This is a genomic window from Methylobacterium ajmalii, assembly GCF_016613415.1.
Classification (GTDB): domain Bacteria; phylum Pseudomonadota; class Alphaproteobacteria; order Rhizobiales; family Beijerinckiaceae; genus Methylobacterium; species Methylobacterium ajmalii.
Map to the genome: position 1 here is coordinate 57,672 of NZ_JACWCT010000103.1, position 47,015 is coordinate 104,686.

General features: G+C 72.7%; 45 protein-coding genes. 16 read left to right on the forward strand and 29 right to left on the reverse strand.

Going from position 1 to position 47,015, the window contains the following annotated elements; all coding sequences use genetic code 11:
- Positions 1-113 precede the first annotated feature (113 nt).
- Both HPY23_RS19805 and HPY23_RS19810 read right to left on the reverse strand, forming a co-directional pair.
- Positions 114-878, reverse strand: coding sequence for an alpha/beta fold hydrolase (locus HPY23_RS19805; RefSeq protein ID WP_091881437.1), 765 nt, complete (start codon positions 876-878; stop codon positions 114-116).
- Between the two features lie 190 nt (positions 879-1,068).
- The gene (locus tag HPY23_RS19810; RefSeq protein WP_060846883.1) at positions 1,069-1,974 is read right to left on the reverse strand and encodes an NAD(P)-dependent oxidoreductase; all 906 of its coding nucleotides are present in this window, start codon (positions 1,972-1,974) and stop codon (positions 1,069-1,071) included.
- Between the two features lie 132 nt (positions 1,975-2,106).
- Here HPY23_RS19810 and HPY23_RS19815 point away from each other — a divergent pair, with 132 nt between their 5' ends.
- The 5 genes from HPY23_RS19815 (at position 2,107) to HPY23_RS19835 (ending at position 7,364) form a co-directional block, all read left to right on the forward strand.
- Positions 2,107-3,528 (forward strand): SNF2-related protein, encoded by a 1,422-nt coding sequence (locus HPY23_RS19815; protein ID WP_091881440.1) that lies wholly within the window; start codon positions 2,107-2,109, stop codon positions 3,526-3,528.
- A gap of 26 nt (positions 3,529-3,554) precedes the next feature.
- Complete coding sequence (locus tag HPY23_RS19820; RefSeq protein WP_060846885.1) at positions 3,555-4,160, forward strand: sulfite oxidase-like oxidoreductase; 606 nt, start codon at positions 3,555-3,557, stop codon at positions 4,158-4,160.
- A 237-nt stretch (positions 4,161-4,397) separates the two neighbouring features.
- The gene (locus HPY23_RS19825) at positions 4,398-5,114 is read left to right on the forward strand and encodes an FAD-binding oxidoreductase (protein WP_091881443.1); all 717 of its coding nucleotides are present in this window, start codon (positions 4,398-4,400) and stop codon (positions 5,112-5,114) included.
- Positions 5,111-5,905 (forward strand): shikimate dehydrogenase family protein, encoded by a 795-nt coding sequence (locus HPY23_RS19830; protein WP_091881445.1) that lies wholly within the window; start codon positions 5,111-5,113, stop codon positions 5,903-5,905. The genes HPY23_RS19825 and HPY23_RS19830 overlap by 4 nt, the downstream gene beginning before the upstream one ends.
- Before the next feature lie 73 nt (positions 5,906-5,978).
- A complete protein-coding gene (locus HPY23_RS19835) occupies positions 5,979-7,364 on the forward strand; it encodes an FAD-binding oxidoreductase (protein WP_091881448.1) in 1,386 nt (461 codons plus the stop codon).
- Between the two features lie 21 nt (positions 7,365-7,385).
- On the opposite strand, the gene HPY23_RS19840 is transcribed toward HPY23_RS19835, so the two are convergent.
- The 4 genes from HPY23_RS19840 to HPY23_RS19855 form a co-directional block, all read right to left on the reverse strand.
- Positions 7,386-8,771, reverse strand: coding sequence for an MFS transporter (locus tag HPY23_RS19840; protein WP_091881452.1), 1,386 nt, complete (start codon positions 8,769-8,771; stop codon positions 7,386-7,388).
- Positions 8,772-8,931: 160 nt separating this feature from the next.
- Complete coding sequence (locus HPY23_RS19845; RefSeq protein WP_167543914.1) at positions 8,932-9,108, reverse strand: hypothetical protein; 177 nt, start codon at positions 9,106-9,108, stop codon at positions 8,932-8,934.
- Positions 9,109-9,118: 10 nt separating this feature from the next.
- The gene (locus HPY23_RS19850; protein WP_091881454.1) at positions 9,119-9,412 is read right to left on the reverse strand and encodes a hypothetical protein; all 294 of its coding nucleotides are present in this window, start codon (positions 9,410-9,412) and stop codon (positions 9,119-9,121) included.
- Positions 9,413-9,416: 4 nt separating this feature from the next.
- Positions 9,417-9,776: a hypothetical protein gene (locus HPY23_RS19855; RefSeq protein WP_060846890.1), complete on the reverse strand. Its 360-nt coding sequence runs from the start codon at positions 9,774-9,776 to the stop codon at positions 9,417-9,419.
- Between the two features lie 161 nt (positions 9,777-9,937).
- Between HPY23_RS19855 and HPY23_RS19860 the strand changes: the two genes are divergently transcribed.
- The 3 genes from HPY23_RS19860 to HPY23_RS19870 all read left to right on the forward strand — a co-directional run bounded on the left by HPY23_RS19860 (position 9,938) and on the right by HPY23_RS19870 (position 13,744).
- Positions 9,938-10,540: a nitroreductase family protein gene (locus HPY23_RS19860; RefSeq protein WP_091881457.1), complete on the forward strand. Its 603-nt coding sequence runs from the start codon at positions 9,938-9,940 to the stop codon at positions 10,538-10,540.
- Positions 10,537-12,165, forward strand: a complete 1,629-nt coding sequence (locus tag HPY23_RS19865) for an AMP-binding protein (RefSeq protein ID WP_091881460.1) — start codon at positions 10,537-10,539, stop codon at positions 12,163-12,165. The genes HPY23_RS19860 and HPY23_RS19865 overlap by 4 nt, the downstream gene beginning before the upstream one ends.
- A gap of 247 nt (positions 12,166-12,412) precedes the next feature.
- Positions 12,413-13,744, forward strand: coding sequence for a sulfatase-like hydrolase/transferase (locus HPY23_RS19870; RefSeq protein ID WP_139234854.1), 1,332 nt, complete (start codon positions 12,413-12,415; stop codon positions 13,742-13,744).
- A 77-nt stretch (positions 13,745-13,821) separates the two neighbouring features.
- Here HPY23_RS19870 and atpC read toward each other — a convergent pair whose 3' ends face one another.
- The 9 genes from atpC to HPY23_RS19915 form a co-directional block, all read right to left on the reverse strand.
- Complete coding sequence (gene atpC, locus HPY23_RS19875) at positions 13,822-14,223, reverse strand: ATP synthase F1 subunit epsilon (RefSeq protein ID WP_060846894.1); 402 nt, start codon at positions 14,221-14,223, stop codon at positions 13,822-13,824.
- Between the two features lie 80 nt (positions 14,224-14,303).
- A complete protein-coding gene (atpD, locus tag HPY23_RS19880) occupies positions 14,304-15,761 on the reverse strand; it encodes a F0F1 ATP synthase subunit beta (RefSeq protein ID WP_060846895.1) in 1,458 nt (485 codons plus the stop codon).
- Positions 15,762-15,786: 25 nt separating this feature from the next.
- Entirely contained in the window at positions 15,787-16,671 is an 885-nt protein-coding gene (locus tag HPY23_RS19885) for a F0F1 ATP synthase subunit gamma (RefSeq protein WP_060846896.1), read from the reverse strand.
- Positions 16,672-16,701: 30 nt separating this feature from the next.
- Positions 16,702-18,231: a F0F1 ATP synthase subunit alpha gene (gene atpA, locus HPY23_RS19890; protein WP_060846897.1), complete on the reverse strand. Its 1,530-nt coding sequence runs from the start codon at positions 18,229-18,231 to the stop codon at positions 16,702-16,704.
- Positions 18,232-18,295: 64 nt separating this feature from the next.
- Positions 18,296-18,868, reverse strand: coding sequence for a F0F1 ATP synthase subunit delta (locus HPY23_RS19895; protein WP_060846898.1), 573 nt, complete (start codon positions 18,866-18,868; stop codon positions 18,296-18,298).
- A gap of 419 nt (positions 18,869-19,287) precedes the next feature.
- Entirely contained in the window at positions 19,288-19,989 is a 702-nt protein-coding gene (locus HPY23_RS19900) for a DsbA family protein (RefSeq protein WP_091881465.1), read from the reverse strand.
- 109 nt (positions 19,990-20,098) lie between these two features.
- Positions 20,099-20,590 carry a glutathione peroxidase gene (locus HPY23_RS19905; protein ID WP_091881468.1) on the reverse strand — a complete coding sequence of 164 codons (492 nt, stop codon included), beginning with the start codon at positions 20,588-20,590 and terminating at the stop codon, positions 20,099-20,101.
- Between the two features lie 191 nt (positions 20,591-20,781).
- Entirely contained in the window at positions 20,782-22,758 is a 1,977-nt protein-coding gene (locus tag HPY23_RS19910; protein WP_091881471.1) for a PhoX family protein, read from the reverse strand.
- Positions 22,759-22,865: 107 nt separating this feature from the next.
- A complete protein-coding gene (locus tag HPY23_RS19915; RefSeq protein WP_060846902.1) occupies positions 22,866-23,186 on the reverse strand; it encodes a hypothetical protein in 321 nt (106 codons plus the stop codon).
- Positions 23,187-23,569: 383 nt separating this feature from the next.
- Here HPY23_RS19915 and HPY23_RS19920 point away from each other — a divergent pair, with 383 nt between their 5' ends.
- Complete coding sequence (locus HPY23_RS19920) at positions 23,570-25,024, forward strand: pyridoxal phosphate-dependent decarboxylase family protein (RefSeq protein ID WP_091881473.1); 1,455 nt, start codon at positions 23,570-23,572, stop codon at positions 25,022-25,024.
- Positions 25,025-25,040: 16 nt separating this feature from the next.
- Here the strand turns inward: HPY23_RS19920 and HPY23_RS19925 are convergent, their stop codons facing one another.
- Positions 25,041-25,673, reverse strand: coding sequence for a TetR/AcrR family transcriptional regulator (locus HPY23_RS19925; protein WP_091881476.1), 633 nt, complete (start codon positions 25,671-25,673; stop codon positions 25,041-25,043).
- A 103-nt stretch (positions 25,674-25,776) separates the two neighbouring features.
- Between HPY23_RS19925 and HPY23_RS19930 the strand changes: the two genes are divergently transcribed.
- Complete coding sequence (locus HPY23_RS19930) at positions 25,777-26,700, forward strand: SDR family oxidoreductase (RefSeq protein ID WP_091881479.1); 924 nt, start codon at positions 25,777-25,779, stop codon at positions 26,698-26,700.
- 218 nt (positions 26,701-26,918) lie between these two features.
- On the opposite strand, the gene HPY23_RS19935 is transcribed toward HPY23_RS19930, so the two are convergent.
- The 5 genes from HPY23_RS19935 to larC all read right to left on the reverse strand — a co-directional run bounded on the left by HPY23_RS19935 (position 26,919) and on the right by larC (position 31,165).
- Complete coding sequence (locus HPY23_RS19935; RefSeq protein WP_060846906.1) at positions 26,919-27,128, reverse strand: hypothetical protein; 210 nt, start codon at positions 27,126-27,128, stop codon at positions 26,919-26,921.
- Between the two features lie 96 nt (positions 27,129-27,224).
- Positions 27,225-28,340, reverse strand: coding sequence for an aldo/keto reductase (locus HPY23_RS19940; RefSeq protein WP_200601777.1), 1,116 nt, complete (start codon positions 28,338-28,340; stop codon positions 27,225-27,227).
- Between the two features lie 22 nt (positions 28,341-28,362).
- Positions 28,363-29,040, reverse strand: coding sequence for a nickel pincer cofactor biosynthesis protein LarB (larB, locus tag HPY23_RS19945; RefSeq protein WP_060846908.1), 678 nt, complete (start codon positions 29,038-29,040; stop codon positions 28,363-28,365).
- Entirely contained in the window at positions 29,037-29,861 is an 825-nt protein-coding gene (larE, locus tag HPY23_RS19950) for an ATP-dependent sacrificial sulfur transferase LarE (RefSeq protein WP_060846909.1), read from the reverse strand. The genes larB and larE overlap by 4 nt, the downstream gene beginning before the upstream one ends.
- Positions 29,858-31,165, reverse strand: a complete 1,308-nt coding sequence (gene larC, locus HPY23_RS19955; RefSeq protein WP_091881482.1) for a nickel pincer cofactor biosynthesis protein LarC — start codon at positions 31,163-31,165, stop codon at positions 29,858-29,860. The genes larE and larC overlap by 4 nt, the downstream gene beginning before the upstream one ends.
- A gap of 220 nt (positions 31,166-31,385) precedes the next feature.
- Between larC and HPY23_RS19960 the strand changes: the two genes are divergently transcribed.
- Positions 31,386-32,969 carry an aldehyde dehydrogenase (NADP(+)) gene (locus HPY23_RS19960; protein ID WP_091881483.1) on the forward strand — a complete coding sequence of 528 codons (1,584 nt, stop codon included), beginning with the start codon at positions 31,386-31,388 and terminating at the stop codon, positions 32,967-32,969.
- Between the two features lie 96 nt (positions 32,970-33,065).
- The gene (locus tag HPY23_RS19965) at positions 33,066-33,299 is read left to right on the forward strand and encodes a DUF2171 domain-containing protein (protein ID WP_091881486.1); all 234 of its coding nucleotides are present in this window, start codon (positions 33,066-33,068) and stop codon (positions 33,297-33,299) included.
- Positions 33,300-33,523: 224 nt separating this feature from the next.
- Here the strand turns inward: HPY23_RS19965 and HPY23_RS19970 are convergent, their stop codons facing one another.
- A complete protein-coding gene (locus HPY23_RS19970) occupies positions 33,524-33,973 on the reverse strand; it encodes a hypothetical protein (protein ID WP_139234855.1) in 450 nt (149 codons plus the stop codon).
- 234 nt (positions 33,974-34,207) lie between these two features.
- On the opposite strand from HPY23_RS19970, the gene HPY23_RS19975 reads away from it, so the two are divergent.
- Positions 34,208-35,416 carry a Zn-dependent hydrolase gene (locus HPY23_RS19975; protein WP_091881494.1) on the forward strand — a complete coding sequence of 403 codons (1,209 nt, stop codon included), beginning with the start codon at positions 34,208-34,210 and terminating at the stop codon, positions 35,414-35,416.
- Positions 35,417-35,524: 108 nt separating this feature from the next.
- On the opposite strand, the gene HPY23_RS19980 is transcribed toward HPY23_RS19975, so the two are convergent.
- Genes HPY23_RS19980 through HPY23_RS19990 form a run of 3 tightly spaced genes read right to left on the reverse strand, consistent with a single transcriptional unit; the run spans position 35,525 to position 39,316 of the window.
- Positions 35,525-37,762 carry a xanthine dehydrogenase family protein molybdopterin-binding subunit gene (locus HPY23_RS19980; RefSeq protein WP_091881496.1) on the reverse strand — a complete coding sequence of 746 codons (2,238 nt, stop codon included), beginning with the start codon at positions 37,760-37,762 and terminating at the stop codon, positions 35,525-35,527.
- The gene (locus HPY23_RS19985) at positions 37,755-38,810 is read right to left on the reverse strand and encodes an FAD binding domain-containing protein (protein WP_091881499.1); all 1,056 of its coding nucleotides are present in this window, start codon (positions 38,808-38,810) and stop codon (positions 37,755-37,757) included. Before HPY23_RS19985 ends, HPY23_RS19980 begins: the two co-directional genes overlap by 8 nt.
- Positions 38,807-39,316 carry a (2Fe-2S)-binding protein gene (locus HPY23_RS19990; protein ID WP_091881502.1) on the reverse strand — a complete coding sequence of 170 codons (510 nt, stop codon included), beginning with the start codon at positions 39,314-39,316 and terminating at the stop codon, positions 38,807-38,809. Before HPY23_RS19990 ends, HPY23_RS19985 begins: the two co-directional genes overlap by 4 nt.
- 163 nt (positions 39,317-39,479) lie before the next feature.
- Here HPY23_RS19990 and HPY23_RS19995 point away from each other — a divergent pair, with 163 nt between their 5' ends.
- Entirely contained in the window at positions 39,480-39,749 is a 270-nt protein-coding gene (locus HPY23_RS19995) for a hypothetical protein (RefSeq protein WP_091881505.1), read from the forward strand.
- A 173-nt stretch (positions 39,750-39,922) separates the two neighbouring features.
- On the forward strand, positions 39,923-40,882 hold the full coding sequence (locus tag HPY23_RS20000) for a D-2-hydroxyacid dehydrogenase (RefSeq protein ID WP_091881508.1): 960 nt from the start codon (positions 39,923-39,925) through the stop codon (positions 40,880-40,882).
- 271 nt (positions 40,883-41,153) lie between these two features.
- Here HPY23_RS20000 and HPY23_RS20005 read toward each other — a convergent pair whose 3' ends face one another.
- The 3 genes from HPY23_RS20005 to HPY23_RS20015 all read right to left on the reverse strand — a co-directional run bounded on the left by HPY23_RS20005 (position 41,154) and on the right by HPY23_RS20015 (position 44,870).
- Positions 41,154-42,026, reverse strand: a complete 873-nt coding sequence (locus HPY23_RS20005) for an isocitrate lyase/PEP mutase family protein (protein WP_091881512.1) — start codon at positions 42,024-42,026, stop codon at positions 41,154-41,156.
- Between the two features lie 14 nt (positions 42,027-42,040).
- Complete coding sequence (locus HPY23_RS20010; RefSeq protein WP_060846922.1) at positions 42,041-43,381, reverse strand: MFS transporter; 1,341 nt, start codon at positions 43,379-43,381, stop codon at positions 42,041-42,043.
- Positions 43,382-43,454: 73 nt separating this feature from the next.
- A complete protein-coding gene (locus tag HPY23_RS20015; protein ID WP_091881515.1) occupies positions 43,455-44,870 on the reverse strand; it encodes an FAD-binding oxidoreductase in 1,416 nt (471 codons plus the stop codon).
- 131 nt (positions 44,871-45,001) lie between these two features.
- Between HPY23_RS20015 and HPY23_RS20020 the strand changes: the two genes are divergently transcribed.
- Positions 45,002-45,679 carry a GntR family transcriptional regulator gene (locus HPY23_RS20020; RefSeq protein ID WP_091881519.1) on the forward strand — a complete coding sequence of 226 codons (678 nt, stop codon included), beginning with the start codon at positions 45,002-45,004 and terminating at the stop codon, positions 45,677-45,679.
- Positions 45,680-45,790: 111 nt separating this feature from the next.
- Here the strand turns inward: HPY23_RS20020 and ssuD are convergent, their stop codons facing one another.
- The gene (gene ssuD, locus HPY23_RS20025; protein ID WP_060846925.1) at positions 45,791-46,954 is read right to left on the reverse strand and encodes an FMNH2-dependent alkanesulfonate monooxygenase; all 1,164 of its coding nucleotides are present in this window, start codon (positions 46,952-46,954) and stop codon (positions 45,791-45,793) included.
- Positions 46,955-47,015: the final 61 nt, after the last annotated feature.

Genomic DNA, 47,015 nt, shown 5'->3' on the forward strand with positions numbered 1-47,015 from the left:
CGCGGCCCACCGCGCCGCCTCGTCGTCGGCGAGGTCGGCCGCATCGGCGATCCGCGCGCGGGCGGTCCGGTCCGGGCGCGCGGCCCTGCGGGCGATCGACGTCTCGAACCGTGTCAGGGCCGCGCGTCGAGGAACGCCAGCACGCCGGCCTTGTGCACCTTGTCGCCGACGGCGAGGTTGTGATCGCGGTCGGGGATGTCGAGGGCCTTCGCCTCCGGGATCAGGGCGGCGAGCGCCGGGCCCGAACCCGCAACGGTGTCGGTGGTGCCGACCGCGACCAGCACCGGCACCTCGATCTGCGCCACCTCCGCCCGCGACAGGGTCTGGCGCGAGCCGCGCATGCAGGCGGCGAGCGCGCGCAGGTCGCTCCCGGTCGATTCGGCGAAGACCCGGAACATCCGCGCCGTCGGATCGGTGACGGCGTCGCGGGAGGGGGCCTCCATCGCCTCCGAGATGCCGGGGGGCAGCCCCCTCCCCTCGACGAGGTGGATGCCCAGGCCCCCGAGCAGCGCCGAACGGACGCGGTCCGGGTAGGCGAGCGCCAGGAAGGCGGTGATCCGCGCGCCCATCGAGTAGCCCATCACGTCGGCGCGGGGGATCTCGAGATGGTCGAGGAGCCGGCGGGCATCCTCGGCCATCAGGTCGGAGCCGTAGGCCTCGGGCTCGTAGAGCTTGCCGCTGCGGCCGTGGCCGCGGTTGTCGAGGGCGATCACCCGCCGCCCGGCCCCGGTCAGGCTGCGCACCCAGGAGGTGTTGACCCAGTTGACCGCGTGGTTCGACGCGAAGCCGTGGATCAGCAGGATCGGATCGCTCGCACCTTCCTTGGGGGCGACGTCGACATAGGCGATCGGCACGCCGTCCGAATCGAAGGTCTGCATGGGCGATGGGCTCCTGCGCGGGGTCGAGGCCGGCTTAGAGCATTTTCCGACGAAGTGGAAACCGGTTCGTCGGAGAAAATGCGACAAAACAAAGACTTAGAGAGCTTCGCGATTGCAACGCGATCGTGAAGCTCTCTAGCGCAGGGGCGGGCGGGCCCGCAACGCGTAGCAGGACCGCCGGCGGACGTCCCTATTCCGGCGGCGTCCGGACCGCGACGCCGAGCATCGCCTCGAACGGCAGGATCATCGCGCCCTTGTCGCGCGCGCCGTGGCCGTGGCGCAGAGCCATCTGGTAGGTCGCGGTGGCGGCGGCCGTCACCGGCAGCGGGAAGCCGCCCTCCGCGCCGACCGCGGCGGCGCTGACGAGGTCCTTGTAGGCTTTGGCCAGCGGGTAGCCCTCGTCGAACGCGCCCTGCAGGATCCGCGGCACGAAGTATTGCGAGGCGTAGCTGCGGCTGGTGCCGGTGGTGACCACGGTCGCGAGCCGCGCCGGGTCGAGGCCCATCGCCACCGCCATCGGCAGCACCTCGGCCAGGGCCGCGATGTTGATGTCGTAGATGACGTTGTTGACGGTCTTGGTGAGCTGCCCGCTGCCGAGGGGGCCCATGTGCAGCACCTGCGTGCCGATCCGGGCGAGCAACGGCTCGGCTGCGGCGAAGTCCTCCGGCGTGCCGCCGCACATCACCGTGAGGGTCGCGGCCTCGGCGCCGGCCGGCGCGCCGGAGACCGGGGCGTCGAGGAAGCGCAGGCCCCGGCCCGCGAGCGCCCGGCCGAGGCTCACCGCCGTCGCGTGCGCGATGGTGCTCAGGTCGATCACCAGGGCGCCGGGCGCGAGACGCGCCGCGAGCCCGTCCGGCCCGAGCAGCACCGCCTCGACCACGTCGCCGTCGGGCAGGCACAGGATCAGCACGTCGGCGCCGGCCGCCGCCTCCCGGTCGGTCGTGGCGATCAGCCCGGGCCCGTCGAGCCCGGCGACCCGCGCCGGATCGGAATCGATCGCCACCACCGTGTCGGCGCCCTCCCCCTTCGCGGCGAGGTGGCGGGCGATCGGGCGGCCCATCTGGCCGAGGCCCATCAGGGCGATGCGGCGGCTCATCGTGCGGTTCCTCCGTCGTGGCTTTCTACCGCGATACCGCGTCGGCGGCACCGATGCGCGGGGTGCCGGCGAAAAAGGCGTCGCGCCCGGGCGAGGCTTGAGCCCGGCCCCGCCCCCCGGCATAGGGACGCCATGACACCCGAACCCGACGCCCCCCGCCTGGTCCCCCGCCCGCACCAGGTCGAGGCGATCCGCGCCATCCTGGCGGCGCGGGCCGAAGGGCGGCCGGGCTTCCTCCTCGGCGACATGACCGGGCTCGGCAAGACCCTGTCGGTCTGGGGCGCGATCGCGGCGATGCCCGAGCGGGCGGTGCTGATCGTCTGCCCGAAGGGCGCGATGCCGCAATGGCGCCGCACGATCCGGGATTCGGGTCTCGCCGACAAGGACGTGACGCTCCTCAACTACGAGCGCACCAAGTCCCTGCTGGCGCTGCCGGCCGCGAGCGGCCGCCGCTCGGTGCGGGCGAAGAACAACGAGCTCGCCAAGCTCGGCCGGCCCAAGCGCGTCTGGCCGCTGGTGGTGTTCGACGAGGCTCACCGCCTGCGCAACCCGACCTCGCAGCAGGGCCAGGCCTGCCGGCGCATGGCCGAGGCCGCCGCCTTCACGGTCTATGCCAGCGCCACCGCCGGCCAGGCGCCGCACGAGCTGTCCTATCTCGGCGCGCTGCTCGGCCACGCCGTCGGCCGGCCGGTGGAGACCACCGCCGACTTCCGCGCCCTGATGCAGCACCTCGAGATCGGCCGGGCCAAGGGGCGCTGGCAGAACTGGTCGTGGGAGCCGAACGCCCGCGACCAGGAGACGATGGCCGGCCTGCTCTATCGCGGCCCGGACGCGATCGGGCTGCGCCGCCGCCCGGCCGACATCGCCGGCTGGCCCGAGGTGCAGCGGGACCTCGCCCCCACCGCGCTCTCGCCCGCCGACCAGCGGCTCTACGACGCGACCTGGCGCGAGTTCCGCCGCGAATGGGGCCTCGCCGGCGGCTCGAACCGGCGCGCCGCCGGCTGGGCGGCGGACCTGCGCTTCCGCCAGAAGGCGAGCCTGATCCGGGTCGCCGGCACGGTCGACCTCGCCGAGGACCTGCTGCAGGCCGGCGAGCAGGTCGCGGTCTCGGTGGCGTTCCTCGAGACCGGGGCGGCCCTGGTCGAGGCCCTCACCGGCCGCGGCTGGTGCGCCGGCACCATCGACGGCACGCGGACGGCGGAGGCCAACGAGGCGGTCCGGGTCGCCTTCCAGCGCGGCGAGCTCGACGCGGTGGTGTTCACCGTCACCGAATCGATCTCGCTCCACCGCAACGAACTGCCCGGCGGCGAGCGCCCGCGCAGCCTGATCGTCCACGACATGCGCCACAGCGCGATCCAGCTCAGCCAGATCGAGGGCCGCTGCCACCGCGACGGCGAGCGCGCCGCGATCCTGTTCGCCTACGCGGAGGGCACCGTGGAGGAGCGGGTCTCCGCCACCGTGATCGCCCGCATGGCCGGGATGGACAGGATGGCCGGCGAGGATACCTCTCTCCTCGACGCCATCGGGCGGATCATCGATGGTGAGGCCGGCTGATCCCGGCCGTCGAGAGGAGGCACGCGATGGTGACGCGAGGGTTCACGGGGCGCCGCCCGCCGCGGCCGGAGGCCGAGCGCCTGCCGCCGGGCCAGTACCTGACCGAGGATTTCCCGGTTCTCCAGCTCGGCCCGACGCCGCGCATCGATCCGGCCCGCTGGAGCTTCACCCTGCGGGAGGGATCGAAGCCCCTCAAGAGCTGGACCTGGGCCGAGTTCGAGGCCCTGCCGCGCACCCGCTGGAAGGGCGACATCCACTGCGTCACCAAGTGGTCGAAGTTCGACACCGCCTGGGAGGGCGTGACGATCGACGACCTGCTGGCGGCGGCCGGGATCGCGGCGCCGACCGCCTACCTGCTGGCGGAGGGCTACGACGACTACACCACCAACGTGCCGGTCGCCGACCTGACGGAGGGCAAGGCCATGGTGGCGACCCGCTACGCCGGCGAGCCGATCACGCCCGACCACGGCGGACCCGCCCGCCTGCTGGTGCCGCACCTCTACTTCTGGAAGAGCGCCAAGTGGGTGAAGGGCCTGCGCTTCACGAAAGTGGACGAGGCCGGGTTCTGGGAGCTGCGCGGCTACCACATGTACGGCGATCCCTGGCGCGAGCAGCGCTTCACCGGCGATTGAGGCTCCGCACGCCTTGAGCGACTCCCTCCGTCCCGTCCACGACCTCATCCTGAGGTGCCCACACAGTGGGCCTCGAAGGAGGGCTCCAGCCGTCGCCGTGATGTCTGGAAGGCTCCTTCGAGGTCAGTCGATCGTCGATCGACTGACACCTCAGGATGAGGTCGCGGGTGGGACGACATCCTCGATCGCAGCCCTCCCCGTCTTCGAGGCAGGGCCTTCGCGCCATGAGGCTCCGCGATGGCCCTGATCTGGCAGGAATCCCGGATCGTCGCCGCCGCTCCCGAGACGCCGCGGGTGCGGCGCCTCACCCTGGCGGTCGGCTGGGACCGGCCGTTCCGGGCCGGACAGCACGTCGACGTGCGGCTGACCGCGCCGGACGGCTACCAGGCGCAGCGCAGCTACTCGATCGCCTCCTCGCCGACGCGCCCCGAGGCGATCGACCTCCTGATCGAGCGCCTCGACGACGGCGAGGTCTCGGGCTTCTTCTCCGACGTGGCCGAGCCCGGCGACGCGATCGAGCTGCGCGGGCCGATCGGCGGCGCCTTCGTCTGGGAGCCGGCCCAGGGCGGGCCGCTGCTGCTGGTCGGCGGCGGCTCCGGGGTGGTGCCACTGCTCGCCATGCTGCGCCATCGGGCGGAGGCCGCGCCCGACGTGCCGGCCCTGCTGCTCTACTCCGCCCGCACCGCCGCGGACGTGATCGCCCGCGACGAGCTGATCCGCCGCGACTCCGGGGAGCCGGGATTCGGGCTGCGGCTGGCGCTGACCCGGGAGCCCGGCGGCCGGCGGATCGACGCCGCCCGGATCGGCGAGTCGCTCGCCGCCCTCGGGGCCCCGGCCCACACCTTCGTGTGCGGGAGCAATCCCTTCGTCTCCGCGGTCTCCGACCTCCTGGTCGATGCCGGGGTGCCGGCGGCCACGATCCGCACCGAGCGCTTCGGAGGAGAGACACCGTGACGGAGATCACCGGCCGCACCCGCGTCTTCGCGATCCTCGCCGACCCGATCGCTCAGGTGAAGGCGCCGCAGGGCCTCAACCGCCTGATGGCCGAGCGCGGAGTCGACGGGGTGATGGTGCCGCTCCACGTCGCGGCCGCCGACCTTCCCACGGTGGTGGCGGGCTTGCGGGCGACGCGGAGCTTCGGCGGCGCCATCGTCACGGTGCCGCACAAGACCGCGATCGTGCCGCTCCTCGACGCGGTGAGCGACGCGGCCCGGCTCGTCGGCGCCGTCAACGCGGTGCGGCGCGAGCCCGACGGCCGCCTCGTCGGCGAGATCCTGGACGGCGCCGGCTTCGTGGCGGGCCTGCGGGCGGCGGGCCACGACCCGCGGGGAGCGAGCGCCTATCTCGCCGGAGCGGGGGGCGCGGCGAACGCCATCGCGTTCGCGCTCGCCGAGGCCGGGGTGGGCCGCCTCACCGTGCACAACCGCACGCCCGCGCGAGTCGAGGATCTGTTCGCGCGCCTGCGCCGGCTCCATCCCGCCCTGCCGCTCGCGAGCGCCGCCGATCCGGCCGGCCACGACCTCGTGGTCAACGCGACCTCGCTCGGCCTGCGGCCGGACGATCCCCTGCCGCTCGACCCCGCCGGTCTCGCGGCCGATCAGCTCGTCGCAGAGATCATCATGCAGCCGGCGAAGACCCCGCTCCTCGCGGCCGCCGCCGCGCGGGGCTGCCGCACCCATCCCGGCCTGCCGATGCTGGAGGGCCAGCTCGCCCTGATGGCGGATTTCCTGCGCATGCGCCCTTGACCGGCGGGGCCTCCCGCGCGAGGGCCCCGGCATGATTTCGACAGCCGTGAATTCGTCAGCCCAGAATGCCGTCATGACCCAGTCCCTGATCGACCGCCTCGGGGCACGCCTCGGCCCCGCCGGCCTCCTCACCGAGGAGGCCGACATGGCGCCCTTCGCCATCGACTGGCGGCGCCTGTTTCCGGGCCGGCCGGCCTGCGTGGTGCGCCCCGCCTCCACCGCCGAGGTCGCCGACGTGGTGCGGCTGTGCGCCGAAGCCGGGGCCGCCCTGGTGCCGCAGGGCGGCAATACCGGGCTCGCCGGCGGCGCGGTGCCGGACGGCTCCGCCACGCAGGTGGTGCTGTCGCTCGCCCGCATGAACGCGATCCGGGGGGTCGATCCGGTCGGCCTGACGCTGACGGCGGAGGCCGGCTGCGTGCTCAAGCTGGCGCAGGACGCCGCCGAGGCGGCCGGCAGGCTGCTGCCGGTGAGCTTCGCGGCGGAGGGCTCGGCGCTGGTCGGCGGCGTGATCGCCACCAATGCCGGCGGCATCAACGTGGTGCGCTACGGCATGACCCGCGGCCTCGTCCTCGGCCTCGAGGTCGTGCTCGCCGACGGCAGCATCGTCGACGGCCTCCGGGCCCTGCGCAAGGACAATGCCGGCTACGACTGGAAGCAGCTCTTCATCGGCACGGAAGGGACGCTCGGCATCGTCACGGCGGCGGTCCTGCGCCTCGTGCCCAAGCCGCGCCACACCGCGACGGCGCTGCTCGCCGTGCCCGATCCGGCGGCGGCCCTGCGGCTGTTCACCCTGGCCCAGGAGGAGATCGGCGACAGCATCCAGGCCTTCGAGCTGATCTCCGGCACGTCGCTCACCCTCGTCGAGACGCATGCCGGCCTCAGGAGCCCGGTCGGGACGGCGGGCTGGACCGTGCTGATCGAGGCGGCCTCGTCGCTCTCGGGCCTGCGCGAGGCGATGGAGGGGGTGCTCGGCACCGCGCTCGAGCGCGAGGACGCGCTCGACGGCGTGCTGGCCGAATCCGGCCGCCAGGCCGCCGACCTCTGGGCCCTGCGCGAGCACGTCACCGAGTGCGAGGCGCGCGCGGGCAAGAGCGTCAAGCACGACGTCTCAGTGCCGATCACCGCGATCCCCGCCTTCCTCGACGAGGCCGGCCGGGTCCTGGAGGCCGGCGCGCCCGGCACCCGCGTCAACGCCTTCGGCCACATGGGCGACGGCAACATCCACTATAACGTCTTGATCGGGCCGGAGCACGCCTCGGAGGCGATCAACGGCCTCGTCCACGGGGTGGTGGACCGCTACGGCGGCAGCATCTCGGCCGAGCACGGCATCGGCCAGTACCGCGTCGCCGAACTCGCCCGCCACCGCCATCCGGACGAGATGGCGCTGGCGCGCCGGATCAAGGCGGCGCTCGACCCGCAGGGGCTGATGAACCCCGGCAAGGTGCTGGCGCGGGGGTAGGCAGCCCTCCCCGCCCGGGCGTCACTCCCGCTCGAGCGCGAGGCGCGACAGGCTGACCAGGCTGGCGACGCCCGCGAAGGCGGCGCCGAGGCCGAGCGCGAGGACGGGGCCGTGCGCGGCGGCGAGCGCGAAGCAGGCCGCCACCAGGGCCGCCCCGGTGGTCTGGCCGACGAGCCGCGAGGTGGCGACGATGCCGCTGGCGCCGCCGGAGCGCGCGGCCGGCGCGCTCGTCATGATGGCGCGCAGGTTCGGCGCCTGGAAGAAGCCGAAGCCGGCCCCGCACAGGGCCATCCGCCAGGCGATGCCCCAGACGTCCGGCGCGGCCGGCAGCAGCGCCAGCGAGGCCATGCCGACGGCGAGGAGCGCGAGGCCGATCCCGCCGAGGAGACCCGGCGGGTAGCGGTCCGACAGGCGGCCGGCGACCGGCGCCATCAGGGCGACCACCAGGGGCCAGGGCGTCATCAGGAAGCCGGTCTCGACCTGCGAATGTCCCAGCGCATGCTGGAACAGGAACGGCAGCGACACGAAGGCGAGGCCCTGCGCGGCGAAAGAGCAGACTGAGGTCGCCGCCGACAGCGCGAAGAGCGGACGGCGGAAGAGGTCGACGGCGAGCATCGGGGCCGGGTGGCCGGCCTGCCGGCGCAGGAGCAGGGCGCCGCAGGCGAGCGCCCCGGCGAACTCGGCGAGCACGCGCCAGAGCGGCCCGGCATGGGCGGCCTCGCCGAGGACGAGGACGAGGAGCGCGAAGGTCGCGGCGTTGAGGAGCGCGGCGACCCCGTCGAAGGCGTGGCCCGAGCGCCCGGTCTCCGGCAGGGCGCGCCGGGCGAGCGCCAGGGCGGCGAGGCCGATCGGCAGGTTGACGGCGAAGAGCCACGGCCAGGACGCCACGAGCAGGATCAGCGAGGCCGCAGTCGGCCCGAGGGCGAAGCCGACGCCCACCACGAAGGCGTTGAGGCCCATCCCCCGCCCGAGCTGGTGGGGCGGGGTGACGAAGCGGATCAGCGCGACGTTGACCGCCATCAGGGCGCTGGCGCCGACGCCCTGGAGCACCCGGGCGGCCACCAGCGCCGGCAGCGACCAGGCGAGCGCGCAGACGAGCGAGGCGACCGTGAACAGTGCCAGGCCCACGAGATAGACCCGCCTCTGCCCGACGATCTCGCCGAGCGCCGCGATCGGCAGGAGCGTGGCCACCACGGCGAGCTGGTAGGCGTTGACGATCCAGACCGAATCCGCCGGATCGACGCCGAGATCGGCCGCGATCGTCGGCAGCGCGGTGTTGGCGATCGCGGTGTCGAGGGTGGCGAGCGCGACGCCGGCGAGGATCGCGGCCGTCGCCCGTCTTCTCCGGGCCGGCGTGAGCTCGGAGGGGGCGGAACGGGCGGAGGGGGAGAGGACGGAGTCGGTCACGGCATCCGTTTGCGCCCGCGGAGGCGTCGCCGCAAGCAATCACACGGAACAGGTTGGTTCGGGCAGGTCGAAGATCCTCGAGAAGCGGGCGCGGGTCTTCTCCCCTCCCCGGGGGCGGGAAGGGGAGACACTTTCTCGTCCCCCCGACTTTCCCGACGGCTCAACCCGTCCCCGGATCGGCCTCGACCTTCTGCCGGTCGCCCGCATTGGCGCCCGACGTGTTGGCCTCGCCGTCGCCGTCCTGCGGCACTGCCGCCACGCCCTTCAGGTCGTCGGCCGTGATCTTGTCCCGGCGCGCCTTGTCCCGCTCCGCGGATTCGTCCCTGCGCTCGGCCATCTCGCTCTCCTCAACCATCGGTCTCGCCTCCGGTCTTCTCGGTCCGGTATTCGCCGTCCGCCACCTTGCGGCCCTCATGCGGACCTTGCGCGGCGATCTGGTCGGAATGACCGCCGGAGCTGCCGCCGACCGAGACCGGCGGGCGGCCGGGGGTGCCGGCGGAGGACCAGTCATTCTTCAGCTCGGCCTCGTCGCGGCCGCCGCCTTCCTGCCGGGTGATCGCCGCCTGCTCGGGAGTCTGGTGGCCGCCGCCGACGGCGGGCTCGCCTCGGCTGCCGACCGCGTCGTCGGGCTTCCTCGTCATCGCCTCACTCCCCCTCGTCCTTGCCGACCGCGGCGGTCGCCCGGTCGATGGCTTCCTTCGCGGCAGGACTCTGGGCGGCAGGCCCGCCGGTCGAGGGGTCGCTGATCCGGCGCAGGTTCTCGGGCGGGGTCTCGTCCTCGGTCGCCTGGCTGCCGTCGGTCGCGCCGATCGCGTCGAGGCGGTTGAAGTCGGAGGCGACGCGGGCGTCCCGGGCCTGGCCCATCGGGTCGTGGGCCATGTCGGCTTGCGTGCGCGGCGGCACGCCGACATCGAGAGGGGAGTCCTGCCCCATGTCCTGACCGTTGCGGTCGGTATAGGGGTCGAAGTCGCGCAAGCTGGGCCGCGCCCGATCCGTCTTGTCCATGGAAGTCTCCTGTCGCGGCCGATCCGGCATGTGGAGGACAACACCGCCGGAGGTATGAGGTTTCCGCGGGTCGGGTCCCCCGGAAGTCCGGGGCGGCGGGCCGTGACAACCGTCGCGCTTGCTGGCAGGACGGCGCGAGTTCCACGGAGATCCTTCCGCCCGTGACCACATCCGCCAATTCCCGTACCGCCGACCACCCGATCGACGCGCTCTTCCTCGAGCGCTGGTCGCCCCGTGCCTTCGCCGGCGAGGCCGTGCCCCGGGCCGACCTGATGACGATGATCGAGGCGGCGCGCTGGGCCCCCTCGGGCTACAACTCGCAGCCCTGGCGCTTCGCCTACGCGCTTTGCGACACCCCGGCCTGGGAGACGCTGTTCGGGCTCCTGGTGCCGTTCAACCAGGGCTGGGTGAAGAATGCCGGCGCGCTGGTGTTCCTGGCCTCGAACGGGATGATGAATACCCCGGACGGGCTCAAGCCCTCCTACAGCGCCTCCTTCGATGCCGGGACGGCCTCGGCGCTGTTCCAGCTCCAGGCGGTGAAGATGGGCTGGCACGCCCACGGCATGACCGGCTTCGACCACGAGCGGGCGCCGGCCGCGCTGAACCTGCCGCCGCACCACCGGGTCGAGGCCGCCTTCGCGATCGGCCGCAAGGCGGATCCGGCGACCCTGCCGGAGGAGACCCGCGCCCGCGAGACCCCGAACGGCCGCCACCCCCTCGCCGACTTCGTCTTCGAGGGCGGGTTCCCGCCGCGCGAGGCGTGATCCCCACCTCGTACGAGGGTTTCGTCTCCGGGTTCCGCTGGCGGATCCCGGAGCACTACAACATCGCGGTCGACGTCTGCGACCGCTGGGCCGCCGCCGACCCGACGCGCCCGGCGATCCTCGACGTCGACCCGGCCGGCCGGGTCGAGACCTGGAGCTACGCCGCCCTCGCCGAGGCCTCGAACCGCCTCGCCAACGGCTTGCGGGCCCACGGCGTCCGGGCGGGCGACCGGGTGGCGGTGCTGCTGCCGCAATCCCCCGCCGTGGTGGTGGCGCACCTGGCGATCTACAAGCTCGGCGCCGTCGCGCTGCCGCTCGCCGTGGTGTTCGGGCCGGAAGGTCTGCTGCACCGCCTGTCGGATGCCGGCGCGACCGCGGTGGTGACCCATGCGGGGGGCGTCGCCAAGCTGGCGACCCTGCGCGACGCCCTGCCCGGCCTCGCCCTGGTGATCTCGACCGACGGGGCCGGCGACGGCGCGCTCGGCTACGCCGACCTGGTGGGGGCGGCCTCGGCCGATTTCGCGCCCGTCGACACCCGGGCCGACGACCCGGCCCTGATGATCTACACCTCCGGCACCACCGGCCCGCCGAAGGGCGCGCTGCACGGCCACCGGGTGCTGCTCGGCCACCTGCCGGGCTTCTCGATGATGCACGACTTCATGCCGAAGCCCGGCGACCGGATGTGGACGCCGGCCGACTGGGCCTGGGCCGGCGGGCTGCTCAACGCGCTCCTGCCGAGCCTGCATCACGGCGTCGCCGTGGTGGCGCGCAAGGCGGAAAAATTTGATCCCGAGGAGGCTTTCCGGCTGATGGCCGACCTCGCGGTCGCCAACGCCTTCGTGCCGCCCACCGCACTCCGGATGCTGCGCATCGTCGAGGAGCCGCGCCGGCGCTTCGACCTGCGCGCCCTTCGCACCCTGGCCTCGGCCGGCGAGATGCTGGGGCCGGAGACCTTCCACTGGGCGGAGCAGGCGCTCGGGCTCACCATCAACGAGGCCTACGGCCAGACCGAGTGCAACCTGGTGCTGGCTTCCTGCGCGGCCCTGGGCGTGGCGCGGGCGGGCTCCACCGGACGGCCGGTGCCGGGCCACCGGGTCGCGGTGATCCGCCCGGACGGAAGCCCGGCGGCCGTCGACGAGACCGGCCAGATCGCCGTCGCCCGCCCCGACCCGGTGATGTTCCTGCGCTACTGGAACGACCCGGAGGCGACGGAGCGCAAGTTCGTGAGCGATGGAGTCTCGGCCGACTGGATGACCACCGGCGACCAGGGCCGGATGGACGCGGACGGCTACGTCCATTTCGTCGGGCGCGACGACGACGTCATCACCTCGTCGGGCTACAGGATCGGCCCCGGCGAGGTCGAGGATTGCCTGCTGCGCCACCCGGCGGTGGCGCTCGCCGCGGCGGTCGGCAAGCCCGATCCGGTGCGCACCGAGATCGTCAAGGCCTTCGTGGTGCTGCGCCCCGGTCACGCCGCCTCGGACGCGCTGGCGGCCGAGATCCAGGCCTTCGTGCGCACCCGCCTGTCCGCGCACGAATACCCCCGCGAGATCGCCTTCCGCACGAGCCTGCCGCTGACCACCACCGGCAAGATCATCCGCCGGGTGCTGCGCGACGAGGCGTGACCCCGTAGCAGTGTCCCCGGGACGGTGCCGCAACGGATCGATCGTGCGCCAATCATTGGCAGACGATCCATAGATCCGGGCCGACCCGCCCCGGATCACTGCGGATAACCTTCGGTCAGCCACGAAATCCCGCCAACTCCGAGGACGACCTTAACCAAGGCCGGGCTAGGGATGGTCGTGTCCTCGCGACAACGACCTCTTGCCGTGGCTGGCCATGTTCCAGTTCGTCCGAAGAATCCCGACAAGGTTGCGACTGGGCCGATCGGATCTGCTGCTGCTCGCCGGCGGTCTGCTGCTCCCGAACATCCTGGCCCTGACCGCCAGCACCGTCGCCGGGGTGCCGGCACGGACCAGCGCCATCGCGCTCTACGCGGTGGTCGCCCTGCTGGGCGGGCGGATGCGCGGCTGGATCCTGGCTCTGCTCGGCCTCGCGACGGTCCTGTTCGACGTTATCGAGGTCGTCGGCCGGATGTTCTTCCTCGGCTTCGAGGCGACCTGGCGGGCGCTCGACCCGGGCGTCCTGGCCTCGCTCCTCGCGACCCCGGCCTACGCGGCCGGCGCGGTGTCCGCGGCCTCCATCACCCTCGCCTACCTGGCGTTCCTGGTGCGGGCGGGGCCGGCGATGCGCCGGGGCAGCCGCGCGGTCTTCGCCGCGGCGGCAGCCGCGCTGATGATCGGCGACGGGCTCGCCAACGGCACCACGGCCTACGATTTCGGCGCGCTGGCGAGCCTCGGCCATCCGTTCGAATCGGCGAGCCTCGCCTCCGGCTTCGACGCCCTGCCCGACCGGGCGCATCCACCCCGCCGCGTCGTGATGGTGGTGGTCGAGAGCCTGGGACTCCTGCGCGACCCGGCCCAGCGGGCGATCCTCGCCGCGCCGTTCGAGGCTCCGGACCTGCGCCGCCTCTACACCGTCGCCACCGGCACCACCGCCTTCTTCGGCGCGACGGCGTCGGGGGAGATGCGCGAGCTGTGCGGCACCTACCGCACCTACGACGAGGCCTTCCTGCGCGACGCCCCTTCCTGCCTGCCCGAGCGGTTCGCGGCCCGCGGCTACCGCACGGTCTCGCTGCACGGCTTCCATGCCGGCTTCTACCACCGGGCACGCTGGTACCCGCAGGCCGGCTTCCAGCGCAGCCTCTTCGCCGAGGCGCTGGAGCCCCGCTTTCCCCATCCCTGCGGCGGCCCCTTCCCGGGTGCCTGCGACACCGACGTGGCGCAGGCGATGGCGGTCGAGATGGCGGCCCCGGGGCCGGCCTTCGTCTACTGGCTCACCCTGTCCTCGCACGTCCCGGTGGCGCCCGGCACGGGCACGCCGCGCCAGCATTGCGGCGAGCCTGAGAGCCGATTCGCCGACCGGGAGGTCTGCGCCATGGTCGAGGTGTGGCAGGACGTGTTCGAGGCGGTCGCCCGCCTGGCGGTGGCCCATCCCGGGACCGAGATCCTGCTCGTCGGCGACCACGCCCCGCCGCTGTGGCGCAGGAGCGCCCGCGACGCCTTCGCGCCCGGCCGGGTGCCGTGGATCCGCCTGTCGCCGATCCCGGTCGCCGCCACGGGCATGGCCGCGGCCAAACCCTGAACGCGAGAAGGGCGGCGGAGCCGTGAGGCTCCGCCGCCCTTCGAGGAACGGTCGCTCGTCGCCGAAAGGCGCGAGGATCAGAAGCTCAGCGCCACCTTGGCCTCGCGCAGCTGCGCGATCTGGCCTTCGATCTCGATCTTGCGGTCGTAATCGTCGGTGGCGTCGTAGAGGAGCTCGGCCGCCGCGATGTCGGCATCGATGATCGCCGGCGTCAGCTCCTCGAGCGGGGTGGCGCGCTCCGCGATCACGGTGAGCGAGGTCGCGTTGATCTCGGCGAAACCCCCGCGCACCAGCACCCGCTTGCCCTTCTGCGGGCTCTCGGTGATCACCAGCATGCCGGTCTTGAGGGTGGTGAGCACGGGCGCATGCCCGGGCAGCACCGTCATCTCGCCCTCGGAACCCGGAAGCTGCACGGCATCGACCGCGCCGGAATACAGGATCCGCTCGGGGCCGACGAGGTCGAACTGGAAGGTGGCCATGGGGTCAGGTCGTTTCCGGTTTCGTCAGACGCGCGCGAAAGGGCCCGGCGTTCAAGCCGGGCCCGTCTTATCGCTGCCGATCAGGCCGCGGCGGCGAGGCGCTGGGCCTTCTCCTTGGCCTCCTCGATCGAGCCGACCATGTAGAAGGCGGCCTCGGGGAGGTTGTCGTACTCGCCGTCCACCAGGCCCTTGAAGCCCTTGATGGTGTCCTCGAGCGCCACGAGCTTGCCCGGCGAGCCGGTGAAGATCTCGGCGACGTGGAACGGCTGGCTCAGGAAGCGCTCGATCTTGCGGGCGCGGGCCACCGTGAGCTTGTCCTCCTCGGACAGCTCGTCCATGCCCAGGATCGCGATGATGTCCTGGAGCGCCTTGTAGCGCTGCAGCACCTGCTGGACGCGGCGGGCGACGGTGTAGTGCTCCTCGCCGAGGATCGCCGGCGACAGCATGCGCGAGGTCGAGTCGAGCGGGTCCACCGCCGGGTAGATGCCCTTCTCGGCGATCGAGCGCGACAGCACGGTCGTGGCGTCGAGGTGGGCGAACGAGGCGGCGGGCGCCGGGTCGGTCAGGTCGTCGGCCGGCACGTAGATCGCCTGCACCGAGGTGATCGAGCCCTTGGTGGTGGTGGTGATGCGCTCCTGCAGGGCGCCCATGTCGGTGGCGAGCGTCGGCTGGTAGCCCACCGCCGACGGGATGCGGCCGAGCAGCGCCGACACCTCGGAGCCCGCCTGCGTGAAGCGGAAGATGTTGTCGACGAAGAACAGCACGTCCTGGCCCTCGTCGCGGAAGTGCTCGGCGACGGTGAGGCCGGTCAGCGCGACGCGGGCACGGGCGCCCGGGGGCTCGTTCATCTGGCCGTAGACCAGGGCGCACTTGGAGCCTTCCGCGGAGCCGTGCTCCTTGGGGTCCATGTTCACCTTGGACTCGATCATCTCGTGGTAGAGATCGTTGCCCTCGCGGGTCCGCTCACCGACGCCCGCGAACACCGAGTAGCCCGAGTGGGCCTTCGCGATGTTGTTGATGAGCTCCATGATGAGCACGGTCTTGCCGACGCCGGCGCCGCCGAACAGGCCGATCTTGCCGCCCTTGGCGTAGGGGGCGAGCAGGTCCACCACCTTGATGCCGGTGACGAGGATCTGGGCCTCGGTCGACTGCTCGGCGTAGGACGGGGCCGGCTGGTGGATGGCGCGGAGCGACTCGGTCTTGATCTCGCCGGCCTCGTCGATCGGCTCGCCGATGACGTTCATGATGCGGCCGAGCGTGTTGGCGCCGACGGGCACGCGGATCGGCGAGCCGGTGTCGGTGACCTCCTGGCCGCGGACCAGGCCCTCGGAGGTGTCCATGGCGATGCAGCGGACGGTGTTCTCGCCGAGCTGCATGGCGACCTCGAGGACGAGGCGGTTGCCGTTGTTCTTGGTCTCGAGGGCGTTCAGGATCTCGGGCAGGTGACCCTGAAACTGCACGTCGACGACGGCGCCGATGACCTGGGTGATGTGGCCGGTGTTGGTCGAGCCGGCGACGGGGGTGGCAGTGTTCGCCATGATGCTAATCCCTGATTGCGTGCGGTCAGAGCGCCTCGGCGCCCGAGATGATCTCGATCAGCTCCTTGGTGATCATCGCCTGGCGCGTCCGGTTGTAGATCAAGGTCTGCTTCTTGATCATCTCGCCGGCGTTGCGCGTGGCGCTGTCCATGGCGCCCATGCGCGCGCCCTGCTCGGAGGCGGCGTTTTCCAGGAGCGCCCGAAGGATCTGAACGGTGAGGTTCTTCGGGAGAAGGGCGGCGAGGATCTCGCCCTCGCCGGGCTCGTACTCGTAGACCGCGTCGGAGGAGACCGCGGGAGCGGCGTCCGTCGGGGCGATGTCGGCCGGGATGATCTGCTGCGCCGTCGGGATCTGGGCGATCACTGAGCGGAAGCGCGAGTAGAACAGGGTCGCGACGTCGAACTCGCCCGCGTCGTAGCGGCCGAGCAGGTTGCGGGCGATGCCTTCCGCGTTCTCGAAGCCGAGCTGGCGCACGCCGCGCAGCTCGATCAGCTCGACGATCTGGTCGCGGAACTCGCGACGCAGGACATCGTAGCCCTTCTTGCCGACGCAGATGATCTTGACCGTCTTGCCCTGCGCCATCAGGCGCCGGGCATGGTCACGGGCGAGCCGCGAGATTGAGGAGTTGAACGCGCCGCACAGGCCCCGCTCCGCCGTGCAGACGACGAGCAGGTGGGTGCGGTCTTGGCCGGTGCCGGAGAGCAGCCGGGGCGTCTCCGCCCCGGGCGTCAGGTTGGAGGCGAGGTTGCCGAGCACCTGCGCCATGCGCTCGGCGTAGGGCCGCGCGCTCTCCGCCGCCATCTGCGCGCGGCGCAGCTTGGCGGCGGCGACCATCTGCATCGCCTTGGTGATCTTCTGGGTCGCCTTCACCGAGGTGATGCGATTGCGCAGGTCCTTCAGACTCGCCATCGGAGGGTCCTTTGGTGTCGAGCCGGAGGCTTACTGGAAGGACTTGGCGAAGGACTCGACCACGCCCTTGAGCTTGGCGCCGCTGTCGGCCGACAGCTCCTTGGAGGAGCGGATCGTGTCGAGCAGGTCGGCGTGGCGGGTGCGCAGGGTCGAGAGCAGGCCGTCCTCGAAGGCACGGACCCGGTTGACCGGGATCGTGTCGAGGTAGCCGTTGACGCCGGCGTAGATCACCGCGACCTGCTCTTCCATCTTCAGCGGCGAGAATTGCGGCTGCTTCAGGAGCTCGGTCAGGCGGGCGCCGCGATTGAGCAGCTTCTGGGTCGAGGCGTCGAGGTCCGAGCCGAACTGGGCGAAGGCCGCCATCTCGCGGTACTGCGCCAGCTCGCCCTTGATCTTGCCGGCGACCGACTTCATCGCCTTGGTCTGGGCGGCGGAGCCGACGCGCGACACCGAGAGGCCGACGTTCACCGCCGGGCGCACGCCCTGGTAGAACAGGTCGGTCTCGAGGAAGATCTGGCCGTCGGTGATCGAGATCACGTTGGTCGGGATGTAGGCCGAGACGTCGTTGGCCTGGGTCTCGATGACCGGCAGCGCGGTCAGCGAGCCGTTGCCGGCGGCGTCGCCCATCTTGGCGGCGCGCTCGAGCAGGCGGGAGTGCAGGTAGAACACGTCGCCCGGATAGGCCTCGCGGCCCGGCGGGCGGCGCAGCAGCAGCGACATCTGGCGGTAGGCCACGGCCTGCTTCGACAGGTCGTCGTACACGATCACGGCGTGCATGCCGTTGTCGCGGAAGTACTCGCCCATGGCGCAGCCGGCGAAGGGCGCCAGGAACTGCATCGGGGCGGCGTCCGAGGCGGTGGCGGCGATGACGATGGAGTACTCCATCGCGCCGTTATCCTCGAGCACCTTCACGAACTGCGCGACGGTGGAGCGCTTCTGGCCGACCGCGACGTAGACGCAGTACAGCTTGGCCTTCTCGTCGGTGCCGGCATGGGCCGGCTTCTGGTTCAGGATGGTATCGAGGGCGACCGCGGTCTTGCCGGTCTGGCGGTCGCCGATGATCAGCTCGCGCTGGCCGCGGCCGATCGGGATCAGGGCGTCGATCGCCTTGAGGCCGGTCGCCATCGGCTCGTGCACCGACTTGCGCGGGATGATGCCCGGGGCCTTCACGTCGACCCGGCTGCGCTTCTCGGCGACGATCGGGCCCTTGCCGTCGATCGGGTTGCCGAGCGCGTCGACGACGCGGCCGAGCAGGCCCTTGCCGACCGGCACGTCCACGATGGCGCCGGTGCGCTTGACGGTCTGACCTTCCTTGATCTCGCGGTCGGAGCCGAAGATCACGACGCCGACGTTGTCCTGCTCGAGGTTCAGGGCCATGCCGCGCACGCCCGACTCGAACTCGACCATCTCGCCGGCCTGGACGTTGTCGAGGCCGTAGACGCGGGCGATGCCGTCGCCGACCGACAGGACCTGACCGACCTCGGTGACCTCGGCCTCCTGGCCGAAGTTCTTGATCTGCTCCTTCAGGATGGCGGAGATCTCGGCGGCACGGATGTCCATCTGGACCTTCCCTCGTTCGTTCGTGTCGGGCGTTGTTCTGGAGGCGGCGGGTGCGGCGGGGCCCTTAGCGGGCGCCCTGCATCGCCAGGCGGATGCTATTGAGCTTGGTGCGCAGGGAGGCGTCGACCATGCGCGAGCCGAGCTTGACGACGATGCCGCCGATCAGGCTCGGGTCGATGCGGAGGTCGAGGTCGATCTCGGCCTTCGCGACGTCCTTGAGCGACGCCTTGATGTCCTGGAGCACCGCGTCGGAGGGCTTCTCGGCGAGCCGCACCTCGGCGCGGACGATGCCCTTCGATTCGCGTACCAGCTCGCGGTAGGCGCGGATCATGTTGGGGAGGGCGAACAGCCGGCGGTTGGCGGCCGAGAGGCGGATGAAGTTGGCGGCCAACCCCTGGATGCCGGACTTGGCCAGCACCGCGTCGATCGCCTTGACCTGGTCCTCGGCCGAGAAGGCCGGGCTGCGCACCAGGCGCCGCAGGTCGTCGCTCTCGGTCAGCAGGGCGTCGAACCGGTCCAGCCCCTCCGCCACCGCGTCGACGGCCCGCTCGTCGCGGGCGAGCTCGAACAACGCCGAGGCGTACCGCCCGGCGACGCCCGCCAGGGGAGAACCCGATTCCGATGCGTTCTGAGCCACCAGCGCTCTCTCTTCATGTCCTGGCCCGACGGGTCCGGCCGCATCGCGCCGGCCTGAAAAGGAGCGGCGGCGGCGCGCGGCCCGTCGATGATGGGAAAGGCTCCGGCGCGAGAAGACTGCCCCCTCCCCCGGCGCGGCGCCGGCCTAGCATGGGTTTTCGGGGGGCGCAAGGCGAGCGCGGGCGTGCGCCAATCGCGAGGCGGGCCCTGGATTTAATCCGGTCCGGGGGCCTTCCGCGCGTCATCGCGGGCCTCACCCGGGGCGCGCCTTCGACGTTGGTCGGATGGCACGCGCGAAAACCCGCCGGCGCCGCGCCGTGCAAGGCCGCGCCGGCACCGGGGCGGACGGGCGAGGTTTCGTGATGGTTTCCGAAAAATTTCGGGCCGCGCCGGTCCGGGAGGCCGGGGCGGTCCGGGAAGTCAGCTCGCGCAGGCGATCTCGTCGCACTCGGCCACCGCGGCCAGCACCCGGGCGAGGCTCTTCGGTCCCGGATAGCCGAGCAGGGCCGCGGTGCCGACGACGTAGGACGGGGTGGCGTGCAGGCCGAGATTCGCGGCGAGCCGCATCTGGCTCTTCAGGGCCTCGCGCACCTCGTCGGAATCCGCCGCCTGCTCGATCGCCGCCCGGTCGTGGCCGAGGCGGGCCGCCGCCTCGAGCGCCCGCGTTCCGTCGATCCGCCCGGCGGTGCCGGGCCCGAGGAGCGCGGCGTAGAGCCCCGCGGTCGCCGCCGAGCCGCCGGCCCGCTGCACGGCCAGCGCCACCTTGGCGGCCTGGGCCGACTGCACCGACAGGATCGGGTTGTTGATCAGCCCGATGCGCAGGTCCGGATTGGCCCTGACGAGGTCGTCGAGGTCGCGCGCCGCCGCCCGGCACCAGGGGCAGTTGTAGTCGAAGAACTCGAAGAGGGTGACCGAGGCCTCGCGCGGCCCGATCCAGGTCACGCCGCGCAGCCGCCCGATCTCGGAGACGAGCTCGCCCGGCAGGCGGGTGTTGGGCAGCGGCTGGCCGTTGTCGCCGGTGATCGCGCGCCACTGGCCCTCGGCCTGCGCCCGCGCCTCCGGGGCGAGGGCGGGGAGCGCCGCCAGGGAGGCGGCGATCAGGGTACGGCGGGAAAGCGGCATGGGAGTCCTCGGGGGATCCTGGGCGGGCCTCGGGAGCCCGGGTCCGGGACGCGACGGGCTGTCGTTACCCCCGAAGGTCTAGCTCGGCCATTTTGGCCGGATGATGGCCTCACGCCCGCGCCGCCAGCGCCACCACCACGGCCGCCTCCAGCGCCTGCGGCGTCACCCGGGGGGCGAAGCGGGCGATCACCCGACCGTCGCGCCCGACCAGGAACTTGGTGAAGTTCCACTTGATCGCCCGGGTGCCGAGGAGCCCGGGCTTCGCCTGCTTGAGATGGGCGAAGAGCGGCTCGGCCCCGGGCCCGTTCACCGCGACCTTGGCGAGGAGCGGGAAGGTCACGTCGTAGGTCGTCGTGCAGAACCGGGCGATCTCCGCCGCATCGCCCGGCTCCTGGGCGCCGAACTGGTTGCAGGGAAAGCCCAGCACCACGAGGCCGGCATCGCGGTGGCGCCGCCACAGCGCCTCCAGCCCGGCATAATGCGGGGTGAAGCCGCAGGCCGAGGCGGTGTTGACGACGAGCAGCACCTTCCCGCGGTACTGCGCCAGCGGGTGGGGCGTGCCGTCCGGGGCGGCGGGGGCGAAGTCGTGGACGGTGGTCATCGCCGCCTTATGCCCCAGTCCGCCGCCCTTCGTCTCGCGCGGAGGCGGACACGGGAACGGCAGCCCGCGTTCCGGCCCAAGGTTGGCCGATCCGCGGCATCGCGGATCGCTGCCAGTCCGGCGGACCGGCTGCGACGCGCCTCCCTCGGCGGGCATGGCCGTGCGAGGGAGGCTGCGGGGCCGAGGGGCGTCTACGCCCCCACCCTCCCCCCGCCCCGCTTCGTGATCGCCACCACCGCCGGGCGCGGCGGCAGGGCGGGGTCGAAGTCCGGCCAGCGGGTCGCCGGGTTCTCGAAGGTGGCGGGCACGGCGTTCGGATCCTCCTCGTCGGCCTCGCCGGGATGCTGCACGGCGACGAAGAAGGTGGTGTCGTCGGGGGTGAAGTAGGGCCCGCACATCTCGGCCCCCATCGGCACCTGGAAGAAGTGCTTGGCGGTGCCGCGGCGGGCGCCTTCCGTCTCCATCGCCCAGATGCCGTCGGCCCGGCCGGTCTTCGACGGCGAGTTGCCGTCCGTGGCGACCCAGAGGCGGCCCGCTCCGTCGACCGCGCAATTGTCCGGCATGCCGAACCAGCCGTCCTTCGTCGTCGCCGACGAGAAGGTGGCGCCGACCGCCGCGACCGAGGGGTCGCCGCAGCGCACCAGCACCTCCCAGGCGAAGGCGTCGGCCGCGAAGTCGCCGCCCTCGGGCGAGAGCTCGACGATGTGGCCGAAGCGGTTGTCGGGCCGCGGGTTCGCCGCATCGACCTGGTCGGCCTTGCGACGCGTGTTGTTGGTCAGCATCACGTAGACCTTGCCGGTCTTGGCGTTGGCCTCGACGTCCTCCGGCCGGTCCATCTTGGTGGCTCCGAGGAGGTCGGCGGCCCGGCGGGTCTCGACCAGCACGTCGGCCTGGTCGCGAAACCCGTTCTCCGGCGTCAGCGGCCCCTGCCCGAACACGATCGGCAGCCAGGTCCCGCGGCCATCCGCGTCGAAGCGGGCGACCGACAGCGTGCCGTGGTCGAGGAGGTCGCGGTTGGCCGCCCGGTCGGCGGTGTTCACCGGGTCCCCGGTGACGAAGCGGTAGACGTAGTCGAAGCGCTCGTCGTCACCCTGGAACACGACGTAGCGGCCGTCGCGCGCCATCGCGCCCGCCGCGCCCTCGTGCTTGAAGCGGCCCATGGCGGTGCGCTTCACCGGCACGCTCGTCGGATCGAACGGGTCGATCTCGACCACCCAGCCGAAGCGGTTCGGCTCGTTGGGCTCTTTCCCCAAGTCGAAGCGCTCGTGGAAGCGGGCCCAGCCGTAGAGGTTGCCCGGCATGCCGAGGCGCTTGTGGTTGCGGGCCTCCGGCGAACCCTCGGCCAGGCGGCCCTGGAAGTAGTAGTTGACGTTCTCCTCGCAGGTCAGCCAGGTGCCCCACGGGGTCACGCCGCCGGCGCAGTTGTTGAGCATGCCCAGCACCTGGGTGCCGTCCGGGTCGGCGCCCGTGCGCAGGCGGGCCGAGCCGGCGGCGGGGCCGGCGATCCGCATCGGGGTCGTCGCGGTGATGCGGCGGGCGTAACGGGAATCCGGCACCACGCGCCAGCGCCCGTCCTCGCGCTTGACCTCGATCACCGAGCCGCCATGGGCCGCCATCTCGATGTCGACGAGATCGCGGTTCATGCCCGCGAAGGCCGCCTTGCCGTCCTGCCGGCCGAGGCCGGGGAACATCAGCTCCTCGTTGGTGTATTCGTGGTTGACGACGAGGAGGCCGTGGCCGGCCGGGTCGCTCGCGCCGGGCAGCGGGAAGAAGCCCAGGAAGTCGTTGTTGTAGCCGAATTGCTGCGCCTGCGCGGCGGCGCTCTGCTTGTGCGGGTCGAAGGCCGGCGCGCCCGGCAGGACCGGGTCGCCCCAGCGGATCAGCACCTCGGCGTCGTGGCCCTCCGCCACATGGTGGCGCTCGTCGGCGCCGGCCGGCAGCTCGCGGAACGGGAATGTCTCCGGTGTCGCCGCCGCGACGGCCCGGGGCGCGAGCGTCGCCGAGATCGCCGAGACGGCCAGACTCGCGGCCAGGCCCCCGCGCAGGATCTCGCGCCGGTCGAAGCGCCGGGCCACGACCTCGCCGAGGGTCGGGTTCGGGCTCGGGTTGGAGCCGGCATCCTCGGCCGCCTCGGCCTGCTGCGAACGGTTCAGCGACGGCTGCGTCATCGGGTCCCCTCGGCGCTCCCTGTCATGCGACCCGGGAGCTTAGCCGGCGGACCATGGCGGCGGGATGACGGCGCTCGTCGATGCGTCCGCGGCCGGGCGGGCGGGCCTCAGGGCAGCAGGTGCGCGTCCAGCCAGGGCCGCGGGGTCGGGTCGGGCAGGCGGTGGGCGATCCAGTCGATCACCGCGTCCGGGGTATCGAAGAGCGGCGCGCGGGCGAGGCCCCGGCAGGGCCCGTAGGTCTCGGCCACGCGCCACTTGTGGCGGTGCTCCGGCGCGGCGGTGACGGGCTGGAGGCGCACCAGCAGCGAGACCGGCTGATCGCCGAGAGAGATCAGGCAGGTGTCCTGGTCCGCCCCGTCGCGGTTCATGCGGGCATGGCGCTGGGTCAGCGTGCCGGACGGTCTTGCCTGGGTGCGTCTGCCGAACATCCCGCTCCTCTCGTCTCCGCCCCATGAACTAACACGACGTGTTAAGAAGTCCCGAAACAGATGGCGAAAATCCAATCCATCATCGATAAATTGATGAAAACGACCTGTAGCACCACGCCGAAATGATTCGATACTCGATCATTGCAACCGCAAATTGGTTAAATAACAGCAAATATTTCTCGCTTGATTGAGCGTGGCATGTTTCGGTGGGGCGCTCAAGTGGATCGCCCGCGCGATGGACTGTCCGCCGGGAAACGCCTGCTGCCGCGCCCCGGCCTCGATTGCCGGCCCCGGGCCCGGCGCGGGGAGGCGCGCTCCTCGAAACCTGCTAGACCCCCGTCCGGGCACCGGAAGACCGGGCCGTCGGGAGGAGCGCGGACGCGATGGACGACGAGACGTTTCGGGCCTGGGCGCACCGGGCCGCCGACTGGTCGGTGGATTACCTCGAAGGCGTCGGCGAGCGGCCGGTGCGGGCGCAGGTGGCCCCCGGCGAGATCTTCCGCCAGTTGCCCGAGACCCCGCCCGCCGCGGGCGAGCCGATGGAGCGGATCTTTTCCGATCTCGACCGGGTGGTGATGCCGGGCATGACCCATTGGCAGCACCCGCGCTTCTTCGCCTACTTCCCGGCCAATGCCAGCCCGCCCTCCCTGGTGGCGGAGTTCGTCACCGCAGCGCTCGCCGCGCAATGCATGCTCTGGCAGACCTCGCCGGCCGCGACCGAGCTCGAGACCCGGGTGATGGACTGGCTGCGCCAGATGATCGGCCTGCCGGAAGCCTTTTCCGGCGTGATCCAGGATTCGGCCTCGGGCGCGACGCTCGCCGCCCTCCTCACCGCGCGCGAGCGGGCGCTCGGCTTCACCGGCAACGCGACCGGCCTCGCGGGCGGACCGGCCCTGCGGGTCTACGCCTCGCAGCAGGTCCATTCCTCCGTCGACAAGGCGGTGCGCATCGCCGGCATCGGCGACGCCAACCTGGTGCGGATCCCCGTGACCGGCCCGCTCCACGGCATGGACCCGGACGCCCTCGACGCGGCGATCCGGGCCGACCGGGAGGCCGGGCGGGTGCCAGCCGCCATCGTCGCGTGCCTGGGCGGCACCGGCATCGGCGCCTGCGACCCGATCGAGGCGGTCGCCGCGGTGGCACAGCGGCACGGGGTGTTCCTTCACGTCGATGCCGCCTGGGCCGGCAGCGCGATGATCTGCCCCGAATTCCGCGACCTGATGCGCGGCGCCGAGCTCGCCGACAGCCTGGTGTTCAACCCGCACAAGTGGCTGTTCACCCATTTCGACTGCTCGGCCCATTTCGTCCGCGACCCGAAGGCGCTGACCGATACGCTGGGCCTGCGCCCCGCCTACCTGCGCACGCTCGGGCGCGACGGCGTCGTCGACTACAACGAGTGGTCGATCCCGCTGGGGCGCCGCTTCCGGGCCCTGAAGCTGTGGTTCGTGATCCGCTCCTACGGCGTCGAGACGCTGCGGGAGATGATCCGCGCCCACGTCGCCTGGGCGCGGGAGCTCGCCGGGATCATCGACGCCGACCCGGATTTCGAGCTGACCTCGGCGCCGGTCCTGTCCCTGTTCAGCTTCCGCTACGCCCCTGCCGGTGCCGGCACCGGTGCCGGTGCTGGCACCGGTGCTGGTGCGGACGACCTCGACGCGCTGAACGCCCGGCTTCTGGAGCGGATCAACGACGACGGCCGCACCTACCTGACCCAGACCCGCCACGAGGACCGCTTCGTCCTCCGCTTCCAGGTCGGCCAGACCAATACGACGCGGGCGGACGTGATGACGGCGTGGGACGCGATCCGGGAGATCGCCGCGGGGTTGCGGGTGGGGTGAACTGAAGGCCGGAGCATCACGATGCGGATAGCTCCCTGCTCGTTCCGGAGTGTCCGCAGACCTCTATCCTGATCTGCGCGAAGGCCTCCTCCAGGAACGGGGCGGCGCTCCGGTCGCCGCCGGCCTGGATCCAGGCCTCGATCGCCAGCCGCATCGCGCCGAGGGAGACCATCGCGACGAGGCGCAAGGCCTGGCTGCGGGCGGGGTCCGGCCAGCGCTCGACGAGGGCCTCGTGCAAGGCCCGCTCGTGCAGGCCGTAGGTCGCCTGCTTGCGTGCCTGCAGGGTCTCGTTCGCGCGCAGCACCCGGTCGATGCTGATGAATTCCTGGGTGCGGATGCCCGCCACCAGGTGCAGCATGGCGCCCCGGACGACGTCGACCGGCGCCGCGTCGGGCTGGGCCAGCACCGCCTCGCGCAGCTGCGCGCCGAAACCCCGCATCTGCCAGTCCAGCAGGATCTCTTCCTTCGACCGGAAGTAGGAGAAGAACGTCCGACGCGAGATGCCGGCGGCCTCCGCGATGGCGTCGAGCGTCGTCGCCTCGTAGCCGCGCTCGCCGAACAGCCGCAGGCCGGTCTCGGCGATCCGCCGCAGCGTCTCCTGGCGCTTGCGCGCGCGCAGGCTCACGGGCTGTCCAGACTCGCTCTCCATGCGGCCTTCTCGCACGACGCTCCCCCCTTGAGAAGTTGCACCCGGTGCAGTAATAAATTTGCACTGAGTGCGATCATGCACTCGGTGAAAGGGAGTCGCGACCATGTCGGGCTGGACGCTGGCCGATCTGCCGTCCCAGGCGGGACGCACCGCGATCGTCACCGGAACCGGGGGCCTCGGCCTCGAGGACGCCCTGGCGCTCGCCGGCGCCGGGGCGGAGGTGATCGTCGCCGGGCGCAACCCGGACAAGGGCGCGGCGGCGCTCGCCCGCATCCGGCAGGCGGTGCCGGAGGCGCGGGTCGCGTTCGAGCCCCTCGACCTCGCGAGCCTCGCCTCGGTCGCCACCTTCGCCGAGCGGATGGCGGGAAGCCGCGACCGGATCGACCTCCTGATCAACAACGCCGCCGTGATGGCCCCGCCGACGCGGCAGGTCTCCGCCGACGGCCACGAGCTGCAATTCGCCACCAACCATCTCGGCCACTTCGCCCTCGCCGCGCGCCTGCTGCCGCTGCTGCGCCGGGCCGGCGCCCCGCGGGTCGTATCGCTGTCGAGCGTCGCGGCCCGCAGCGGGCGCATCGCCTTCGACGACCTCCAGTCGGAGCGCGCCTACCGGCCGATGGCGGTCTACAGCCAGTCGAAGCTCACCTGCCTGATGTTCGCCCTCGAACTCCAGCGCCGCAGCGATGCCGGAGGATGGGGCCTTGCCAGCCTCGCCGCCCATCCGGGCATCGCCCGCACCGATCTGCTGCCGAACGGCGCCGGCGCCCGCAGCGTCGGCGGGCTGGCGCGGAGCCTCCTGTGGTTCCTGTTCCAGCCCGTCGCGCAGGGCGCGCTGCCGACCCTCTACGCCGCGGCCGCGCCGGCGGCGAAAGCGGGCGGCTATTACGGCCCGATCCGCCTCGGCGAGACCCGCGGCGCGCCCGGCCCCGCGCGGATCCCCTCCCAGGCGCTGGACGAGGCGGCGGCCGCGCGGCTGTGGGAGATATCCGAGCGCCTCGCCGGCGTGAGCTTCCCGGAGGTCCGATGACGCCGATCCTCGCCCGGATGGTCAGCGCAGGGCTGGTCGCCTCCGCATCTCTCGTGAACCTCCCGCCCTGTGCCGCGAAGGCGGCCGATCGCGCAGAGCGCTCCGTCGCCGTGGGCGAGGCAGGGCCCGTCCACCTCGCAGGCGACGCGGTGCAGCCTTTACGCAGTGCGATGCAGGACGGCAGACGGTCGCGCGGCGAGCGCGAAGACACGCCTCGTTCACCCCCGCCCCGCCCGCTCCGGCGGGCAGCGTAAAACCGCCTCCACCTCCTCGCGGGTCTTGCCGCGCACCGCGTAGCCCATCGCCTCGAAGCGCTCGATCAGCGCCGGGCTGTCCTCGGTGGCGCAGGCGGCCCAGGCGGCCAACCGCTCGTTCATCGTGTGGAGTTCGGCGGACGGGTTGCGGTGCGGGGTGGACGGTTCGTTCATGGGGGTGGCCATCCTTGACGACTGGGTCGTGCCGGCGGGAAGACGCAGGGTCAACGCGCCGGCAGCCGTCATGGTTGTGTCTTAAAAGCGCCGCCCTCACTCCATGGTGGGCGCCAGCTTCTTCACCCCCGGCACGTCCTCGCCGAGCCAGGCGGCGTTCTTGGCGGTGCCGTCGAAGGTGGCGCTCGTCTTGAACAGCTCGTACTTGCCCTCCAGCGCGTAGGGGCGGCTGCGGGTGAGCAGTTCCGCCACCGTCGCCTTGTCCATCGGCTTGAAGGTCTTCACCGCCTCGAAGGCCTGGTCGAGGTCGCGCTGGTTCTGGATGCCGGTGATGACCACCGAGGTCTGCAGGTTGAGCGAGAAGTGCAAGTACTCGATCGGCTTGATCGGCGCGTCGCTCTTCAGGATCACCCCGTCGCCGAAGGTCTTCATGGCGAGCGCCGCGATGCCGTTCTGGACGAGGTAGGGCAGCACGAGGTGGCCGAAGCTGCGGAAATGCGCGTCCATCACGTTGAGCGGCATCTGCACGGAGTCGAAGTGGAAGCCGCGCTCGGCCGCCACCTCGAGCATCTGCAGGTGGATGCGCGGGTCCTTGTGGCCGGTGAAGCCGATATAGCGCAGCTTGCCGGCCTTTTTGGCTTCCTGGAACGCCTCCATGGCGCCGCCCTCGGCGAAGACCCGGTCGGGATCGTCGTAGCGCAGGATCTCGTGGTGCTGCACGAGGTCGATCCGGTCGGTGCGCAGGCGGCGCAGCGACTGGTCGATCTGCTTCATCGCCTCCTGCTTGGTCCGCCCGTCCATCTTGGACATCAGGAAGACCTTGTTGCGATAGCCGTCCTGCTCGAGGGCGATGCCCATCCGCTCCTCGGAGCGGCCCTCGTTGTAGTCCCAGCAATTGTCCATGAAGGTGATGCCGCGGTCGACGCCCTCGTGGATCAGCCGCGTCGCCTCGGCATCGGTCACCGCGGACTTGCCGAGGTGGAAGCCGCCCATGCCGATCGCCGAGATCTTCTCGCCGGTGGGGCCGAAGGGCCGGTAGAGCATCTCGCCCCGGCGCTCGCCGGGATCGGTGACGAGCGGCAGGTCGGCGGGGTCGTTGGGCCGCGTGGTGGGCAACGGGGCGGGCGGGGCGTTCACGGCCGCCCCCGCGGAGCCGGAGACCGCGAGACCGGCCCCGAGGGCCGCACCCTGCAGGAAGCTGCGACGTTCCATGGCGTTTCTCCTTGAGCGGGATTCATCGGGACGACTCCGTCAGGCGGTTCGCCGCGTGGAGCAGGCGGAGCGCCGCGCAGGCCGCGCCGTAGCCGTTGTCGATGTTGACGACCGCGATCCCGGGCGCGCAGCTCGCCAGCACCGCGTCGAGGGCGGCGCGCCCGCCCTCCGCGACGCCGTAGCCGACCGAGGTCGGCACCGCGATCACCGCGCCGGCGACGAGGCCGCCGAGCACGCTGGGGAGCGCCGCATCCATGCCGGCGGCGCAGATGACGATCGGATGGGCCCGGATCTCCTCGACCCGCCGGGTCAGCCGCCACAGGCCGGCGACCCCGACATCGGCGATCAGCGTGGTGGCGTGGCCCTGGTAGGCCAGCGTCCGCTCGGCCTCGCGGGCCACCGGCACGTCCGAGGTGCCGGCCGCCACGATGGCGATGCGGGCGGGCCCCTCGACCGGACGCGCCGCGCCGAAGAACGCCGTGCGCGAGACCGCGCAGTAATCGAGCCGGTCCCTGTACCGGAGGGCCGCGTGGCGCTCCGGGTCGAGGCGGGTGACGAGGAAACGCGCGCCCCGCTCGTCGGCCGCCGCCAGGATGGCGTCGATCTGGGCCGGCGACTTGCCGGCGGCGAACACCGCCTCCTCGAGGCCGATGCGCTCGGGTCGGGCGAAGTCGAGGGTGAATTCGTCGGAAAGGCTCATCGGGCCGGTCCCCCCGTCAGGAAGGCGCTGCCGGTGCGGTAGGGCGCGAAGGAGACCGGCGCTGCAGCGAGCCGGGCCGGCGCGCGCGCCGCGATGCGGCGGCCGAGATCGGCCCGCCTCGCATCGGGCAGGCCGGCGAGGCTGTGGGGATCGAGCTCGACCACGATACCGGCGGCCCGCACCCGGCAGCGCACCGCGCTCCTGGGACCGCTCTCGGCGCCCGTCGCCGTCAAATCCTCGCCGACCAGCCGCTCGACGGCGTGGATGAAGGCCAGGGTCTCGGGCTCGATCCGGATGCCGGTCTCGACCCGGCTCGACAGGCAGGGCGCCGAGGGCAGCTCCGCCACCGCGCCGAGGCCCAGGTCGCGGGCGAGCGCCCGCACCATCGCCTTGCTGAACCCCGCCTCGACGAAGGGGTGGCGCACCCCGTGCTCGCGGGCGGCGTCGAGGCCCGGGCGGTACTCGCCGAGGTCGTCGAGATTGGCACCGGACACGATCTGGCGCCCGGTTACCCGCCGGATCGCCCCGTAGAGGTTGGTCTTGCAGAAGAAGCAGCGGTTGACCGGATTCTCGCGATAGGCCGGATCGGCGAACTCGCCGGCCTCGATCACCCGGAGCCGCCATCCCTCGCGGGCGGCCTCCGCCCGCACCCGCGCGGTCGCCTCGCCGGGCACGGCCGGGGAGACGGCATGCACCATCAGGGGCGGCTCAGGGCTGGTGCGATGCGCGATCGTCGCCAGCGTCAGGCTGTCGACCCCGCCGCTCACCGCGACGGCGATCGGCCCGAGCCCGTCGAGGACGGAGGCGAGGGTGGCGCTCATCGCCCGTCCTCCGGCAGTGCGAGGGCCAGGCGCTCGGCCTCGCGGCGCAGGGCCTGGCGGGCGGCGTGGCCCTCGGTCGCCAGGGCGTCGTCGGATTCCGCCTTGGCGGTCCGCCCGCCCGGCCGTGCGACGCTCTTCACCCGGACCGTCCGGCCCGCGACCTCGACGGTGTCGAGGCGCCGCGTCAGCGCCGCCCCCGAGACGGTGTGGTGGCGCAGCCCGATCGTGGTGGTCTCGCGAAAGCAGGCCTCGATCGCCTCCTCGATCGCGTCGGCCCGGGCGAGCGCCCGGACATGGGTCATCATCCGGCCCTTCTTGCCGAAGACCGGCATCTGCACGACGTCGAAGATCTTGTCGTGCGCCCGCAGCCGGTCGAGCCCCATGGCGAGGTCCTCGGCCGACTGGTCGTCGACCTCGAACTCGATGATGCCGAGCTCGCGGTGACCGGGAGAGCCGGTCTCGCCCTGCTCCTCGAAGGCCAGCACCCGCAGCACGTTGCTCAGGCCCGGCAGCACCTTGGTGCCGAAGCCGAGGCCGCTGCGCAGGAGCCGGCGCGGCCCGCTCTTCCGAGGCTGCTCCCCGCAGAGATGGCGCAGGATCGCCGCGCCGGTCGGCGTCACCCGCTCGCCCGGCACGCCGTCGTCGAGGGTGAGGAAGCCTTCGAGCAGGAGCGCGGTCGCGGGCGCCGGGACCGGCAGCGGCCCGTGCTGGGTCATCACCCGCCCCGAGCCGAGGGGCAGGGCCGAGACCGACCAGCGGGTGGCGCCGATCGCATCGATCAGGTGCGCCGCCGCCACGATGTCGGCGATCGAATCCCAGGCGCCGACCTCGTGGAACGCCACGTCCGCGACCGGGATGCCGTGCACCCGCGCCTCGGCCTCGGCGAGATGCGCGAAGATCGCCAGCGTGTGGGCGAGCACCGCGGGAGACAGCCCGCTCGCCTCCAGGTCGCGGCGGATCGCGGACCAGTGCCGGTGCGCGTGACCGCCGCCGTGATGGTGGTGACGGTCATGATCGTGGTGGTGATGGGCGGCGTGGTCGCCGTGATGATCGTGATCGTGGTGGTGATGGCCGTGGTCGTCCGCCGGGCGGTCGGGCGCCTCGCCCTCGGGGCCGGCGACGGCGAAGCGCCGGCCCTGGAGCACGCCGTCGCCATGGGCGAGGAGCGCGCAAGTCGTGCGGCCGCGGCTTGCTCGCGCCACGCTCTCGCGCACGCCCGCCTCGTGCTCCGGAAAGGCGTCGAGGAGCGCCGCCGCGACCATGTCGCCGGCCACGCCCCCGACGGCGTCGAGATGAATCTGCATCGGGTCCTTCGTCCCGGCCTCGGAGTTGACGCCGGTCGTGGGCAGATCGGTCCGCGGGGCCTCACGGCAAGCGCCCCGGACAGACGGTCGCAGCGGGGACGGCCCGGACTTTCGCGCCCCGCCCCGGTGGATCCTCCCCACGCCCCGGGGCATAAGCCCCACCAACGACACGATGCCGACCGCCCGGGCGGTCGCGCATCATAGGAGAGGACGCGACCCCATGCGGATCACCGGAGAGAACCTGATCGGCGCCGCCTCCCGCCGCGGCGAGGGCGAGACCTTCCGGGCGGTCGAGGCCGCCACCGGAAACAGCCTGGAGCCGGCCTTCGCGGCGGCGACGCCGACCGACGTGGACCGGGCCTGCGCCCTCGCGGCCGAGGCCTTCGACCCCTACCGCGAGACCGCGCTGGAGGACCGTGCCCGCTTCCTGGAAGCGGTGGCCGAGGCGATCCTCGCCCTCGGCGACGAGCTGATCGTGCGCTGCATGGCCGAGAGCGGCCTGCCCCGCGCCCGGCTCGAGGGCGAGCGCGGCCGCACCGTCGGCCAGCTCAAGATGTTCGCCGGGGTGGTGCGCGACGGCGGCTTCCTGGAGGCCCGGGTCGACCCGGCGCAACCCGAGCGCAAGCCCTTGCCGCGCCCCGACCTGCGCCTGCGCCAGATCGCCGTCGGCCCGGTCGCGGTGTTCGGCGCCTCGAACTTCCCCCTCGCCTTCTCGGTGGCGGGCGGCGACACGGCCTCCGCGCTCGCCGCCGGCTGCCCGGTGGTGGCCAAGGCCCACCCGGCCCATCCCGGGACCTCCGAACTCGTCGGCCGCGCCGTGCAGGCGGCGGTGAAGCAATGCGGCCTGCCCGAGGGCGTGTTCTCGCTGCTGCTCGATGCCGGCATCCCGGTCGGCCAGGCGCTGGTGGCCGATCCGCGCATCGCCGCGGTCGGCTTCACCGGCTCGCGCCGCGGCGGCGTGGCGCTGATGCAGGCCGCCGCCGCCCGCCCCGTCCCGATCCCGGTCTATGCCGAGATGAGCAGCATCAACCCGGTCGTCCTGCTGCCGGCGGCGCTCGAGGCTCGCGGCCGCGACATCGGCCGGGCCTTCGCCGGCTCGCTCACCCTCGGCTCGGGCCAGTTCTGCACCAACCCGGGCCTGATCCTGGCGGTCGAGGGCCCGGGCCTCGACGGCTTCCTGGACGCGGCCTCCGCCGCCCTGGCCGAGATCCAGGCCGCCACGATGCTGACGCCCGGCATCCACCGGGCCTATTGCGCCGGCGTCGCGGCGCTCGAGGCCAACCCCGCCGTGACCACCCTGGCGCGCGGACTCGCCGGCGGCACGAACCAGGGCCAGGCGGCCCTGTTCTCGACCACAGCGCAAGCCTTCCTCGCCGACCACACCCTCGCCGAGGAGGTCTTCGGCGCCGCCTCGCTCGTCGTGCGCTGCCCCGACCTCGCGACGATCCGCGCGGTGCTGGAGCGGCTGGAGGGCCAGCTGACGGCAGCGCTCCACCTCGACGAGGCCGACCACGACGCGGCTCGCGCGCTCATGCCGGTGCTGGAGCGCCGGGTCGGGCGCATCCTGGTCAACGGCTTCGGTACCGGCGTCGAGGTCGGCCACGCCATGGTGCATGGCGGGCCGTATCCGGCGACCTCGGACGGGCGCACCACCTCGGTCGGCAGCCTGGCGATCCACCGCTTCCTGCGCCCGGTGAGCTACCAGGACCTGCCCGAGGCCCTGCTGCCGGCGGCCCTGCGCACCGGCAACCCCCTCAAGCTGTGGCGCCGCGAGGACGGCAAGGTCGTGGCGCCGGAGGCCTGATCCCACCCCGCTCCGGGCGGCCGCCGGGCCTCCCGGAGCGCTTGGAACTCACCCCCTGTATTCTCGTTGATCGCCGCACCAGCACAGGAGCACGCGATGATCGAGACCAGCCGCATCAAGGAGCACATGCCCGTCGTCGGCTCCGACGGCGGCCATGTCGGCACGATCGATCATCTCGACGGGCAGCGGATCAAGCTGACGAAGACTGACCCGGAGGCCGGCGGCCACCACCACTTCATCCACGTCGATTCGATCGCCAGCGTCGAGGACGGGCAGGTGCACCTCAACCGCACGACCGCCGAGGCCAAGGACGAGTGGGCGACGGCCTGAGGGCGGCGCCCGAGCGATCCTCGCCGACGAAAAAAGGCCGCCCTCGTCGGGCGGCCCGAAGTCCAGGGAGGAAACGCCCGGGAGGGCGAGTGCCGCGCGGTGGCGTCGCCGCCGCGTTGCCGGGGATAAATCCAGTCCGCGGTCGCGTGGTTCCGGATCAGGGCCCGGTACCAAGGTCCGTGCGGTCGAGCCTTGGTTCCGCCTCGATTCATGCGGCGGAACTTTTACGGAACGATGCAGGTCCGGGTGGTCACGACCTTGCGCATCCCCCACTCCGTCAGGCCGACCCGCTGCCGGGTCGAGCAACCGTAGCCGGGGCGGGGCGCGTAGACCGGGTAGCCTCCCGCCACCACGACGTGGCGCGGCGCGCTGTCGACCAGGATCGGGCGCCGATCATAGATCGGACGCCGATCGATGAAGACGGGCCGGGCCCCACCCCGCACGACGACGGGACGCCGGTCGACGTAGATCCGCGGACCGCCCCCGTATCGATCCCCGTGCCGGTGCCATCCGTCCCAGCCGTGATGCCCATGCCATCCCTCATGCCCATGATGATGCCCATGAGGTTGACGGCCATGATGGTGGTCGTGGTGACGGCCGTGCGCCGAGGCCGGTGCGATCGAGAGGGCGGCGAGCACGAGGGCGGCCGCCGCCAGACCGAATGGCTTGCTCATCCTGAAAGTACCTTTCTGTGTGTACCCTGAATGATCGCCCCGCCCCGGTCGTGGCGGCGGGCGGCTGAACCGCACCGCTCCGGCCCGTTCATCCAGCCTGCAGGCGCGCGAGGCGGGCAGGTCAGGTCCCAGTTTGTTATATCTTGAACACTCCCGTGGTACGGATCGTGCTCCATCCCGCACCGCGTCGTTCCCTTCGGCGCGGCGCGAGCCCCGGCGAGGACGGCGAGGACCATGGCGGAGATCGACACCCGGGCCTTTCTCGAGGACCTCCACGCGTTGCGGGCGATCGGCCGCTTCCGCACCGGCGTGCACCGTCCGACCTACTCGCCGCAGGACATGGAATCCCGGCGCTGGCTGATGCGACGGCTGGAGGAATGCGGGCTCGCTCCCACCATCGACGGGGTCGGCACCGTGCTCGGGCGACATCCCGGCGCGGGGCCGCATCTCCTCGTCGGCAGCCACATCGAGAGCCAGAACGAGGCCGGCTGGCTCGACGGGGCGCTCGGCGTCGTGGCGGGGATCGCGCTCGCCCGGGCCGGGCTGCCGGTCGACGTCTGCGCCTTCGCCGACGAGGAGGGGCATTTCGACGTCGGCTTCCTCGGCAGCCGCTCCGCCATCGGCGAGGTCACCGAGGCGGCGATCGACGAAAGCCGCAACAACACCGACGGCACGCCCCTGCGCGAGGCGCTGCAGGCGGTCGGCCTTGCCGGACTGCCGCGGATGCAGCTGGAGGCCGGGCGCTACCGCGGCTTCCTCGAGATGCATATCGAGCAGGGCACGCAGCTCGAAGCGGCCGGTTTGCGCCTCGGCGTCGTCACCGGCATCGTGGCGATCTGGCAGTTCCGGATCGTGATCGAGGGCGCGCAGGACCATGCCGGCGGCACCACGATGGCGGAACGGCGCGACGCGGGGCTCGCCGCCGTGCGCCTGCTCTCGGCCATCGACGAGGCGTTTGCGCGGATCTGCGGCGAGCGCAGCACCTGGACCACCGGGCGCATCACCCTCGATCCCGGCGCGCCGAGCATCATCCCGGGCCGGGCCGAAATTCTCTTCCAGTTCCGCGACGTGTCGGTGCCGGTGCTGGAGCGGATGGAGGCGACGCTGCGGGCGCTGATCCGCGAGAGCAACCGGCGCGAGCGCTGCACGGCGACCCTGGAGGAGATCTCCCGCAACAGCCCGGCCCTGTGCGATCCCGGACTGATGGACGCCCTGTCGCAGGCCGCCGAGGTCCTGTGCCCGGGCGGCTGGCAGGCGATGCCCTCGGGCGCCGGCCACGACGCCCAGAACGTCGCCAAGGTGATGCCCGCCGCGATGCTGTTCGTGCCCTCGATCGGCGGCATCAGCCATCACTGGAGCGAGGACACCCGGGAGGAGGACCTGGCGCTCGGCGTGCGGGTGCTCGGGGCGGCGGCCGAGCGGGTGCTGGCCGCCGGCGCGTGATCGCCGCCGATCGGGTCGCCGCCGCAGCCGGACGCCGCCGGTTCCCCGGAGCGGCGCCCGATCGCGTCTTCTTTCGACGAACCGGACCCTGCTTCGCCGAAGGAGGCCCTACAGCAGCTTGTCCAGCGTCACCGGCAGCGTCCTCACCCGCTTGCCGGTCGCGTGCCAGATCGCGTTGACGATCGCCCCGGCACTTCCCGTCACGCCGATCTCGCCCACCCCCTTGATGCCGAGCGGGTTGACGTGGGGATCCTCCTCCTCGACCAGGATCGCCTCGAGCGAGGGCACGTCGGCGTTCACCGGCACGTGGTACTCGGCGAAGTTGGCGTTCATCGGCCGGCCGGTGCGAGGGTCCATCACCGCCTGCTCGTGCAGGGCGAAGGAGACGCCCCAGATCATCCCGCCGTAATACTGGCTGCGCACCAGCCGCGGGTTGATGATCCGCCCGGCCGCGAAGGCGCCGACGAGGCGCGTCGCCCGGATCTGGCCGAGATCGGGATCGACCGTCACCTCGGCGAAGACCGCACCGTGGGCGTGCATGGCGTAGTGCTCCCGCGCCGCGTCGGGCCCGGCCGCGCCCTTGCCCTCCACGGCGTCCTTGCCGGCCCGGGTCAGGATGTCGGCGAAGCTCTCGGACCGGGTCTCGTCGTCGCGCCGCACCAGGCGGCCGTCCCGGGCGATCACCCCGGCATTGCCGGCGCCGTAGAGGGGCGAGCGCTGGTCCTGCGTCGCGAGCGCCGTCAGCTGCGCGATCGCATCCGTTGCCGCCGCCTTGATCGCCGTGCCGGCGGTGGCGGTGTGGGCCGAGCCGCCGGCGATGCCGCCGTTCGGCAGGTCCGAGGAGCCGATGCGGAAGTCGATCGCGTCGATGGGAAGGCCGAGCTCTTCGGCGGCGATCTGGGCGAGCGCGGTCCAGGCCCCCTGCCCCATGTCGATGGCGCCGATCGCCACCGAGGCCGCGCCGGTGGCCCTCACCACCGCCACCGCCTCGGCCTGGAACATCAGCGCCGGGAAGGTGGCGGTGCCGACGCCCCAGCCGACCAGCAGCCCGTCGGCATTGCGCATCTGCCGCGGCGCCAGCGGGCGCTTGCTCCACCCGAACGCCGCCGCGCCCTGGGCGTAGCACGCCCGCAGCGCCTTCGAGGAAAAGGGCTTGCCGGAGGCCGGCTCGGTCTCGGCGTAGTTGCGCAGGCGGAAGTCCAGCGGGTCCATGCCGCAGGCCTCGGCCATCTCGTCGATCGCGGCCTCCAGCGCCGCGCTGCCCGAGGCCTCGCCGGGCGCACGCATGAAGAGCGGCGTGCCGGTATCGAGCCGCACCGCCCGGTGGCGGGTGGCGAGCGCCGGGGCGGCGTAGAGCGTGTGCGAGACGCCGCCGCTCGGCTCGACGAAGTCGTCGAAGGTGCTCGTCGCCGTGAGCGTCTCGTGATCGAGGGCGGTCAGGCCCCCGTCCTCCGCCGCGCCGAGGCGCAGGGTCTGGCGGGTCGGGGCGCGGTGGCCGACCGGGCCGAACATCTGCGGCCGGCTCATCACGAGCTTCACCGGCCGGCCGACGAGGCGGGCCGCCATGATGCCGAGCACCTGGGGCCCGGCGATCATCCCCTTCGAGCCGAAGCCGCCGCCGAGGAACGGGCTGCGGATGTGGATGTTCGCGGGCGGGATGCCGAACAGGCCGGCGATGCGCGCTTGCGCCATCGCCAGCCCCTGCGAGGGCATGTCGAGGTCGAGCCGGTCGCCGTCCCAGGTGGCGACGACGGCGTGGGGCTCCATGGCGTTGTGGTACTGGGCGGGCGTCTCGTAGGTCGCCGCGACGGTGCGCGCCGCCGCGGCGAGGCCGGCCGCGACGTCGCCGGTCGCCATGTCGGCCGGGTCGCCGACGCCGATCGCCTCCGGCGTGTAGGGCTCCGCCCCGTCGAGGCCGACCGCGGGCGCCTCGACCTCGTAGGCCGGATCGAGCAGGGCGGCGCCCTCGGTGGCGGCCTCCAGGGTCTCGGCGATCACCACCGCGACGGGCTGGTTGGCATAGCGCACCCGGTCGTCCTGCAGGAGGTCGAGCCGGAAGGTGAAGCCGTCGTGCTTCTCGTCGGGGTGCTGGGCCAGCGCCGGCTTGTTCTGCGGCGTCATCACGGCGACGACGCCGGGATGGCCCTGCGCCGCCGCGACGTCGAGGCGGGTGACACGGCCGCGGGCGATGCGGCTCACCGCCATCACGGCATAGAGCATCCCGGGCGGGTGGCGGTCGGCGGCGTAGGGAGCGGCGCCCGTCACCTTCAGGATGCCGTCCCGGCGGGTGAGGGGCTGGCCGAGATTCGAGCCGTGGCGGATCGGGCGAAGAGCGGTCTCAGACATGCGCGGCCTCCGGGGCGGGGGCGAGGACGGAACCCGGCAGCGCGGGCAGGCGCGCGGGCGTGCCGGCGGCGGCGGCGGTCAGCGCCCGCACCGCGAGGCGGCGAGAAAGCTCGATCTTGAAGGCGTTGTCGCCGGAGGGTCTTGCCCCGGCCAGCGCGGCGTCCGCCGCCTCCCGGAAGGCGGCCGCGTCCGGCGCGCGGCCGGCGAGCAGGCCTTCCGCGTCCCTGGACCGCCAGGGCTTGAGCGCGACGCCGCCGAGGGCCAGCCGCGCCTCGGCGATGCGGCCGCCCTCGAGCCGCAGGGCCGCCGCGGCCGAGACCACCGCGAAGGCGTAGGAGGTGCGGTCGCGGACCTTGAGGTAGCGGCTGTGGCCGGCGAAGGCGGCGGCCTCCGGCGGCAGGACGAGCGCGGTGATCAGCTCGCCGGGCTCCAGCACCGTCTCGCGCTCCGGCGTGGTGCCGGGCAGGCGGTGGAAGGATTCGAGCGGCACCAGGCGGGTGCCGGCGGGCCCGGCGATCTCGACGCCGGCGTCGAGGGCGACGAGGGGCACGCAGAAATCCGACGGGTGGGTGGCGATGCAGGCCTCGCTCCAGCCGAGGATCGCGTGGAGCCGGGTCTCGCCGCCGATGGCGTCGCAGCCGCTGCCGGGCCGGCGCTTGTTGCAGGCGCTGCCCGGGTCGGTGAAGTAGGCGCAGCGGGTGCGCTGCATCACGTTGCCGGCCGCCGTCGCCGCGTTGCGCAGCTGCGCCGAGGCGCCGGAGAGCAGAGCCTCGGCCACCGCGGGATAGGCCTCGGCGAAGGCGGGATCGTGCGCGAGGTCGCTGTTGCGGGCGAGCGCGCCGATGCGCACGCCGCCGTCGTCCCGCCGTTCGACCGCCGCGAGGCCGGGCAGCCGGGTGATGTCGACGAGGCGGGTCGGGCGGGCAACGCCGCCCTTCATCAGGTCGAGGAGGTTGGTGCCGGCGGCGAGATAGGCCGCGCCGGGCGCGGCCCCGGCCGCGACCGCCCCGGCCACGTCGGTGGCGCGGACGTACTCGAACGGGATCATGCCGCCTCTCCCTGCCGGGTGGTGGGGGCGTTCTGGCTCAAGGCCTTCTGGGCCTCCAGCACCGCCTCGGTGATGCCCGCATAGGCGCCGCAGCGGCACAGGTTGCCGCTCATCGCCTCGCGCACCCGCTCGGGGTCGTCGCCGGCCTGGGCCTCGCGGATCAGCCCGACCGCGCTCATGATCTGGCCCGGGGTGCAGAAGCCGCACTGGAACCCGTCATGGGTGATGAAGGCCTCCTGCACCGGGTGCAGGCGGTCGCCCTCGGCCAATCCCTCGATGGTCAGGATCTCGGCCCCGTCGAGGCTGGCCGCCAGCGCCAGGCAGGAATTGATCCGCCGGCCGTCGACCAGCACCGTGCAGGCGCCGCACTGGCCGCGGTCGCAGCCCTTCTTGGCGCCGGTCAGGTGCAGGCTCTCGCGCAGCAGGTCGAGCAGGGTGACGCGGGGATCCGGTATCGGGATCGTGCGCCGCGTGCCGTTCACCGTCAGGACGATGTCGAAGCTCATGCGTCGGCCTCCAGGCTAGACGGGCTCCAAACTAATCCGGGTGGCCGGACCGCCCAGATGCGGCCGCGTGCGGCAGCGCACATGTCGCAGCGAACCTTTTGCCGGCACGACGGTTGACGCTGCGAAACCGCTCAGCGGTCCCCTTTGACTGATAGGTACCGACATGAAGACCCGTATCGCCCTCGCGGCTGCCATGCTGACCGTCGCCGCCGCCCCCGCCTTCGCCCAGGGCGGCTCGCCCTACAACCGCTCCGGCTCGCAGGCCGGCGGCCCGCTCGGCGGCATCGAGCGCGCCTACGGCGCTCCGGGCGGCGTCCCGTCCGTCGATAGCACCGGCAGCGTCGTCGTCTACCCGCGCGACGACCGCGGCGTGCTCGTTCGCGAGGTGCCCCCGGGCTACGCCCCGGCCGCCCCGTACGTCTACGGCCGCTGATCGAGCCGGGCTCCCGTTCCGCCCCGTTCGGGAGCCCGCTCTCGCGAGCCGTGAGGCCCGTCCCCGCGCAAGCGGGGGCGGGCCTTCTTGCATGCGTGGCGTCGTGCCTTGCCTCGGATCCGGCCCCGGTGTGAACTCCGAGCCTTCCCAGCGAGATCGCGAGCCGCCCGCCGATGACCGTCCCCGCCAGCCCGATCGTCCTTGCCCACGCCGCCTATCGCCTCGGCGATGCCTACCGGGCGGCGGGCGCGTCCGGGCCCTTCGTCGAGGTGCGCGACGCCGCGGCACTGGACGAGGCGGTGGCGCAGGCCGAGGTGCTGGTGGTCTCGGGCCTGTGGCGGCACGCCCTCCTGGAGCGGGCGCCGCGCCTGCGCTTCATCCAGTCGGTCAGCGCCGGCACCGACCAGTTCCCGAAGGACGCCTTGCGCGCGCGCGGCATCCGCCTCGCCAGCGCGCAGGGCGGCAACGAGCGCGCGGTGGCCGAGCATGCGCTCGCGCTGATGCTCGGCCTCACCCGCCGCCTGCCGGAAGCCCTGCGCAACCAGGCCGCCGCGACCTGGCGGCCGATGATCGCCGATCCGGCTCGGCGCGAGCAGGAACTCGGCGGCCGGACGCTGCTGGTGATCGGGCTCGGGCGCATCGGCACCCGCATCGCCCGGCTGGGCCAGGCCTTCGACATGCGGGTGATCGGCCTGCGCCGCCGCCCGCTCGAGGCGGGCGACCCGGTCGAGGCGGTCTTTTCTCCGGACCGGCTGCACGCGGCCTTGAAAGAGGCCGACGTGGTGGCCCTCGCCTGCCCGCTGACGCCGGAGACCGAGAACCTCATCGACGAAGCCGCGCTGGCGGCGATGAAGCCGGGCGCGCTGCTCATCAACGTCGCCCGCGGTCGGGTGGTCGACCAGGACGCGCTCGCCCGCGCATTGACCGAGGGCCGGATCGCCGGCGCCGGCCTCGATTGCTTCCACGATGAGCCGCTGCCGGCCGACGCGCCGTTCTGGCGAATGCCGAACGTGATCGTCACGCCCCACAGCGCCGGCGAGACGAGCCTCTACGAGGGCCGGGTGATCGGCCTGCTCATCGAGAATCTCGGGCGGCTGCAGCGGGGGGAGGAATTGGTGAACCTGGTGGTGTGAGGGGGGGGGGGCGGCCCCGGCACGATTGCCTCTGCCGGACCCCGCGCCTCCTCGATCCCGCCGATCTCCAGCACACCCTCGTGCGCAACCGGGGTACCGCCGGCGGACCAGCGCACCCGTACGGACTTCGCCTGGATGCGGCGGCCCTGCCCCTCGGGAGAGGGGACGCGCGCCGCGTCATCACCCAAGGCGGCCCCGCCCTTTCCAGCCTGGAAACGGGAGAGAGCGGTTCGACGACTTGCGTCGAGACGGAGACATCCCCGGCTCCCCTTCAACCCCCGAACCGGTCCGCCCGCGCCTGGTGGCCGGCGAGGTCGACCAGATCCGCGAAGGCGCCGTAGCTCGTCATGGCGTCGGCGCGACCGCTCGGCGTGCCGTCGCGCCGGAGCGCCGCCAGGGTCTCCTCCATCGCCCGTACGGCGGAGAACAGGGCGCTCAGCGCGTAGAAGGCGAGGCTGAAGCCCATCCCCTGGAGGTCGGCGGCCGTCAGCGCCACCGCCTCGGTGCCGTCGACGATCGACACCACCTTCGGCCCCGGCACGGCGCGGGCGATCGCCTCGACCTCGGCGACGCGCTTGACCCCGTCGACGAAGACGAGGTCCACCCCCGCCTGCGCGTAGAGGGCGGCCCGGCGGACCGCCTCGTCGAGGCCCATCGCCGGCAGCGCGTCGGTGCGGCCGATGACCAGGAGGTCGTCCTCGCCCCGCGCCTCGAGGGCGCAGGCGAGACGCCGGGCGTTCTCCTCGGCGTCGACGAGGCGGATGCCGGCGAGCTGGCCGCAGCGCTTCGGCGCGACCTGATCCTCCAGGTGGATCGCCGCCACCCCGGCCTGGACGTATTCGCGCACCGTGCGGTGGAGGTTGGCCGGCCCGCCATAGCCGGTATCGGCGTCGGCGACGACCGGGATGGTCACCGCCCGGGTCATGATCCGGGCGTGCTCGGTCATCTCGGTCTGCGACATCAGGCCGAGATCGGGCAGGCCGAGCCGGGCCGCCGTGGCGCCGAAGCCCGTCATGTAGACCGCCGGGAAGCCGGCCCGCTCGACGAGGCGGGCCGTCAGGGCGTCGGCCGCGCCCGGCGCCATGACGATTCCCTGCGCCATCCCGGCGCGCAGCCGGGCGGCGGGGCTCGTGCGCGCCGTCATGGGAGCGCCCCCAGTCATGCCAGGGCGCCCTTCGAGGCGACGGCGTCGGTGCGGGCCTCGTCCCTGAGCTCGGCCCGGGCCGGGATCAGCGCGACGAGGAGCGAGGCGAGGAGCGCGCCGCCGCCGATCACCCACAGGCCGGCGAGGCCGGTGCCGGCCCATCCCTCGGCCGCGACCTTGAGGTTGGGGGCCACGAAGCCGCCGAGATTGCCGATCGCGTTGATGACCGCGATGCCGCCGGCCGCCGCGGCGCCGCCGAAATACCCCATCGGGAAGGTCCAGAAGATCGGCTGGGCGCTGATCAGCCCGGCGACGGAGACGCAGAGCGCCACCACGGCGACCAGCGGCGGCAGGTAGCCGGACGCGATCATGCCGAGGCCGGCGCAGAGGAGCGAGACGACCGCGAAGGTCCGCCGGCGCCCGCTGCGCTGGGCGAGGCCCGGCCAGAACGCGCTGACCGCGAAGGCGCAGAGCCACGGGATGCTGGTGACGAGGGTCACGCCGAGGCCGATCTTGGTGCCGAGCAGCGCGCTCACCTGCGCCGGCAGGTAGAAGGCGATGCCGTAGCCGCAGATCGCGATCGAGAAGTAGGTGAGCGCGAAATGCGCCAGCAGCGGGTTGCGGAAGATCGCACCGAGATGGACCGCGCCGTGCGCCGACTTGGCGGCGTTCTCGGTGGCGATCGAGGCCTCGAGCGCCGCCTGCTGGCGGGCCGGCATCCAGGCGGCGTCGCGCGGCCGGTCGGTGAGGTAGAAGTAGGCCCACACGCCGACGAGCGAGGCGGCCAGGCCCTCGACCAGGAACATCAGCTGCCAGCCGGTCAGCCCGAAGGCGCCGTGCATGTCGAGGAGGAGGCCCGAGATCGGCCCGCCGAGGATGAAGCAGAGCGGCTGGCTCAGGTAGAACAGGCCGAGGATCTGGGCCCGCTCCTTCGCCGGGAACCAGTAGGTCAGGTAGAGCAGCACGCCGGGGAAGAAGCCGGCCTCGGCGATGCCGAGCAGCACCCGCAGCAGCGCGAACGAGGTGTCGCCCTGCACGAAGGCCATGGCGGCGGCGAGCAGGCCCCAGGTCACCATGATGCGCGACAGCCAGACCCGCGCCCCGACCCGGTGCAGGATCAGGTTGCTCGGCAACTCGAACACCGCGTAGCCGATGAAGAAGATGCCCGCCGCGAAGGCGAAGGCCGCCTCCGAGATCCCGGTCGAGAGCTGGAGCGCCTGCTTGGCGTATGCCACGTTGGCGCGGTCGAGATAGGCCAGCAGGTACATCAGCACCAGGAACGGCACCAGGCGCCGCCGGGCGGTGGCGACGGCGGCTTCGGTGTCCGACGGCGGTGAGGCGACGGCAGGTGTCATCGGGCGTTCCCCTTCGTTTGTCGTGGTGTTTCTTGGCTGTGATTCTTGGTCGTCGCGGCTGTCGTGGCGGCGCTCAGTCCGCTTCGTCCGGCAGCACCTTGCCTGGATTGAGGATGCCGAGCGGATCGAGCGCCTGCTTGATCGCCCGCATCACCCCGATCGCCGCGCCGTGCTCGAGGTCCATGAACTTGACCTTGCCGGAGCCGATGCCGTGCTCGCCGGTGCAGGTGCCGTCCATGGCGATGGCGCGGCGCACCAGCCGGTCGTTGAGCGCCGCGGCCTCCGCCAGCTCCGCCTCGCTCGACGGATCGACGATCAGGCCGAGATGGAAGTTGCCGTCGCCGACATGGCCGACCGTGGTGATCGGGAACGAGGCGCCGGCGATGTCGGCCCGGGTCTCGGCGAGACAGCGCGGCAGGCTGGCGATCGGCACGCAGACGTCGGTGCTCCAGACCCGGCCGTTGGGGCGCAGGGCCTGGACCGCGTAGTGCACGTCGTGGCGCGCCCGCCACAGCCGCGCCCGGGCATCGGCATCGGCGGCGGTCTCGAAGCCGAGCGCCCCGTTGCCCTCGGCGAGCGCGCCGACCAGCGCCATCTGCTCGGCGGTGCCGGCCGCCGTGCCGTGGAACTCCATGAACAGGGTCGGCGCCTCGGTGAGCGCGGTGCCCGAATGGCGGTTCACCGCCGCGATGGTGACCGGATCGAGAAGCTCGACCCGGGCGATCGGCACCCCGCACTGGACGATCTCGACCACGGTCGCCACCGCCGCCTCGACGCTCGGAAAGGCGCAGACCGAGGCCGCGACCGCCTCCGGGATGCCGTGGAGCCGCACCGTCAATTCGGTGACGATGCCGAGCGTGCCCTCCGAGCCGACCAGCAGCCGGGTCAGGTCGTAGCCCGCCGAGGATTTGCGCGCCCGCGAGCCGGTGCGGATCACGGTACCGTCCGCCATCACGGCGGTGAGGGACACGACGTTGTCCTTCATCGTGCCGTAGCGCACCGCGTTGGTGCCGGACGCCCGGGTCGCCGCCATGCCGCCCAGCGTGCTCTCGCCGCCGGGATCGACGGGAAAGAACAGGCCGGTGTCGCGCAGATGCGCGTTGAGCTGCTGGCGCGTGACCCCGGCCTCCACCGTCGCGTCGAGGTCGTCGGCCCGCACCGCGGCGATGCGGGTCATCCGGCTCAGATCGAGGCAGACGCCGCCGTGGAGCGCCGCGACGTGGCCCTCCAGCGAGGTGCCGCCGCCGAACGGGATGACCGGAACGCGGTGGCCCGCGCAGGCGCGCACGACGGCCGACACCTCGTCCGTCGTGAGGGCGTAGCAGACCGCGTCGGGCGGCCGCGTCGGGTGATAGGACTCGCCGCGGCCGTGGTGCTCGCGCTCGGGCAGGCCGCGGGTGAAGCGGTCGCCGAGGAGGTCGGCGAGCGTCTGCGCCAGCCCATCCGGCAGGCCGGCCCGGAGCGGACGGGCCGCGATGCTTCCTTCCATGACGCCCCTCCCGGCGATTCGATCGTTGCCCGGGAGCGTGCCGCAATCACGAGCGGCAATCAAGTCGATCGTACCTTGGATACAACAGATGTGCCGGTCGCGGACGGGATGGGCCTGTGCGATAAGCCGGCATGCCGTCGATCCAGCTCGATCTCAAGGTTCCGAAATCGCTCTCCGCCGCGGTCGAGGAGCGCATCCGCGACGCCATCGTGAACGCGGAACTCGCCTTCGGCCAGGCCCTGCCGGAGGACGGCGTCGGCCTCGCCATGGGGGTGAGCCGCACGCCGATGCGCGAGGCGCTGACGCGCCTCCAGGCGCAGGGGCTGGTGGTGATCGTGCCCAAGAAGGGCACCTTCGTGTTCGACCCCTCGCCCGACGACGTCGACCAGCTCGCGGCGTTCCGGCTGATGCTCGAGAGCGAGGCGGTCCGCCTCAGCCTCGCGGTCGCGCCGGAAGCGGCGCTCGCAGGCCTGCGGGCGGCCCACGCGGCGATGGAGCAGGCGCGCCGGGCCGGTGACGGCCGCGCCTATGCCCGGGCCGACACCGTGTTCCACGCCAGCTTCCTGGGCCAGTGCGGCAACGGCTACCTGGCGAAGGCCTACGAATCCATCGCCTGGCAGGTGGCGGCGTTGCGCGCCCATCTCTCGGTGCCGCGCCTGCACGAGCAGGACACCTCGTTCTCCGAGCACGCGGCGATGATCGGGCATTTCGCGGCGGGCGAAGCGGAGGCCCTGCTGGCGATCCTGAGCCGCCACATCCTGCGCTCCGCCGCGGTGTATCGCGAGGCGATCCGGGTGCGCGCCGGGTAGGGGGCCGGGCGGGCCTGCGCGTGCCGGGAGTTTGGCGCCGAATTCCCGGGTGCCGAATCGGGGCGTCGGTCGCGGCGGCCCGCTCCGGGCGGAGCGGGCCGTGAACCACCCTCAATGCGCCGAGACGCCCCGGGTCGGCACGATGTCGTTGGCGATCACCTCGCCGAACGGGCCGTCGTTGCGGGCATTGGTCGCCGCCCGGCCGGTGGTGCTGCGCAAGGGGAGCTTGGGGAAGACAAGCTCGGCGAAGCGGTAGGCCTCCTCCAGGTGCGGGTAGCCGGAGAGGATGAAGCGGTCGATGCCGAGATCGATGTATTCCTTCATCCGGTCGGCGACCTGGTCGGGCGAGCCGACGAGCGCGGTGCCCGCCCCGCCCCGCACCAGGCCGACGCCGGCCCAGAGGTTCGGCGAGACCACGAGCTTGTCGCGCCGGCCGCCGTGGAGCTGCATCATCCGGCTCTGGCCGACGGAATCCTGGCGCGCCAGGGTCGCCTGCGCCTTGGCGATGGTGGCGTCGTCGAGGCGCGAGATCAGCGACTCGGCCGCCTCCCAGGCCGCGGATTCGGTCTCGCGCACGATGACGTGCAGGCGGATGCCGTACGAGAAGGTCTTTCCGCGCTTGTCGGCCGCCTCGCGGGCCCGGGCGATCTTTTCCGCCACGCCGGCCGGGGGCTCGCCCCAGGTCAGGTAGACGTCGCAATGGTCGGCCGCGACCTCGATCCCGGCCGGCGACGAGCCGCCGAAATAGAGCGGCGGGTAGGGTGTCTGCACCGGCGGGAAGATCAGCCGGCCGTCCTCGACCTGCAGGTGCTCGCCCCGGTAGGTCACGGTCTCGCCGGAGAGGAGCGCGCGCCAGACCCGCAGGAACTCGTCGGTCACCGCGTAGCGCTCGTCGTGGCCGAGAAAGACGCCGTCGCCGCGCAGCTCCACGGGGTCGCCGCCCGTGACCACGTTGATGAGGAGCCGCCCGTCCGAGATCCGGTCGAGGGTGGCGGCCATGCGGGCGGCGGTCGAGGGCAATTGCAGGCCCGGCCGCACCGCCACCAGGAAGCGCAGGCGCTGCGTGAGCGGTGCCAGCGCCGAGGCGACGACCCAGGAATCCTCGCACGAGCGCCCGGTCGGCAGCAGCACCCCGTAATAGCCGAGCTCGTCCGCGGCCTGGGCGATCTGGCGCAGGTAGGGCAGCGAGACGGCGCGCGCGCCTTCCTGGGCGCCGAGATAGCGGCCGTCGCCATGGGTGGGCAGGAACCAGAGGACGTCGGTCTGGCCGGTCATGGGGAAGACTCCGGGAAAGAGGAGCGCCTGTTCGGCGGCAGTGATCGAGTTTTCCCACCCG

What these genes read in the sequence shown, in the direction of transcription:
- atpA (WP_060846897.1), bottom strand. Translation starts at nt 18,231, where the DNA reads ATGGACATCCGTGCCGCCGAGATCTCCGCCATCCTGAAGGAGCAGATC.
- HPY23_RS19835 (WP_091881448.1), top strand. Translation starts at nt 5,979, where the DNA reads ATGACCCAGTCCCTGATCGACCGCCTCGGGGCACGCCTCGGCCCCGCC.
- HPY23_RS19935 (WP_060846906.1), bottom strand. Translation starts at nt 27,128, where the DNA reads ATGAACGAACCGTCCACCCCGCACCGCAACCCGTCCGCCGAACTCCAC.
- HPY23_RS19915 (WP_060846902.1), bottom strand. Translation starts at nt 23,186, where the DNA reads ATGTTCGGCAGACGCACCCAGGCAAGACCGTCCGGCACGCTGACCCAG.
- atpC (WP_060846894.1), bottom strand. Translation starts at nt 14,223, where the DNA reads ATGGCCACCTTCCAGTTCGACCTCGTCGGCCCCGAGCGGATCCTGTAT.
- HPY23_RS19805 (WP_091881437.1), bottom strand. Translation starts at nt 878, where the DNA reads ATGCAGACCTTCGATTCGGACGGCGTGCCGATCGCCTATGTCGACGTC.
- HPY23_RS19970 (WP_139234855.1), bottom strand. Translation starts at nt 33,973, where the DNA reads ATGAGCAAGCCATTCGGTCTGGCGGCGGCCGCCCTCGTGCTCGCCGCC.
- HPY23_RS19980 (WP_091881496.1), bottom strand. Translation starts at nt 37,762, where the DNA reads ATGTCTGAGACCGCTCTTCGCCCGATCCGCCACGGCTCGAATCTCGGC.
- HPY23_RS19965 (WP_091881486.1), top strand. Translation starts at nt 33,066, where the DNA reads ATGATCGAGACCAGCCGCATCAAGGAGCACATGCCCGTCGTCGGCTCC.
- HPY23_RS19810 (WP_060846883.1), bottom strand. Translation starts at nt 1,974, where the DNA reads ATGAGCCGCCGCATCGCCCTGATGGGCCTCGGCCAGATGGGCCGCCCG.
- HPY23_RS19925 (WP_091881476.1), bottom strand. Translation starts at nt 25,673, where the DNA reads ATGGAGAGCGAGTCTGGACAGCCCGTGAGCCTGCGCGCGCGCAAGCGC.
- HPY23_RS19975 (WP_091881494.1), top strand. Translation starts at nt 34,208, where the DNA reads ATGGCGGAGATCGACACCCGGGCCTTTCTCGAGGACCTCCACGCGTTG.
- HPY23_RS20020 (WP_091881519.1), top strand. Translation starts at nt 45,002, where the DNA reads ATGCCGTCGATCCAGCTCGATCTCAAGGTTCCGAAATCGCTCTCCGCC.
- larC (WP_091881482.1), bottom strand. Translation starts at nt 31,165, where the DNA reads ATGCAGATTCATCTCGACGCCGTCGGGGGCGTGGCCGGCGACATGGTC.
- HPY23_RS19930 (WP_091881479.1), top strand. Translation starts at nt 25,777, where the DNA reads ATGTCGGGCTGGACGCTGGCCGATCTGCCGTCCCAGGCGGGACGCACC.
- HPY23_RS19910 (WP_091881471.1), bottom strand. Translation starts at nt 22,758, where the DNA reads ATGACGCAGCCGTCGCTGAACCGTTCGCAGCAGGCCGAGGCGGCCGAG.
- HPY23_RS19940 (WP_200601777.1), bottom strand. Translation starts at nt 28,340, where the DNA reads ATGGAACGTCGCAGCTTCCTGCAGGGTGCGGCCCTCGGGGCCGGTCTC.
- HPY23_RS19920 (WP_091881473.1), top strand. Translation starts at nt 23,570, where the DNA reads ATGGACGACGAGACGTTTCGGGCCTGGGCGCACCGGGCCGCCGACTGG.
- larE (WP_060846909.1), bottom strand. Translation starts at nt 29,861, where the DNA reads ATGAGCGCCACCCTCGCCTCCGTCCTCGACGGGCTCGGGCCGATCGCC.
- atpD (WP_060846895.1), bottom strand. Translation starts at nt 15,761, where the DNA reads ATGGCGAACACTGCCACCCCCGTCGCCGGCTCGACCAACACCGGCCAC.
- HPY23_RS19985 (WP_091881499.1), bottom strand. Translation starts at nt 38,810, where the DNA reads ATGATCCCGTTCGAGTACGTCCGCGCCACCGACGTGGCCGGGGCGGTC.
- ssuD (WP_060846925.1), bottom strand. Translation starts at nt 46,954, where the DNA reads ATGACCGGCCAGACCGACGTCCTCTGGTTCCTGCCCACCCATGGCGAC.
- HPY23_RS20010 (WP_060846922.1), bottom strand. Translation starts at nt 43,381, where the DNA reads ATGACACCTGCCGTCGCCTCACCGCCGTCGGACACCGAAGCCGCCGTC.
- larB (WP_060846908.1), bottom strand. Translation starts at nt 29,040, where the DNA reads ATGAGCCTTTCCGACGAATTCACCCTCGACTTCGCCCGACCCGAGCGC.
- HPY23_RS20005 (WP_091881512.1), bottom strand. Translation starts at nt 42,026, where the DNA reads ATGACGGCGCGCACGAGCCCCGCCGCCCGGCTGCGCGCCGGGATGGCG.
- HPY23_RS19885 (WP_060846896.1), bottom strand. Translation starts at nt 16,671, where the DNA reads ATGGCGAGTCTGAAGGACCTGCGCAATCGCATCACCTCGGTGAAGGCG.
- HPY23_RS19845 (WP_167543914.1), bottom strand. Translation starts at nt 9,108, where the DNA reads ATGGCCGAGCGCAGGGACGAATCCGCGGAGCGGGACAAGGCGCGCCGG.
- HPY23_RS19850 (WP_091881454.1), bottom strand. Translation starts at nt 9,412, where the DNA reads ATGACGAGGAAGCCCGACGACGCGGTCGGCAGCCGAGGCGAGCCCGCC.
- HPY23_RS19820 (WP_060846885.1), top strand. Translation starts at nt 3,555, where the DNA reads ATGGTGACGCGAGGGTTCACGGGGCGCCGCCCGCCGCGGCCGGAGGCC.
- HPY23_RS19905 (WP_091881468.1), bottom strand. Translation starts at nt 20,590, where the DNA reads ATGACCACCGTCCACGACTTCGCCCCCGCCGCCCCGGACGGCACGCCC.
- HPY23_RS19825 (WP_091881443.1), top strand. Translation starts at nt 4,398, where the DNA reads ATGGCCCTGATCTGGCAGGAATCCCGGATCGTCGCCGCCGCTCCCGAG.
- HPY23_RS20015 (WP_091881515.1), bottom strand. Translation starts at nt 44,870, where the DNA reads ATGGAAGGAAGCATCGCGGCCCGTCCGCTCCGGGCCGGCCTGCCGGAT.
- HPY23_RS19990 (WP_091881502.1), bottom strand. Translation starts at nt 39,316, where the DNA reads ATGAGCTTCGACATCGTCCTGACGGTGAACGGCACGCGGCGCACGATC.
- HPY23_RS19900 (WP_091881465.1), bottom strand. Translation starts at nt 19,989, where the DNA reads ATGCCGCTTTCCCGCCGTACCCTGATCGCCGCCTCCCTGGCGGCGCTC.
- HPY23_RS20000 (WP_091881508.1), top strand. Translation starts at nt 39,923, where the DNA reads ATGACCGTCCCCGCCAGCCCGATCGTCCTTGCCCACGCCGCCTATCGC.
- HPY23_RS19855 (WP_060846890.1), bottom strand. Translation starts at nt 9,776, where the DNA reads ATGGACAAGACGGATCGGGCGCGGCCCAGCTTGCGCGACTTCGACCCC.
- HPY23_RS19815 (WP_091881440.1), top strand. Translation starts at nt 2,107, where the DNA reads ATGACACCCGAACCCGACGCCCCCCGCCTGGTCCCCCGCCCGCACCAG.
- HPY23_RS19995 (WP_091881505.1), top strand. Translation starts at nt 39,480, where the DNA reads ATGAAGACCCGTATCGCCCTCGCGGCTGCCATGCTGACCGTCGCCGCC.
- HPY23_RS19960 (WP_091881483.1), top strand. Translation starts at nt 31,386, where the DNA reads ATGCGGATCACCGGAGAGAACCTGATCGGCGCCGCCTCCCGCCGCGGC.